Raw genomic sequence first — 57,671 nt, 5'->3', positions numbered from 1 at the left:
TTTATTGACATATACGAACGAATGTTCTATAATATAGAAAAGCGAACATACATTCTTTTGGAGGGATTATTAATGACTTTAAAATTATTTTGGGATAAATTCTATGTTTCTATTATATTTGTAATTACTTGTTTAGTTTTGGGGATTGTTTTGATGTGTACGGTTGTTGGAAGTAGCAGTGATTATTCAAAAGTGAATGTAGATGAGGGAGATTCACTTTGGGCATTAGCAGATCAATATGCCGGAAAGAGTGATATGGCAAAAGCGGATTTTGTATCTTGGGTGGAAAAAGAAAATAATCTAACAGACGGGCATATTAAAGCAGGAGAATCTGTGGTTATTCCAGTCCATGAAACAAAGCTATTAAATAGTGATACAAGTATTCAATTAGCAAATCAATGAGCAGGTTTTGGCTTTTATATATGATATAATGATAAGAAAGTGGTGACAATATGCTGCTTTCTTATTTTAATATAATAAAGAAAAGGATGAAGCGCTATGTTAGAGAAAGCTAAAATAGACCGTATTAATGAACTTTCAAAAAAGAAAAAAGCAGGAACCTTAACTGCTACTGAAAAAATGGAACAAGAGAAGTTAAGAAAAGAATATATAAAATCATTTCGAACCCATATGAAAGGCACGATTGAAAATACTACGATTATTGATCCTAAGGGAAATGACGTAACGCCGCATAAAGTGAAACAAATGAGAAAGAATAACAACTAGAAATTAGCACCAAATGAACAAAAATGTGCAAATGAACAAAAATAACAATCAATTAAGCAATTTAAAGCAATTTTTAGTTGTGTTAATTGCTTTTTAGGCTTATTATTAAAAGTAGTTAAAATTATATTGAAGAGAGGATGTTTCATTTGTTCGATAACACAGATACTTTAGCAGTGAATACAATTCGCACATTATCAATGGATGCAATTCAAAAAGCAAATTCAGGTCATCCAGGCTTACCTATGGGAGCAGCACCAATGGCTTATGCACTATGGTCTCGCGTACTAAATACCAATCCTAAGAATTCTCATTGGTTTAACCGTGATCGTTTTGTACTTTCTGCTGGACATGGTTCAATGCTTTTATATAGTTTACTACATTTAAGTGGATTTAAATTAGATTTAGAAGACTTAAAAAACTTCCGTCAATGGGAAAGTAAAACTCCAGGACACCCAGAATATCGTTATACTGATGGTGTAGATGCAACAACTGGCCCACTTGGTCAAGGGATTGCAATGGCGGTTGGTATGGCAATGGCAGAACGTCACTTAGAAGCCAAATATAATAAAGATGGCTTCCCAGTAGTAGATCATTATACTTATGCATTATGTGGAGATGGCGACTTAATGGAGGGTGTTGCTTCAGAAGCGGCTTCCTATGCAGGTCATCAACAATTAGGTAGACTAGTATTATTATATGATTCCAATGATATTTCGCTTGACGGTGATTTAGATAAATCTTTCTCTGAAAATGTAAAACAAAGGTTTGAAGCATATGGTTGGGAACATTTACTAGTAAAAGATGGAAATGATACTGCAGAAATTTTAGCAGCAATCGAAAAAGCAAAACAAAATACTTCTCAACCAACGATGATTGAAGTAAAAACAGTTATTGGTTTTGGTGCTCCTAATGAAGGTACTAGCAAAGTGCATGGTGCTCCACTAGGTGAAGAAGGTATTTTAGCAGCGAAAAAAGCATATGGTTGGAATTACGAAGAAAAATTCTTTGTACCTGAAGAAGTAACTACACGTTTTAAAGAAACTATTGCTGAGCGCGGAGAGAAAGCAGAAGCAGCTTGGAATGAACTATTTACCGCTTATAAAGCAAAATATCCAGAGCTTGCTAAACAATTAGAAGATAGCTTAAATAATAAATTACCAGCGGATTGGGCTGCTGATTTGCCAGTATATGATGATACAAAAGCATTAGCTAGTCGTGCATCAAGTGGTGAAGTAATCAATGCACTAGCTGCAAAAGTTCCAACACTGTTTGGTGGTTCTGCTGACCTTGCTGGTTCTAATAATACAACAATTAAAACGGATGGTGAATTCACAAAAGCAACACCTGCTGAACGAAATATTTGGTTTGGTGTGCGTGAATTTGCAATGGGTGCTGCTTTAAATGGTATGGCTCTTCATGGTGGTTTACAAGTGTATGGAGGAACATTCTTCGTCTTCTCGGATTATGTTCGTGCAGCCATTCGTTTATCAGCTATACAACATTTGCCAGTAACATATGTGATGACACATGACAGTATTGCGGTTGGGGAAGATGGACCGACACATGAACCTGTCGAACAACTTGCTAGTCTGCGTGCAATGCCAGGACTTTCTGTTATCCGTCCTGCTGATGGTAATGAAGTTGTGGAAGCTTGGAAATTAGCTATTACATCTGTTTCTACTCCACATGTGCTGGTACTAACTCGTCAAGGTTTACCAACACTACCTAATTCTGCTAAATTATCTGCAGAAGGTGTTAAAAAAGGTGCTTATGTTATCTCACCGTCTACAAAAGAAGTGCCAGATGCTATTATTCTTGCAAGTGGTTCGGAAGTTAACTTAGCTATCGAAGCACAAAAAGAACTTCTAGCGGGAGGAACAGACGCATCTGTTGTAAGTGTACCTTCATTTGACCTATTCGAACAACAGTCAGCTGAATATAAAGAAAGTGTTCTACCAAACGCGGTAAGAAAACGTGTTGCAGTAGAAATGGGCGCTAGCTTTGGCTGGGAACGTTATGTTGGTTTAGATGGAAAAGTAATTGGTATCGATAAATTTGGTGCTTCTGCTCCAGGCGAAACAGTCATTCATAATTATGGCTTTACTGTCGAGAATGTTGTAAAAACAGTTAAGTCATTATAATTATTCGAAACAGGTCGCTACTAGTTTTTCTTGTAGGGCCTGTTTTTTATTGCGATAATTGATTGCGTGGTATTCCCTTTAATGATATAATTACGAGGTTGTTTGAAGCTTTTATTGCTAAATTGATCAAGATGATATGTTTTAATGAAAAGTATTGTCTGTTTAATATAAATCAAGTACAATAAAAGAGGATTTTGTTTCAAGGAGGAGAAAAGAGACTATGTGGATTTACATTCTTGTCGGTATTATTTGTTTGCTAGCTGGTCTTGCGGGAGGATTTTTTATTGCGAGACGTTACATGATGAGCTATTTAAAAAACAATCCGCCAATTAATGAACAAATGTTACAAATGATGATGGCTCAAATGGGTCAAAAACCATCACAAAAGAAAATTAACCAAATGATGAGCGCGATGAACAAACAGCAAGAAAAAGAAAAACCAAAAAAAGCGAAGAAATAATATTGAACAAGCTAAAACCCTTCTAAAAAGTATGCGTAGTTGCTACTATGTTTAGAAGGGTTTTTTATTTATATTTTTGTAGAAGAAATTATCAGCATCATAGGGCGGCGGTATTCATCTTGCATTTCGGGCAAGTTTTTTAATTCCGGTGCTGGTTGTGGCTCAATAATACTTTTAATTTGGAAACCATTTTGAATGAGTGTTTGAATATAACTAGTTAATGTTCGATGATACTTTTGAACTTTTTCACCCAAAAATGTAGTGGTTCGTAGTGATTCATTAAAATACTGATCTACTGGCCAGTGCAAAGAGGTACCGTGTGAGTCTGTGAAAAAAGTTTGTGAACCTTCCGCTGTAAATACAGGATGCTCTACAGAAAAGACGAACGTGCCATTTGGTTTTAAATTAGTGGATACTTTTTGGCAAACAGAGTGAAAATCTGCAACATAGTGAAGAGCAAGAGAGCTTAAAACAACATTATAGCTTTCTGGTTCAATATCCATATCTTCTATTGCTTTCTGTTGATAGCTAATCACGGGAGAAGTTGTTTTTTGCCGTGCTTCTGTTAACATTCGATTAGATAAATCTACTCCTACAACTTTTTTTGCGCCATGTTCGGCAGCATATATACAGTGCCAACCAAATCCACAACCTAAATCAAGAACAGTTTTTCCGTTAAAATCAGGAAGCAACTTTTTTACTTCATGCCATTCACCAGCAGCTTTTAGGCCTTTTTTGGAACGGGGCATTTGGCTATATTGATCAAAAAATGTTTTATTATCATATTTATTTTCTTGCATGTTAATCCTACTTTCTTTGGTTAATCGGATGCTTGACTGAATTCTTTATCCAGGAAGAGGTGAGCAAGACCACTCACTTGTTTTAAACGCAAGATTTCATTGGCATCCATTCCGATATTTTTCATAATCCAGTTGTCAGACATTCCACTATCTGCAAGTTCTCCGACAATATTCGACATTAATTCGACATTATGAAATCCTCTTGCTCGGTTATGACGAATAGTAGAAGCAATTCGATTAACTGTATTTTTTTCTAAAATAACCACAGGAACCATTTCATTTTCTCGCTCTCGAATACGTTTCGAAGTTTTCATTATAGTAAAACGATGAAAACCATCGATTATTTCGTAATTGCCAGAGTCTTCTAGTGGATAACAAACAATAGGCTGCGTAAAACCATCTTCCCAAATAGATTTTTCAAGTAATTTTAATTCAGTTGTGGGGACTTTGTTCGGATTATAATTATTAGCTTGAAGTTTGGAAAGATGAACAGGGATAACGTTGTAAACAGGGCTTTTGTAATTCATCAAATCACCTCATAAAATATTATTATATTTTTCTAATGCTCTTTTTCGCTTTTCTAATTCCAATTTCGTTTGGCCAAATCCCATATATTTACAAGAATAATCATTTTTCAAAATCGCTATACACATCCGTTTATATGTGGGGACGCTCGAAAATTCTTTGATTTTAAGGTCATCTGGATATTCTTTAAAACGCACAACCTCCATTTTATTCGTATAGGTTCGTTTGCTTCTTGGTGCACCGAGGAAATCAGCTTGTACATTTAAGTCTTTTAATTCTTGTACCGTTTCAACTTTTAATGCACCGCCCGTTTCGGTCCAGTAGTTGATACTAGTTTTAAATTTTTTTAGATAGCGTTCTCTTGTATAGCTTGGTAAAGTTGTCAATAAAAATTCTAAATAGGATTTCCATGTATGGTTTTTTGGTAATTTAATTTCTTTCCAAGCCATCGCGGAAGTACCTCCATAGATAGCGGTGAAATTGGCTCCGTTCACTCTACCGACTAGTTTTGACCAAAGCGCTGGTTCGATAACTCGATATAATTTGAGACTTTCTGTAGCAGAATCATTAAAAGGACTAGCGACACGCATATCACTTATAGTTAAACCAGCGTGAAAGAACAAATCATAAATTTTGTTATAATCCCAATTGAATTTGGCATTTGCAATCCAAATATCTTCTACCGACCAATCGTGGATAGGATAGCCATTATAAATATTATTTGTAATCTCGGTTGTCCAATTGTAGGCTTTATACATTCGTTCTTTTTTATGTATGGCATTGTACCGATTTAATGATTCTTGTTGTCGAATGCCAATTAATGCTATCGTTTTTTTTGCTCCGCTATGCTTATGTAACCACTGGATAATTTTCCGATTAAATTCATAGTCCCAAATACCGTGGAAATCGAAATCAAAGGGGGCGTTGTCTTCATTAATAACAAAAGGAAAATCAGGCATTTTTCTTACCCAAATAGGTTGTTTTGCTTTTTCCCAAGGTATCCAATGATCTGTGAACATTGAAACTGCTGACTGTGCAGCAATAGGAAGGCAACACCATAGCGGTTCGATAATATCTAGATTACTTGTTAATGTATCTGTTACAAAGTCTGTTGTTGCAGTATATTGTCCTTCATAATCTAAATGATAAACATAGATTTTTTTGCGAATTTGATGTTTGCGCATATAATCAATAACTAACTGGAGCATAACAGCACTATCTTTTCCACCTGAAAAGGAGACAATTATATTATCGAATTCATTAAATATCACATCTAATCTTTCTTGGGATGCTTCAAGAACTGTTTTAGAATACATTCATTATCACCTCAAAGGAGTTTTTTTGTGAAAGTTCTTTTTTTATTTCATGTAATAAATTAGTTTTTTGGGATATATTTGAGTCAATGATATTATCAAGCCCAACGTTGCCACTTAGATCATGATAGTAACAATCATTTATTTGTCCAGTGCGATAAATACGACGTTCGGATTGATCACGTTGAGAATAGTCAAAAGTTTTATCAAAATAGATAATTTGGTTATATGCTTGTAAATTAAGTCCGTATGCAGATTTTGCAAAAGTAGTTACTTTAACATTTGGAAATGCTTTGAGAAGTGCTTCTTCAGATCGTTTATACTTACAAAAAATAATAGTTGTGTCTTCTTTATCTGCAATTAAAGATTCTGTTATGGTAAATTTTTCTGAAGAGAGGCAATAACTATGTTGCATGACTTGGGACATTTCTAGAAAATTTATATTTATTGTGTAAGCAGCTGCTTTTTGAAGATAATCTTCTTTTAGCTCATAATATTTTTTTAAGAGATCCTCGTCGATGTTATAATCGTGCCGGATATAATGCCAATCAATTTTTAAGTCAAGTGAGGACGAGAAAATAAACGGAGTAATTAAGTTATATAAGTACTCTAAATTATGATACTTTTTAATAATATCAATGGATTGTTTTTTCGTTTCAGTTAGTTGAGTAATGGTGACGTATTCGCAAAATGTTTTTTTGAATTGAGAAAAAGATAAATTTAATATTTTGGGAGATAGAAATTCTAACTGAGACCATAAATCTAAAATATTACGACTTAATGGAGTTCCATTCATAATTAGACGATAATTTGCCAAACGAGCAAGCTTAATTGCTCTTTGGGTTCGAAGTGCATGTTTGTTTTTAATTTTCAAACTTTCATCCATAATAATGTAACTATTTTTAGAATTCTTTAGTTTTTCTCGACAATGTAGATAAAGTTTGTCTGAATTAGAGAGTGATTCAATGCCAACAATATCTTGTGGAAAATGATAGTCCCATTTTTTAATTTCGTTTGCTAAATTTTCTTTTGTTTGAAAAGGAGTAAGCCAAAGTACATAATCAGGTTCTACTTCATTGATTAATTCGCAAGCAACTCTTGTTTTTCCAGCTCCTGGTTTCATAAACAAGGCGCCAACTTTATATTGCCGTAATTTTTCTATTGCTAATTGTTGATTATCTAATAAGGTCATTATTAATTATCACATCTTTTTTCAGTTTTTTTGGTATGTGTGTTTGGACTCTAATAATCGTATCATTGACTTTTTTAGTATGAAAGGACTGCATAATAACTTTATTATTTTTTTCAAAAATGTCTATCATTTCAGTTGCATCAATTACTTTTTTTTCTGTATGCTTCTTTATTTGAAACTTCCAAGTATCCGGAAAGTAAAAATAACTGAATTTGGATGAAATAGAAAAGACCATTTTTTTAGGGAGTAAGAAAAAATAACCTTGATAGAGGCTTTCAGACGGCATTTCTATTATGGCTTGTTTATCCCATGTTTCAATTTGTTCGCTATATGTATAAAGTTTGTTCCATTTAACCATAAAAAGCAAATCTCCCGAGCATTTTGTCATTTTAGTTCAATTTTATCTGTTTTATGTATTCATTTTATCACAAAAATTATAGCTATACGTTAAAAAAAAGGTATTTATGTAATTTTTTTTACTAAGAGTTTTTAAAAATGAAAGATTTATATTGTTAAAAACTGGCTAATTACTCCTTTTTAAAATGTTTTTTCATTTTTTAGTAGAAAACACTTTTGTAATAGCCAGCTTTTTAGTAGAATAGATAATGGTGGATAGAGCTTTTTCTATCTATGAATAGAATATGAAATTGGAGGCTATTATGGATACCCCAGATTATAAACGAGTTGTATTAAAATTAAGCGGTGAAGCACTTGCCGGAAATGACGGCTTTGGAATTAACCCGAGCGTTGTCAATTTGATTTCTGCTCAAATTAAAGAAGTGGTAGAATTAGGAGTGGAAGTAGCTATTGTTGTTGGCGGCGGAAATATCTGGCGTGGTAAACTTGGTAGCGAAATGGGAATGGACCGCGCGGCAGCTGACCAAATGGGTATGCTCGCTACTATTATGAATTCACTATCCCTACAAGATTCTCTGGAAAATATTGGTGTAGCTACACGTGTACAAACGTCCATCGATATGCGTCAAATTGCTGAACCTTATATTCGCCGTAAAGCGATTCGTCATCTTGAAAAAGGACGGGTAGTTATTTTTGCAGGCGGTACAGGAAATCCGTATTTCTCAACAGATACAGCAGCAGCACTTAGAGCAGCTGAAATTGAAGCAGATGTTATTTTAATGGCAAAAAACAATGTTGATGGTGTCTACAATGCGGATCCAAAATTAGATGAAAATGCTAAAAAATATGAAGAACTGTCCTACTTGGATGTTATTAAAGAAGGTTTAGAAGTAATGGATACAACGGCTTCATCATTAAGTATGGATAATGATATTCCGTTAATTGTCTTTTCGTTTACAGAACAAGGTAACAATATTAAACGTGTTATTTTAGGTGAAAAAATTGGAACAACTGTTAGGGGGAAAAAATAATGAGTAAAGAAGTATTATCAAAATCAAAAGAAAAAATGGAGAAGGCAGAGCAAGCACTAACTAGACAACTTGGGACAATTCGTGCCGGTCGTGCAAACGCCTCACTACTTGATCGTTTATCTGTAGATTACTACGGAGCAGCAACACCAGTAAATCAAATGGCATCCATAAGTGTTCCGGAAGCTAGAATGTTACTTATCACTCCATATGATAAAACAATTTTAGGGGAAATTGAAAAAGCTATTTTAAAATCCGACTTAGGATTAACACCTAATAACGATGGCTCGGTTTTACGTTTATCTATTCCGCAATTAACAGAAGAACGTCGTAAAGAACTTGTTAAAGAAGTGAAAAAAGAAGCAGAAGAAGCAAAAGTAGCTGTTCGTAATATTCGTCGTGAAGCCAATGAAGACTTGAAAAAATTAGAAAAAAGCGGTGATATCACAGAGGATGATTTGCGTTCTTATGGTGAAGATGTACAAAAACTAACAGATGAAAGTATTAAAAACATCGACAGCATCACGAAAGAAAAAGAAGCGGAAATCTTAGAAGTTTAATTGATACTTATACTAGTAATAACAAATAAAGGAACGAACCTTTTAAGTTGAACTGACATTCCTAATTCTTTCCATATGTGTTGGGTTAGGAATGTTTTTTTATGAGTAATTCCATCTTTCTCATGAAACTCTCATTTGTTCACATGGAATTTTTAGTACATTAATTGATTCTTTTTTGTTATTATAGGTATAGACATGCTCTAAGAAGTGTATCAATTGGAGGATTTATGATGTTTAAAAAGCTATTTCGACAAGATGAAAATATATTAAATAGTGAACTTGCAGAAGATTTGCCTATCCCTCGCCATGTTGCCATTATTATGGATGGTAATGGCAGATGGGCGAAAAAACGTTTTTTGCCGAGGATTGCTGGGCATAAAGAAGGTATGGACGTTGTGAAACGTGTGACACGATATGCGAATGCTATTGGTATTGATGTGCTAACCCTTTATGCTTTTTCAACTGAAAATTGGAAACGACCTACAGATGAAGTGGATTTTTTAATGAAGCTACCTGTAGAATTTTTTGATTCTTTTGTACCAGAGTTGATTGAAGAGAATGTTCGTGTTAATGTGATGGGATATAGAGAAAATTTACCAGACCATACGATGCGTGCCGTTGAAAAAGCAATTGCTGATACAGCACACTGTACAGGGCTAACGCTTAATTTTGCCTTGAATTATGGTGGACGTTCAGAGATTGTCACTGCAGCGAAAGAAGCTGTGAAGGAATTAGTATTAGAAGGAAAGTCAGCAGATGATTTAACAGAAGAAATGTTGAATAACCACTTGATGAGTAGTGGACTTGGGGATCCAGACTTATTAATAAGAACAAGTGGAGAGCTTAGATTAAGTAATTTTATGTTATGGCAATTAGCTTATAGCGAATTTTATTTTACAGATACACATTGGCCTGATTTTTCAAAAGAAGATTTTTTACAAGCGATGATTGAGTATCAAAATCGTTCGCGCCGTTTTGGAGGGCTTTAGGGAGGAAACAGGATTGAAAACAAGAATTATTACTGCAGTTGTTGCGTTGATATTTTTTATTCCTTTTGTTATTTACGGGGGGATTCCATTTGAATTATTAAGTATTTTATTGGCGACAATTGCGCTTTATGAAGTACTTGTTATGACAAAACAGCGAATTTTTTCAGTGAATGGAATAGTCACTTTGCTACTTATGTGGTTAGTTGTCGTTCCAGATCGATATTTGAACTTTCTGGAAGAATTGCATATTACCGAAATGGAAATTATTTTTATTTTAATGGCATTGTTGCTTGCTTATACTGTGTTTTCACGAAATAAATTCCATTTTGATCAAGTGGGAATTAGTATGGTTGCCGCTTTTTATACAGGATTTGGTTTCCACTACCTTACATTAACTCGTGATGCAGGTTTAATGTTTGTGTTATTTGCACTATTTATTGTTTGGTCTACTGATACTGGGGCTTATTTTATTGGAAAAGCAATGGGTAGACATAAACTCGCGCCAAATGTTAGCCCTAATAAAACAATCGAAGGTTTTATTGGTGGAATTGTATGTGCATTAGTTATTGCAGGTGGTTTTTATTATTTTGCTGATTTGCCAGGAGATATCGCTATCATTTTAATATTACTTGTATTTTTATCTATATTTGGACAACTTGGAGATTTGGTAGAATCTGCATTAAAACGGTTTTATGGTGTGAAAGATTCTGGGAAAATTTTGCCAGGGCATGGTGGGATTTTAGACAGATTTGATAGCTTATTGTTTGTATTACCGCTGTTACATATACTTCAAATTATATAATTGGAGATGGGATAATGAAAAAAATCATTTTACTGGGAGCAACTGGTTCTATAGGTACACAAGCATTAACGATTGTTCGGGATAATCCAGATAAATTTCAAGTTGTCGCTATTAGTTTTGGGCGCAATATGGAACGCGGTCGAGCAATTATTCAAGCATTTAAGCCACAAATGGTTGCGGTCTGGCACTCAAGAGACAAAGCAACTCTAGAAGCTGAATTTCCTGATGTGAAAATTTTTAATGGAATGGATGGGCTTAGAGAAGTGGCGACTTGTCCTGATGGGGATGTATTGCTAAATGCTGTAATGGGAAGTGTTGGTTTACTGCCTACTTTGGATGCAATTGAAGCTGGTAAAAATATTGCGATTGCGAATAAAGAAACACTTGTTACAGCGGGACATTTAGTAATGAACGCAGCTCGAGAAAAAAAGATTTCATTATTGCCCGTAGACAGTGAACATTCAGCTATTTTACAAGCGTTAAACGGTGAAAACTCTGAAAGAATAAAAAAAATCATACTTACAGCAAGTGGTGGAAGTTTTCGTGATAAAAATCGTGAACAACTTAGCGAAGTTACGGTTAAGGAGGCGCTTAAGCATCCTAATTGGAACATGGGAAATAAACTAACGATTGATTCCGCAACGATGTTTAATAAAGGGCTAGAAGTTATGGAAGCACACTGGTTGTTTGACGTCAGCTATGATGCAATTGATGTTGTGATTCAACGTGAAAGTATTGTCCATTCTATGGTTCAATTTGTTGACGGTAGTTTTATGGCTCAACTTGGGACACCAGATATGCGCATTCCCATTCAATACGCACTTACTTGTCCTGATAGATTCCTAGTACCGTTTGAAAAGGAGTTCCAAATAACGGATTTTTCTGCACTTCATTTTGAAAAAGTAGATTATGAAAGATTTCCGGCATTGAAACTCGCGTATAATGCTGGTAAAATAGGTGGAACAATGCCGACTGTTTTAAATGCGGCAAATGAAATTGCTGTAGCTGGCTTTTTAAATGGCCAAGTTGCGTTTTATAATATTGAAGCACTTGTTGAAAATGCAATGAATCGGCATGCTAGTATTTCGAACCCTGATTTGGATACTATTTTGCAGGTAGATAAAGAAACTCGAGCGTATGTAAAGACACTTTTATAGAGGTGAAACTATTTTGACAACTATTATTGCTTTTATTTTTGTATTTGGATTGATTGTATTTTTCCATGAGCTTGGGCATTTTTTGTTTGCAAAACGTGCTGGAATTATGGTGAAAGACTTTTCCATTGGATTTGGACCGAAAATTTTTGCTTATCGAAAAAAGGAAACACAATACACGATTCGCTTATTACCAATTGGTGGATATGTACGGATGGCGGGAGAAGATGGCGAAGAGATTGAGTTGAAACCTGGTTACCGAGTAGGTTTAGAGCTTACGCCAGAAGAAACCGTTAGCAAGATTATTGTTAATGGGAAAGATCAATATGTAAATGCACAACCCATTGAAGTATCCGCTTGCGATTTAGAGAAAGAACTATTTATTGAAGGTTATGAAGACTACGATGATACGAAAAAAGTGCGTTATCAAATAGAACGTGATGCGCTTGTCATTGATGGGAAAATCGAAACAATGATAACACCGTATGATCGTTCCTTCAATGCTAAATCATTAGGTAACCGAGCAATGACTATTTTTGCCGGTCCGCTCTTTAACTTTATTTTAGCAATATTAATATTTACGGCACTTGCTTTTGTACAAGGTGGGGTCCCGAGTACTGATAATACACTTGGAAATGTTCTTCCAGACGGTGCTGCGGCTGAAGCAGGACTTAAAAAGGGCGATGAAGTTCTTTCTATTAATGGGAAGGAAACTAATTCTTGGGCAGATATTGTTCAAAGTGTTTCTGAAAACCCGGGAAAAACGCTTGATTTTAAAATAGAGCGAAATGATAAAACGCAAGATGTAGATGTAAAACCTGAGACACAAAAAGAAAACGGTAAGGAAGTCGGCAAAATTGGAGTAGAAACGCCAATGGATACTTCTTTCTCTGCTAAAATAACTAATGGCTTTACACAAACATGGAATTGGATTGTACAAATATTTACGATACTTGGCAATATGTTTACTGGCGGATTTTCATTAGATATGTTAAACGGCCCTGTTGGTATTTATACAAGTACACAACAAGTCGTTCAATATGGCTTTATGACCGTCCTAAATTGGACAGCTGTTCTAAGTATTAATTTAGGTATTGTAAATCTATTACCGTTACCAGCACTTGACGGTGGACGCCTCATGTTCTTCCTTTATGAACTTGTTCGCGGAAAACCTATCGATCCAAAAAAAGAAGGAATAATCCACTTTGCTGGATTTGCACTTTTGATGGTTCTAATGATTCTTGTCACTTGGAATGATATCCAACGAGCATTTTTCTAAACAATAAATAAAAAGGGAAAAAGGGGTGTTTTAAATGCGTCAAACGATGACATTTATACCAACATTAAAAGAAGTCCCAGCTGATGCAGAAGTAAAGAGTCACCAACTACTTCTTCGCGCTGGTTTTATAAGACAAACAGCTAGTGGGATTTATAGCTATTTACCACTTGCAACGTTGATGCTACGAAAAATCGAAACAATTATCCGAGAAGAACTTGAAGCAATCGGGGCTGCAGAACTCCTAATGCCTGCACTTCAACCAGCGGAACTTTGGCAAGAGTCTGGACGTTGGAATGATTATGGTCCAGAGTTAATGCGTCTAAAAGATCGTGCTTCTCGTGACTTTGCACTTGGACCAACACATGAGGAAGTTATTACGGCGCTTTTACGTGATGAAGTGAAATCATATAAACGTTTACCATTAACTTTATACCAAATTCAAACAAAATTCCGTGATGAAAAACGTCCGCGCTTCGGTTTATTACGTGGTCGTGAATTTATTATGAAAGATGCTTATTCTTTCCATGCAACAAGTGAAAGTTTGGATGAAGTCTATGAGTTAATGCACCAAGCTTATTCTAATATATTTACTCGTTGTGGACTTGAATTTCGTTCTGTTATTGCGGATTCTGGTTCAATCGGTGGAAATGAATCCAAAGAATTTATGGCATTATCTGATATTGGAGAAGATACAATTGCCTATAGTGATGCTTCCGACTATGCAGCGAATACAGAAATGGCAACCGTTTTATATATGGAGAAAAAATCACATGAGCTAGAAAAAGAACTTGAAAAAGTGGCGACTCCAGACCAAAAAACGATTGCGGAAATTGTTGCATTTTTAGAAGTTTCAATCGAAAAGACGATGAAATCAATGCTTTATCAAGTAGATGATGAAGTGATTATGGTACTAGTTCGTGGGGACCATGAAGTAAATGATATTAAAATCAAAAATGCTTTAGATGCTACCAATGTAGAGCTAGTTGATCCAACTGTAGCAATTGAACTATTAGGTGCTAACTTTGGGTCACTTGGTCCAATTGAAGTACCTGACAATATCCGTATTTTTGCTGATAATGCTGTAAAAGATATGGTTAATGCAGTGGTTGGTGCTAATGAAGATGGTTTCCATTATATTAATGTGAATGCGGCACGTGATTTTAACGTAGCTAGTTATTTTGATTTACGAATGATTCAAGTAGGTGATTTATCGCCAGACGGTCAAGGAGTTATTAAATTTGCTGAAGGAATTGAAGTAGGTCATATTTTCAAACTAGGCACCAAATATAGCCAAGCGATGAATGCTACAATTTTAGATGAAAATGGACGTGCTCAACCAATTATTATGGGATGTTATGGAATTGGTGTTTCTCGTATTTTATCCGCCATTGCAGAACAGTCTAATGATGAAAATGGTCTAGTTTGGGATAAAAAAATCAGTCCATTTGATTTACATTTGATTCCTGTTAACATGAAGAGTGAAGAACAAGTTGCATTTGCTGAAACGCTTTATGATTCCTTACAAAAAGCTGGTTTTAGTGTCCTAATTGATGATCGTGCGGAACGTGCCGGTGTTAAATTTGCGGATGCTGATTTGATAGGCTTACCGATTCGCATCACTGTTGGTAAAAAAGCAACGGAAGGTATTGTAGAAGTGAAAATTAGAAAAACTGGTGAAATGATTGAAGTTCGTCAAGAGGAACTTTTAAATACATTGCCAATTCTTTTTGGAGATAAATAATTACAAGCAACACTTTGCCAGATGAAACTTTTTTACTCGTTCGATAACGAGTTATAAGGGACGTCTGGCTTTTATAAATTTGGAAAAAGGGGTGTTATTCGGAATGACAGCTAAAGAAGAAGAAAAACAAGAACGATTTCAGCTGCTAATGGCACAAATTGGCTTAGAAAACGAGTCCGCCTATGAGGAATTTACAAAAGAAGCAAAAATAGAAAAATTAGTTGCTGATAAAAAAAATAAAACTTGGCAATTTCATTTACATGTACCGCAAATTTTCCCAGCAGCACTTTTTCATATGATGGATGTTGGTATGAAAAGAGCTTTTAGTCAAATAGCTACAACTGAAATGCAAATAGTCCCTCAAAACCAATCCATCAATGAAAAGCTTATTCAAGACTATTGGAATTTGATTATTGAGCCAATTTGCAAACAATCTCCTATGATTGGAAACTTGCTATTAGAGCAAAAACCAACCTTTAAAGAACCGCATTTTATTGAAATTGCCGTTCATAATGACATGGAAGAAACAACTATTCAACAAAGATTCCAAGCAAAAATCATGGAAAGTTATGGAAATGCTGGATTTCCGCGTTTAGCGCTTAAAACACATATTTTAGATCAATCAGAAACAGAGGAATATAAGGCATTCGCACAGGCCAAACAAGAAGAAGATCAAAAAAAAGCAGCCGAAGCCGTTCAAGTGATGCAAAAACGACAAGTGGAAGCTCAAAATGGCAATACAGCAGCTGCACCACTTTCTGGCCCATTCCAAGTTGGCTATAAAATTAAAGATGACGAAGAAATTAAACGACTTGGAGATGTATATGACGAAGAACGTCGCATTACGGTCCAAGGTTTCATTTTTGCAACTGAAATTAGAGAGCTCCGTAGTGGTCGTAGTCTGTTACAATTTAAAATTACAGATTACACTAGTTCGATGATTATAAAGATGTTTTCTCGTGATAATGAAGATGCTGCCATGTTTCAGAATTTGAAAAAAGGCATGTGGGTTAAGGTTCGCGGTAGTGTCCAAAACGATACATTTGTCCGTGACTTAATTATGATGGCACAAGATATTAACGAAATCGCCGGAGTGAAACGTCTCGATAAGGCCGAAGAAAAAAGAGCAGAACTACATCTGCATTCCCCAATGAGCCAAATGGATGCTACCTCTTCTGTTGATTCGCTTTTTAAACAAGCAGCAGACTGGGGCCATAAAGCAATTGCGATTACAGATCATTCTGTGGCTCAATCTTTCCCAGATGCCTATGGAGCAGGGCAAAAATATGGTCTAAAAGTCATTTTTGGTATCGAAGCAAATTTAATTGATGACGGAGTACCTATTGCCTATAACGACCAACATATTTTACTAAAAGATGCTACTTATTGTGTATTTGATGTGGAAACAACTGGTTTATCGGCAGTGTATGATACGATTATTGAATTAGCTGGCGTAAAAATGAAAAATGGTGAAATTATTGATAAATTTGAAGCTTTTATTGATCCAGGGCATCCACTATCGGCAACTACCATTAATTTAACAGGTATTACGGATGATATTGTAAAAGGCTCTGATCCAATGGATGTTGTGCTTAAGCGATTCAAGGAATGGAGTGCAGATGATATACTAGTTGCCCATAACGCTTCTTTTGATATGGGATTTATTAATACCGCTTATGAAAAAGCAGGCATACCAAAAGCTGAAAATGCGGTAATTGATACACTTGAACTAGCACGTTTCCTATACCCACATTTCAAAAATCATCGTTTGAACACCTTAACGAAAAAGTTCAATATTATTTTAGAACAACATCACCGAGCTGTTTTCGATGCAGAAGCTACTGCCTATTTAGGTTGGAAATTAATTAAAGATGCCAAAGAGATGCATGATATTGATTACCATGATTCTTTAAATGATTACATGGGAGAAGGCGATGCATATAAACGCGCAAGACCTTTCCATGCAACTATTTATGCTCAAACTGCTGTAGGTTTAAAAAATCTATTTAAATTAATTACGATGTCAAATATTAATTATTTTTATCGTGTTCCGCGTATTCCTCGCTCACAACTAAAAAAACTTCGAGAAGGTTTAATTATCGGAACAGCTTGTAGCCAAGGGGAATTGTTTGAAGCAATGATGCAAAAAGGAATGCAGGCAGCTGAAAAAGTAGCGGAATTCTATGACTTTATTGAAGTGCAACCAAAACCAGTATATGCACCATTAATTGAGCGAGAACTTGTTCGTGATGAAAAAGCATTGGAAGAAATTTTAAAAAATATTGTTCGTGTTGGTGAAAAAACAGGAAAACCTGTTGTTGCAACTGGTAATGTACACTATAAAGATCCTGTAGATAAAATTTACCGTAAAATTTTAATTCACTCACAGGGCGGAGCAAATCCATTAAATCGTGCTGAATTGCCAGATGTTCATTTTCGTTCAACCGATGAAATGTTAAAAGAATTTGCTTTTCTTGGTGAAGATAAAGCAAAAGAAATTGTAGTTACAAATTCTAATTTAGTAGTCGATTGGATGGAAGAGTTAAAACCAATTAAAGATGAATTGTATACTCCAAAAATTGATGGAGCAGAAGATGAAGTTCGTAATATGAGCTACAATATGGCCCACCAATTATATGGCGAAAATTTACCAGAAATTGTCGAAGCAAGACTCGAAAAAGAATTAAAAAGTATTATTGGCCATGGTTTCGCGGTTATTTATCTAATTTCACATAAGTTAGTTAAAAAATCTTTGGTAGATGGTTATTTAGTTGGTTCACGTGGATCGGTTGGTTCTTCCTTTGTTGCCACGATGACAGAAATCACAGAAGTAAATCCACTACCACCACATTATCTCTGTCCGAATTGTAAAGCCTCAGAATTTTTTGATGATGGTTCGATTGGTTCAGGATTTGACCTACCTGATAAAGACTGCCCGCATTGCGGAACAACCTACCAAAAAGAAGGGCAAGATATCCCGTTTGAAACATTCTTAGGATTTAAAGGTGATAAAGTACCCGATATTGATTTAAACTTTTCTGGTGATTATCAACCAGTCGCCCATGCCTACACAAAAGAAATTTTTGGAGAAGATTATGTTTTTCGTGCTGGAACCATTGGTACGGTGGCAGAAAAGACAGCATTTGGTTATGTTCGTAACTATGAACGAGATATGAATATGACAATTCGGGGAGCGGAAATTGACCGCCTTGTAGCCGGCTGTACAGGGGTTAAAAGAACAACCGGGCAACATCCAGGGGGGATTATTGTTATTCCAGATTATATGGATGTATATGATTTCACTCCAGTACAATTTCCCGCCGATGCAACAGATTCAGAATGGAAGACAACTCACTTTGATTTCCATTCTATTCACGATAATGTTTTAAAATTAGATATACTTGGACACGATGATCCGACCGCTATCCGAATGTTACAGGATTTAAGCGGTATTGATCCTAAAACTATCCCAACAGACGATCCCGATGTGATGAAACTATTTGGTTCTACTGAATCGCTAGGTGTCAAACCAGCAGATATTGATTCTAAAACTGGAACGCTAGGTATACCTGAATTTGGGACACGGTTTGTACGTCAAATGCTTGAACAAACCAAACCAACCACGTTTTCTGAGTTAGTTCAAATTTCCGGACTTTCTCATGGTACAGATGTTTGGCTTGGAAATGCCGAAGAACTAATAAAGAATAAGACTTGTGAGCTGCCAGATGTAATTGGGTGTCGTGATGATATTATGGTATTCCTAATTTATCAAGGTCTAGAAAGTTCCTTAGCCTTCAAAATTATGGAATCTGTTCGTAAAGGGAAAGGTTTAACAGAAGAAATGGAAGAAGCAATGATGGAAAATAAAGTGCCAATTTGGTACATTGAATCTTGTAAAAAAATCAAATATATGTTCCCGAAAGCCCATGCGGCAGCTTATGTGCTTATGGCAGTGCGTATCGCCTACTTTAAAGTACATCATCCGTTGTTCTTCTATGCCACTTATTTCACTGTTCGTGCGGATGATTTTGATTTAACTTCGATGGTAAACGGAAAAGAAGCCGTAAAAGCGACAATGAAAGAAATCAATGATAAAGGAATGGAAGCTTCTACAAAAGAAAAAAATCTATTAACAGTTTTAGAAATCGCTAACGAAATGCTAGCTCGTGGTTTCCATTTCCAAAAAGTAGATTTGTATAAGTCTTCCGCTGATGAATTTATTATTGATGGCGACTCCCTTATCCCGCCGTTTAATGCGATTCCAAGTCTTGGAACCAACGTAGCGAAACAAATTGTAGCAGCTCGTGAAAACGGGGAATTTTTATCCAAAGAAGATTTGCAGCAACGTGGGAAAGTCTCTAAAACAATTATTCAATATATGGATGATCAAGGATGTTTAGAAGGACTGCCAGATCAAAACCAATTATCACTATTCTAAAATAGAGCAAAACTTGCTTGTAGTCACAATTTGTGATAAACTTATTTAAGAAATACTACGATAACTCAGCCAAGCGTGGGCCAATGCCCACGCTTTCGTTTTGCAAATCTGTCAAAGAGTCACCTATGGCAGGAATAGAGACGAATTAGCTGGAAAAGCGTATCTCTTAAGGAGGCTGAAATGAGTAAAGTACTAGATCAAGTAGAAGCAATTGTTGCACCGATTACGGACGAACTTCATTTGGAGCTCGTAGACATTGCCTTTGAAAAAGAAGGTCCAAACTGGTTTTTGCGAATTTTTATCGATAAAGATGGTGGCGTAGATATTGATGAATGTGCGGTTGTCAGCGAAAAAGTCAGTGAAAAAATGGATGAATCAGATCCGATTACCCAAAATTATTTTTTAGAAGTTTCATCTCCAGGGGCTGAACGTCCACTGAAGAAAGAGCAAGATTTTGTTAATGCAGTATCTAAATATGTCCATGTTACTTCTTATGAGCCAATTGATGGTCGTAAAATGTGGGAAGGTACTTTAGAAAGTTATGATGGAGAAACGCTGGTCATTACTATTACAGATAAAACACGCAAAATCACTTGTGAAATTCCTAAAGAAAAAGTAGCAAAAGCAAGGTTAGCAATTCAATTTTAAAAAGTGAATAAGGAGTTGAATCAAAAATGAGCACAGAATTATTAGATGCTCTTCATGTGTTAGAACATGATAAAGGTATTTCAAGAGAGGTATTAGTGGAAGCGATTGAAGCCGCTCTTACTTCTGCATACAAACGAAATTTTAAAGATGCTCAAAACGTTCGTGTAGATTTAAATATGGAAAATGGTTCTATCCGAGTTTTAGCAAGAAAAGAAGCAGTAGAACAAGTATTTGATTCTCGTCTTGAAATTTCGATGGAAGAAGCACATAAAATCAATCCAGTCTATCAACCTGGTGATGTAGTGGAGCTTGAAGTGACACCGAAAGATTTTGGCCGAATTGCTGCACAGACAGCAAAACAAGTTGTTACCCAACGAGTTCGTGAAGCAGAACGCGGTATTATTTACGATGAGTTTATCGACCGTGAAGATGATATTATGACAGGTATTGTAGAACGTCAAGATTCTCGTTTTATTTATGTAAATCTAGGTAAAATCGAAGCTATTTTATCTCAAAACGAGCAAATGCCAAACGAAACATACCACGCACATGATCGTATTAAAGTTTATTTAACTAAAGTAGAAAAAACAACAAAAGGACCGCAAATTTTTGTTTCCCGTACGCACCCTGGACTTTTAAAACGCCTTTTCGAAATGGAAGTTCCAGAAATTTATGATGGTGTTGTGGAAATTAAATCCGTTGCACGTGAAGCAGGAGATCGCTCTAAAATCTCTGTTTATACAGCTAATGAAGAAGTAGATCCTGTTGGTGCATGTGTTGGACCTAAAGGCGCACGTGTTCAAACCATCGTTAATGAACTAAAAGGAGAAAAAATCGATATAGTTGAATGGTCAGAGGATCCTTTCACTTTTGTTGCCAATGCACTTAGCCCTTCCAAGGTATTAGATGTTATTGTAAACGAAGCAGACCAAGCAACAACAGTTGTCGTACCAGATTATCAACTATCCTTAGCAATTGGTAAACGTGGTCAAAATGCTCGTTTAGCAGCGAAATTAACTGGTTGGAAAATTGATATTAAAAGCGAAACTGTTGCAACTGAACTAGGAATCTATCCTCGTAATAACGAAGAAATGGCTCCGGTAGAAGAAGTAGAGAGCGAAACTTTTACAGAAGATGAAGAGTAAAAAGGAGAATTATCATGCGTAATAAAAAAATCCCCCTTCGAAAATGTATAATTACCGGTGAACGCTTGCCAAAAGGCGAACTTCTTCGTATTGCGTATTCGAAAGACGGAGCGCTAACGATTGATCCTACAGGCAAAGCACCTGGACGCGGCTTTTATATCGTTAAAAATGTAGAAGCATGCAAAAAAGCAAAAAAGAAAAACGCTATCTTTCATCAACTAAAAATGCCAGAACAAGAGGCCTTTTACGACGAGCTAATTGATTACGTAAAGTCTCTCGAGGAACCTACTAATGGATAAAAAAGCACTTTCCTTATTAGGCCTTGCAAATCGAGCACGGAAAATTACAACTGGTGAAGAATTGGTATTAAAAGCAGTTAGAAATGGGAAAGCAAAAATGGTTCTCATTTCAGAAGATATATCCGAAAAAACTGAGAAAACAATCCGCAACAAGTGTGAATATTATAATGTTGTCGTGAAACAAGCCGGTACCCGGGAAATGATTGGGGGTGCAATCGGCAAAGATACACGTGCAATAGTTGCCATACTTGATAAAGGATTTGCTGTTAAATTAGCAGAATTACTCGGTTGAATCTTATACGGAGGTGTACGACATGAGTAAAGTTCGTGTATATGAATATGCAAAAGAACATCAAGTATCAAGTAAAAAAGTTATTGAAGCTCTTCAAGGTTTAGGTATTGAAGTGGCGAATCATATGTCCACTATTAATGAGAACGCCTTAAGACAATTAGATAAAGCCGTTGATGGCACAAATAAAAAAGCCGAAGCACCTAAGAAAGAAACAACTAGCAATGAAAACGGAAATAGTAAGGGGCCAAACAAACCAAATATGACAAATAGTAATGAAAAATCGAATAAACCAAATACAAATAAACCAGCAGGACAAAATACAAAACCTGCAGCGGGTAACAAAAGCCAAGGTGCCAAACCAGCGTCAACCAAACCAGCAAGTACATCTAATCAAACGCAAACTGGTGGACAAAAACGTAATAATAATAACAATCGTCCAGGTGGTGGAAACTCTAACCGTCCAGGCGGCAACAATCGTCCTAATCGCGGCGGGAATTTTAATAACAAAGGACGGAACACCAAGAAAAAAGGTAAATTAAACCATAGTACTGTTCCACCAACTCCACCAAAACCAAAAGAACTTCCTGAAAAAATTGTTTTCAGCGAATCTTTAACAGTTGCAGAACTGGCAAAGAAACTATATAGAGAACCATCTGAACTAATCAAAAAATTATTTATGCTTGGTGTTGTAGCAACAATCAACCAATCATTAGATAAAGATGCAATTGAACTTATTTGTTCCGACTATGGTGTAGCCGTAGAAGAAGAAATTAAAGTCGATGTAACCGATTTAGATGTTTACTTCGAGAATGAATTGAATGAAGCAATTGATGAATCAAAACTTATGGAACGCCCACCAGTAGTTACTATCATGGGACACGTTGACCATGGTAAAACAACCTTACTAGATTCCCTTCGTAATACTAAAGTGACTCTTGGAGAAGCTGGCGGGATTACGCAACATATCGGTGCATATCAATTAGAAATTCATGATAAAAAAATCACTTTCCTTGATACACCTGGACATGCGGCATTTACCGCAATGCGTGCTCGTGGTGCGCAAATCACAGATATTACTATTTTAGTTGTTGCGGCGGATGATGGTGTTATGCCACAAACAATCGAAGCAATCAATCACGCAAAAGCAGCTGGTATGCCAATTATTGTTGCTGTAAACAAAATTGATAAACCACAAGCAAATCCAGACCGCGTAATGCAAGAATTAACCGAATATGAATTAGTACCCGAAGCATGGGGTGGCGATACTATTTTCGCACCTATTTCCGCTAAATTCGGTGAAGGCTTAGAAAACTTATTAGATATGATTTTACTTGTATCTGAAGTAGAAGAGTTAAAAGCAAATCCAGATCGTCGTGCCATTGGTTCTGTTATTGAAGCAGAACTTGATAAAGGCCGTGGCCCAGTTGCTACATTACTAGTACAAGATGGAACACTAAATATTGGTGATCCAATTGTTGTTGGTAACACATTTGGTCGTGTCCGTGCAATGGTCAATGATTTAGGTCGTCGCGTGAAAAAAGTCGGACCAAGCACACCAGTTGAAATTACCGGTTTAAATGATGTACCTCAAGCTGGCGATCGTTTTGTTGTTTTTGAAGATGAAAAAACAGCGAGAAATATTGGTGAAACTCGTGCCAGTCGTGCCTTAGTAGCGCAACGTTCGGCAACCAATCGTGTAAGTTTGGATAACTTATTTGAACATATGAAAGCTGGCGAAATGAAAGAAGTTAACGTTATTATTAAAGCAGACGTACAAGGATCTGTAGAAGCGCTCGCTGCATCGCTTCGTAAAATTGATGTCGAAGGTGTTAACGTTAAAATTATTCATACTGCCGTGGGTGCAATCAATGAATCAGATATTACTCTAGCGGCAGCTTCTAATGCGATTGTTATTGGGTTTAACGTTCGTCCAACAGCACAAGCACGTGAAGCCGCAGAAAATGAAAGTGTAGATATTCGTCTACATCGTGTTATCTATAAGGCGATTGATGAAATCGAAGCAGCAATGAAAGGAATGCTTGATCCAGAATTCCAAGAAAAAATTATCGGTCAAGCACAAGTGCGCCAAACAATCAATGTTTCTAAAGTGGGTACAATTGCTGGCTGTTACGTAACAGATGGTAAAATTACTCGTGATAGTGGCGTCCGTATTATCCGTGATGGAATCGTTGTTTTCGAAGGTGAAATTGCTACACTAAAACGCTTTAAAGATGATGCGAAAGAAGTAGCAAAAGGTTATGAATGTGGTATTACAGTACAAAACTTCAATGATATTAAAGAAGACGATGTAATCGAAGCATACGTTATGGAAGAAATAGAAAGAAAATGATTCAATCAGTCATTAGTGAATTTTTCATGCAGGAACCACAAAACCTCAAAGAAAAACGCGCTATACTGAAACGAATTTTAACGAGAGCAAAACAAAAATTCAATATCTCTATTGCCGAAACGGATTATCAGGATTTATGGCAGCGAGCTGAAATTAGCTTTGCTGTCGTATCTGCCTCGCACATCCAAGCTGAAAAAGAAGCGAGGGAAGTACTTGCTTTTCTAGATTCTTTTCCAGAATGGGAGCGAGCCGAGACAGTAATGGAGAAGTTATAAAAAGAGGTGAATACACTTGAACGTAAGAGCAAATCGTGTCAGTGAGCAAATGAAAAAAGAATTGGGCGATATTTTAAATCGCAAAATTAAAGACCCGCGCTTAGGGTTTGTGACTGTAACTGGAGTAGATGTTACTGGTGACTTACAAGAAGCTAAGGTGTTCATTTCCATCCTTGGTACCGATAAGGAGAAAGAAAATACATTACTTGCACTTGCAAAAGCGCATGGCTTTATCCGCTCAGAAATCGGTCGCCGTATTCGACTTCGTAAAGTTCCAGAAATGTCTTTTGAAATAGATAATTCCATCGCTTACGGAAATCGAATCGATGAATTGCTTCGTGACTTAAATAACGATCAATAATAAATAAAAGTTTAAGGCAATCCCTTTATCTTCTCATTCAAACGGGATGTAAGCGGAAATTGTCTTAAACTTTTTTTGTTAGAAGGAGGAGCCGGATGAACGGAATTATTCCACTGTGGAAAGAACGCGGAATGACAAGTCATGATTGCGTTTTTAAATTAAGAAAAATTTTACATACAAAAAAAGTTGGCCATACTGGTACACTGGATCCTGAAGTAGAAGGTGTACTCCCAATTTGTGTTGGACGTGCGACAAAACTCGCGGAATATGTAACGGATGAAGGGAAAGTTTATGTAGCCGAAATCACGATAGGTAAATCAACTACTACAGAAGATGCTACTGGTGAGACGGTTGAAACCAAAGAGCTAACAGAAATCACGGCCGAAGCACTTCAAGTTGCACTAACAAAACTCACTGGAAAAATCACCCAAATTCCACCAATGTTTTCAGCTGTAAAAGTTAATGGTAAGAAATTGTATGAATATGCAAGAGCGGGAATAGAGGTTGAACGCCCATCCAGACAAGTGGATATTTATTCATTAACCCGTTTAGATGACGCCACTCCGCTAAATGAAGCAAATCCGACTTTCCGTTTAGAAATCGCATGTGGCAAAGGAACGTATATTCGCACGCTTGCTGTCATGATTGGCGAACAGTTAGGGTACCCTGCGCATATGTCTAAGTTAGAGCGAGTACAAAGCGGCTTTTTCAAAAAAGAAGATTGCCTAACCCTGATAGAAGTGGAAGAAAAGTTTCAAAAGAATGAAAATGATTTTTTATATCCGCTTGAAAAAGGGATTGAATCAATGGCAAAACTAGTCATTGATGAGGAAGTGCATAGCAAAGTTTTAAATGGCGGATTATTACCAGAATCTTTATTTATGACAGTAGAAAATGAACCTCGTGTTGCGCTTATTTTTAAAGAAAAATTAACTGCAATTTACAAACCGCATCCAGAGAAAAAAGACATTTGGAAGCCAGAAAAAGTCATTGAATTAAATCAAGCATAGTAATTGCGACTGCAACTTTCTTATATTATGATATTAAAGGAATTCAAATTTAGAGGAGAAGTGGCAAAAAATGAAGACGATATACTTGCATCATCCGCTTACAACGGATGAGTGGACAGACGTAAAAAAAGTAATGGCGCTTGGTTTCTTTGATGGCGTGCATTTAGGGCATCAAGCGGTCATTAAACAAGCAAAACAGATAGCTACACAAAAAGGACTTCAAACAGCGGTTTTAACGTTTGATCCGCACCCATCTGTCGTTTTAAGCAATATCCGAAAACAAGTAAAATATCTAACCCCACTGGAAGATAAAGCAGAAAAAATGGCTGGCCTTGGTGTTGATATTATGTATGTAGTTCGCTTTACTACACAGTTTTCCGAATTATCTCCGCAAGCATTTGTTGATAAATACCTCGTTGCTTTGAATGTAGAACATGTTGTTGCTGGCTTTGATTATTCTTATGGTAAAAAAGGGGAAGGAAAAATGACCAATTTAGAAAGTTATGCAAATGGTCGTTTTGAAGTTACTATCGTGGATAAACAAACCGCATCTAGTGATAAGATAAGCTCGACTAATATTAGACGAGCAATTACAGAAGGTGAATTGGAAGAGGCAAATCAGTTATTAGGCTATCCTTATACAACAAAAGGAACAGTAATTCATGGAGATAAACGTGGTAGAACAATTGGATTTCCAACAGCGAACATTCTTGTTAATGAAGATTATTTGATTCCAAAGCTTGGGGTATATGCAGTGAAATTCCGTGTTAATGGGGAAACTCATCTGGGAATGGCAAGTATCGGCTATAATATTACATTTAAGGATGATCAAGCATTATCTATTGAGGTTTATATTTTAGATTTCCACCGCGAAATTTACGGCGAAGAAGCTGAAATTGAATGGTTTCAATTTTTCCGACCAGAACTTAAGTTTAATGGAGTAGAAGGTTTGATTACTCAATTAGAAAAAGACGAGCAAGATACAAGAGCATTTTTTGCTGATTTAGAGGATTAAACTACTATTTCTACTTGCTTTTGAGCGTTAAATAGTGTATCTTTAAATCTGTACGAACAGAACCATTACTTGGCTTTTTGCGAGTCACCGACGCTAGGCTCAGTAATTGGGGATATTTTAGAAGGAGGTGGAAAGAAATGGCTTTAACTCAAGAACGCAAAAATGAAATTATTGCAGAGTACCGTGTTCATGATACAGATACTGGTTCACCAGAAGTACAAATCGCTGTATTAACTGCTGAAATCAATAGCTTAAATGAACACGTTCGCGTACACAAAAAAGATCATCACTCTTACCGTGGATTAATGAAGATGGTAGGTCACCGTCGTAACTTATTAACTTACCTACGTAAAAAAGATGTTCAACGTTACCGCGAACTTATCAAACGTTTAGGTTTACGTCGATAAAAACCAGATGAAAGCGGGATACCAAAAGTTCCCGCTTTTTTTTGAGTAATAAGTATGCCAAATTTTGGAAAACACGGCGAAGAAATGAAACTTTATCGCATGAATCCAAAAACGTGTTAAGAAAATCGCTTGTTCGTAACAGGTTTTTGGATTCATGTGTGCTTTAGAAATTCTAAAGTGTGCGTGAACATTATTATGCATGGTAAAGTTTCTGGTTCGTGTTTCCTCACAAAAGGAGATTAAATTATGTCTGAAAAAAAAGTATTTTCAACAGAATGGGCAGGTAAAACGTTATCTGTCGAAGTAGGTCAATTAGCAAAACAAGCAAGTGGAGCAGCATTAATTCGTTACGGGGATACAGTTGTTTTAACAGCAGCAGTAGGTTCCAAAAAACCTCGTCCAGGCGACTTTTTCCCACTAACTGTTAACTATGAAGAAAAAATGTACTCTGTCGGGAAAGTTCCCGGTGGCTTCTTAAAACGTGAAGGACGTCCAAGTGATCGTGCAACATTAACAGCACGTTTGATTGACCGTCCAATTCGTCCACTATTTGCGGAAGGTTTCCGTAATGAAGTACAAATCACATCCACAGTTTTTAGTGTGGATCAAGATTGTTCTCCAGAAATGGCAGCAATGCTAGGGTCTTCTGTGGCTCTTGTAATCTCTGACATTCCGTTTGAAGGTCCTATTGCTGGTGTAGATGTTGGTCGTATCGACGGGAAATACGTTATTAACCCTACAATCGAGCAAGCAGAAAAAAGTGATATCAGCTTAACTGTTGCAGGGACTTATGATGCAATCAACATGGTAGAAGCTGGAGCAAAAGAAGTATCAGAAGAAGCAATGCTTGAAGCAATTATGTTTGGTCATGAAGAAATTAAACGTCTTTGTGAATTCCAACAACAAATTATTGCTGCTGTTGGAAAAGAAAAGCGAGAAATTGAATTATTTGTAAGTGATCCAGAACTTGAAGCAGAAGTAAAAGCAGCAAGTGAAGGGAAAATGAAAGCAGCAATCAAAACAGAAGAGAAAAAAGCCCGTGAAGCTGCTATTGAAGAAGTAAAAGAAGAAATTTTAGAAAGCTATAAAGCGAAAGAATTAGAAAACGAAGCAGAAATTCTTGGTGAAGTAGCACATATTTTAGAAATGATTGAAAAAGATGAAATGCGTCGTCTTATTTCTCAAGATAAAATTCGTCCAGATGGTCGTAAAGTAAACGAAATTCGTCCGCTTTCTTCTGAAGTTGGTTTACTTCCACGTGTCCATGGCTCTGGTTTATTTACTCGTGGCCAAACTCAAGCATTAAGTGTATGTACGCTTGCACCTTTACGTGAACATCAAATTATTGATGGTCTAGGAACCGAAGAATACAAACGCTTTATGCATCATTATAACTTCCCGCAATTTAGTGTTGGTGAAACTGGTCCTCGTCGTGCGCCAGGTCGTCGTGAAATCGGTCACGGTGCTCTAGGTGAACGTGCTTTACAATATGTAATTCCGTCCGAAGAGGATTTCCCGTACACAATTCGTCTTGTATCAGAAGTGCTTGAATCGAATGGTTCTAGTTCTCAAGCAAGTATTTGTGGCTCTACGCTTGCCATGCTTGATGCAGGTGTGCCAATTAAAGCGCCAGTTGCAGGTATCGCAATGGGACTTGTGAAACTTGGCGATGATTACACTATTCTTTCAGATATCCAAGGTATGGAAGATCACTTTGGCGACATGGATTTCAAAGTTGCAGGAACAAAAGATGGTATTACAGCACTTCAAATGGACATTAAAATTGACGGATTAAGCCGTCAAATTTTAGATGAAGCTTTAACACAAGCTAAAGAAGGCCGTTTACACATTCTTGACCATTTAACAAGTACAATTGATGCACCACGAGAAGAACTTTCAGCGTATGCACCAAAAATTATTACGCTTAACATTAAACCAGAAAAAATTAAAGATGTTATTGGACCTGGTGGAAAACAAATCAATGCAATTATTGAAGAAACAGGCGTGAAAATTGATATTGAGCAAGATGGTACAGTTTATATTGCTTCTCAAGATCAAGCAATGAACCGTAAAGCAATTGCGATTATTGAAGATATCGTTCGCGAAGTTCAGGTAGGGGAAGTTTACACTGGTAAAGTTCGTCGTATTGAAAAATTTGGCGCATTTGTTGAATTATTTAAAGGAACAGACGGTTTAGTTCATATCTCTGAATTAGCCCACGAACGTGTAGGAAAAGTAGAAGATATTCTAAAACTAGGGGATGAAGTGACTGTAAAAGTTATCGAAGTAGATCATCAGGGTCGTGTTAACTTGTCACGTAAAGTATTGCTTGAGAAAAAGGAACAACCAGAAGGCGATAAAAAGCCACAAGCAGAGAAAAAATACTATCCTAAAACAAAGAAACCAGAATCTAAATAATATAAAAAGGAAGTAGCCGATGAAAAGAGCTACTTCCTTTTTTACGTATATCTAATAAGTGTTATAAAATATAATCCCTCAATCTTGAAACTTTCGGAAACTAGAAACCACAAGTAGCCCATTTTCAGGCTACTTGTGGTTTTTTTATCTGTTTTTAGGTCCATGCTTATAATGTTTTTTGATAATTTTTTGAATAACTTTTCGTTTGTCCCGTTCTTGTCTAGCTAGTGCAGGACTATTTTTTCTTGCATGATAAGCCAGTTCTTTTTGTAATTTTAGCCAGTTTTCATAATGTTGCATAGAAAGTGATCCTTCTGTTAATGCTTCTTGAACAGCACAGCCAGGTTCTTGTGTATGAGAACAATCATGAAAGCGACAATGCTCAGCTAATTCTTCCACATCGGAAAAAGTAGTATCCAAACCAGCTTGATTAAGACCAATCCCGAATTCTCTCATTCCAGGAGTATCAATGACAATCCAGCCATTTTCGAGTAAATGCATTTCTCGGTGTGTTGTAGTGTGCTTTCCTTTACTGTCATCTTCTCGAATACCAGCCGTTTTCATTAAAGTCTCGCCAGCAAGTGCATTAATAAAAGAGGACTTTCCCACACCTGATGAACCTAGTAATACTAGTGTGCTACAAGGCTTCAAATCACGTTCTAACGCTTCAAAGCCTTTATGTGATAAATTATCCACAAAATATGTTGGAACGCCGTAAGCAACAGTTTCTAGCTGGTTCGTATAGGAAGATAGGTCTGTAACTAAGTCTGCTTTTGTTAAAATGATAATTGGAGACGCGCCGCTATCCCAAGCAACTGTTAAATAACGCTCCAAACGATTTAAATTAAAATCATGATTTAAGCTCATTACAATTAGGGCATAATCAAAATTCGCTGCAATTAACTGCTCTTCAGAATCTTTATTCATTCGAGAAAAAACCGTTTTTCGCTGAAGGACTGAAATAATTTGAGCAGTTTGTGCCAAATCGATACTAACCTCAACAAAATCACCAACAGCAGGAAGGGAAGAAGACGATAATTCATAAAAATTTCCCCGTTTGAGACTAGCTAAAAATTCTCCTTGTTCAGTTATAACTCGACAAGAATCTCTAAAAACAGCAGTAACTCTACCATAATTGGAATTATTTCCTATCTTTTGCTCTTCAAAAAAACTTGTGAAACCATATTTTTCTAAAATCAATTTTTTCGCTCCTTTTTAGGTGGGAGCATTTTATAAATAAGATACCCCCGTATTATTTATGAGTTTTTCCATCTTTACAATTGCCATAAATCATCATCCTTTCTTGCTTAAATAATAACATAAAAATAGCTAGAACATAAGAGGGGATTAACCACTTTTTGTTCTAGCTATTCATTAGTTAATTTTTATGTGCTAAGATTTTTGCAATAGTTTCGTAATTCATATCACTCTTTAAGTTATACTTCCCATCACGAACATATTTTTCGTAATTATTATCTTTTAAGTATTTATCAAACTCAGAAGCACTCTTAATAATTCCATTAGCTTGTAATTCTTCGCCAGCTTTGGAGGAAGGGTCTCCTTTAGATATTGTCAAAGTATAATTTTTTACTTGTTTAGCTTCTTCTGCTTTCTTTTTAGCGGCTTCATCAGCTGCTTTTTTAGCTTCATCGTCAGCTGCTTTATCAACTTCTTGCTGAGCTAATAATTTTTCATATTTTGTTTTCCAAGTGTTAGACTCATCTTTAGAAACTTTTTTTGTAGAATTGGTATTGGCTTCATCTGCTTTTGTTGGAGTCGAGAAAAACTGATCATAAACCAGTAAGACAACGGCAGATACTAAAAAACCTAATGCCAACATCCGTAAGTTCTTCTTCACAGATTAGGCTCCTCCTTTAATTTTAAAATTAATGTTTTAAATATTCTTCAATGATTTGTTCCACTTCTTCTTTAGGTAGGGAAGATTGTTCCGCAATATCTGATGTAACGATTCCAGAAGTATAAAGTGTAATCACTTGTTTTTTCATTAATTCACGAACTTTTGGACTTTCTGGAACTTGCTCAATTTGGATATCTGGGCTGTCTAATTTCATTGCCTTTTCCAATTCAGAGACACGTTTTTTTAGCTCGAAATTTTCTTGCATCCACTGAGAAGCAACGTCTTCCAGTTCTTTTTCTAATTGCTTATTATCTCCTTTTTGTAAGAATGAAATAACAAACAGTACGATAGCAGCAACTAATAAAATAATTATGACTGTGGTCATGGGTTTTATACACACCTCTCTTCCATAAACTCTACTACTAGTTATAGCATAATTTACTTTAAAACACCATCAGAAATCAAGTTTTGTAAAGAAAATAAAAAGAAAATGCATAGAGACCTTGCAACAAATGTATAAAAATGATATTATTATACAGGTTTAGTAAATAAATTCGTCAGTCGAGTTGGAGGGAAAACAATGCGCGTTAATATTACTTTAGAATGCACTGAATGCGGTGATCGTAATTATATCACTACTAAAAATAAGCGTGAAAATCCGGAACGTATTGAATTAAAAAAATATTGTCCAAGATTACGCCGTGTAACTTTACACCGCGAAACTAAGTAAGCAGCAGGATTTTCATTCTGTTGCTTTTTTTATTTTGTGAAAAAAGGAGATGTCGAGATGGAAGACAAGGGTCTAATCAGGGAAAAAGTTTTACGAAACCTGAACGATATAGATAAAGTAGAACATCGCGAACGTTCTATCAAACTTGCAGAAAAATTATTTGAATTGCCAGAATGGAAAGAAGCAACAGTAATCGGCCTAACTTTGGCAAGACATCCAGAAATTGAAACAGAAACAATTATTTTACAAGCAAGAAAACATGGAAAAACGGTGCTTATTCCAAAAACATACTATCCAAGTAGAAATATGGAATTTAAAATGATGGATTCTGTATATCCGCTCGTACAATCTAAGTTTGGTATTTTAGAGCCAAATGATCTCACAGAGACGGTGACAAAGGATAAAATTGATTTATTAATAGTTCCAGGTGTTGTTTTTAATAAAGCTCATTACCGAATTGGTTTTGGTGGTGGATTTTATGATCGCTATTTAATGGATTTTAAAGGAGCAACTATCTCATTATGCTTTTATGAACAAAAGCGAGAATTTTTGCAAGAAAGCCATGATAAACCAGTTTCTATCCTTATTGAAGGATAAGTAAAAATAAATACATAGAAAATAGAGTGGATTGTTTACAACATCCATTTTTTTGCGTATAGTAGTAATTATAATTTGTAATGAAAGCAGGGAATTTTTTGAGCTTCCAAGAACAATATGTCTTCTGGCGCCTAACCAACTATTTCTTGGGTGTTGAAAAATACCGTTTAATCCATCTTCATGAGGAGAAACAAGAACTTTGGTTAGAAAATACTAGTCAGAAAAAACGACCAGTCATCCGTATTCAAATAAAAGAACTAAGTTGGGCTAATGTAGTAGATCGTGACATTACCCATACAATGCATGTTTCTGAAAATCTTCGGAAACAGATGGGGCGTATTAAGTTGCCTCTTATTAATATTTATATAACTCCATTTGAACCAATGGGTGATATTTCGCCTTATTTTGGAAAGCCGCTTTCTTCTCCAAATGAAAAAGTAAAGTTAGAGAATATTTTACTGGCAAATGAACAGATGAGAGAACATCTAGATGTATTAATTAAATCATTGGAACTACCAGAAGATGCTTTTATTCTTCCAGATGAAATAACAAAAGAACTAGTAGCAAAAGAGCGAGAACAAGTAATTACGTATATTACAACTAAAGTAAATGAAGAACAAAAAGTTGCTAAAAATTCAAAACCGACTGTCACTTATACATTCATCGGTCTGTTGATTGTTGCTTTTTTATGGGTTACTCTTCAAGGTGGTACTACAGATTCATTTAATTTAATTAAATGGGGAGGGAAATTTAATCCACTTATTTTTGCAGGTGAATGGTGGCGCTTTATTTCACCAATTTTTCTTCATAGTGGTTTGATACATTTAGCATCCAATGCCGTCATGCTCTATATTGTGGGCGCTTGGGCAGAACGTATTTACGGAAAATGGCGTTATGTGCTTGTACTGCTTATAGGTGGTATTTGCGGTAATATTGCTAGTTTTGCTTTAAATATGAACTTATCTGTTGGAGCAAGTACAGCGGTGTTTGCTGTTATGGGTGCACTTTTATATTTAGTTGTTTTAAAACCAAATGTTTATGCAAAAACAATCGGTGTTAGTATTGCCTCTCTTGTAGCTGTAAACTTATTGTTAGACGTATTTTCTGCTCAAATTGACATAGCAGGACATATTGGTGGTTTAGTTGGTGGATTTTTACTTGCAGGTGCTTTGTCATTACCAAATCAATTTTTCCATTGGCGTCGTCTAGCGTATGGTATATCACTTGGTGGAGTAGCCATTTTATTTCTCTATTTTGGCTTCCAAAAAGGAACGCAACATTATGATCCAGCGCAAGCAAACTATGCAGTACAAAAGTATCTACAATCGGATAATAAGAAAGAAGCAACTAAAATCACAACAAGTTTAATTGAAAGTGGCAGTGCTGATGCTTATTCCTACACCTATGCAGCCTCAATTGCGTTACAAGATAAACAAGTTAACACCGCTGAGGAAATGGCAAAGGAGGCTATTGAGTTAGATAAAGATTTACCAGAACCACATTATTATTTATCCGTTTGTTACCAAATAAAGGGTGATCACCTAAATGCACTCAAAGAAGCAGATATTGCTAAACAACTCTCGAATGATCCATTTTTCGATTCTTATTATGATAAGTTAAAAGAAACAAAAGAATAAGAGGTTTTTAATGTGAAAACAGTTTATGATGTTGCTCAATTGTTAAAGAAGCATGGCATTATTGTTTATTTAGGGAAGCGACAATATGACATTGAAATGATGGAATATGAAGTAACAGAACTTTTTAAACACAATATTTTGGATAGAGAAGTATTTGCTAATGCGAGAAGTATTCTAAAACAAGAGTTAATTAAAGAACAGCGAAAAAATAGTAGTTTAAACTAATATAACTATAAGGAGAACAGAAGTGATGAACAAAAAATTAATTGGTGTAGATTTAGGTGGGACAACAGCAAAATTAGCTATTTTAACAAAAGAAGGCGAAATAGAAGAAAAATGGACTATCGATACAAATATTGAAGACAAAGGTTCTCATATTGTAAAAGATATTGGCGATTCCATCAATCAAAAATTGACTGACTTACAACTCGATAATGATATATTTTATGGAATTGGTATGGGAACTCCTGGAACGGTTAACTATGATACTGGAACGGTTAAAGGAGCTTATAATCTTAACTGGGCAGAAGAGCAAAATGTAAGTGAAGATTTAGAAAAAATTACTGGTCTAAGCATTTCATTAGATAATGATGCCAACGTTGCAGCGCTAGGTGAACGCTGGAAAGGTGCTGGAGAAGGTGGTGCAAATGTTGTGTTTGTAACGCTTGGAACTGGTGTTGGAGGCGGCATTTTCGCAGAAGGAAAAATATTGCATGGTATTCGTGGTGCAGCTGGTGAAATTGGTCATGTAACAGTTGTTCCAGAAAATGGTTATGACTGTACTTGTGGTAAAAAAGGGTGCTTAGAAACTGTAGCATCTGCAACAGGAATCGTTCGAGTTGCAAAAGATTTAGCTAAGGAATATACAGGTGAATCAGACCTTAAAGAAGCAATCAAAAAAGATGAAAATATTACATCTAAATTAATTTTCGAATTAGCTGCTGAAGGAGACGCTTTAGCTAATGCTACAATTGATAAAATTTCTTTTTACTTAGCACTTGCACTTAGTCATATTGGTAACATGCTAAACCCAGAAAAGATAATTATTGGCGGTGGAGTTTCAGCGGCAGGAGATCAATTATTGACACCAGTCAGAAATTATTTTGAAACAATGGTATTTCCAGCAGTAAAAGAATCTACTAAATTATCTATTGCGACAAAAGGGAATGACGCTGGGGTAATCGGTGCTGCATGGTTAGCGATACCAACGGAAGATTAATACTATCTCTACAGCTACAATAATACTCCGTTATTGTAGCTTGTTTTTTGAAGTGTATCTTTCTATGAGAATTGTTTTAGCTTACTACGAAAAGGGTAAAATTTTAGCATAGAGAGATTGGAGGCAAAAGATGAAAAAATCAACTACATTTATGCTTATTGTTGTATCCATAGGCTTGATTTTTATCTCTTTTGGTTGCGTAAAAGAAAAAGAACCGCAAAAAAAGACAACAAAAGATGTTCAGGCTATTCAACTTAAAACGAAAGAATTTCAGCGTGTAGTGGGCTGGTTATCAAAAGATTCGGTATTGCTACAGACCAAAGTAAAAGGTATCAGTTATTTTAATGAATTAAATATCTATAATGGAAAAAAGCGTGCTATTTTTAATACAAAAGAACCTATCTCGGAAGTGCAAATCAGTCCAGATTATCGCAATATGCTCCTTTATTCTGCTAAGTCTAATAAAAAAGCGGTAATGCGAGTAATTGATTTAAGCGATGGAAAGATTATTGCATCCAGAGAAACTAATCCACTTACAACTAATTTTTATTGGAATAATGAATCACCAGAGAAAATAATGTTAGTCGTTTATAGTCCGGAATGGGATTTTCATGTGGAAGATTGGGATTATACACTAAATCAGGTTAATAAAGTGGAACTAACTTCTCCATTTGTATCTTGGTATGGAGATAATTTAATTGTTTCCAATAACAAAGATAAGCCAGACGATGAATTAGGCAATTTGTATTTACAAGATATTAGAGATAATGCTTCAAAGAGTTTAATTGTAGCAAATATTATGCAATTTGCTGTACATGACAACGTGTTAATTACAATTGAAAAAGCTTCTGATGAAAAATTGTTATACGAGTTTAGAACTATTGGGTTTCAAAACTTTTACTCTTATAGCTCTGCACGAGAGTATGATGAGTTAGGCACTTTTATTCCTTATTTCGATGCGAATTTTGATAAAAATGCTTTCTTGACTTTTGAACCATATGAGAGTGCAAAAATAAGTGGAAATCAAAATGAATATAAATTAGTAAAAGTTAATCCAACAACTAAAAAAGAGACTACTGTTTTAGATTTAATGGACAATCAGCCAATATTATCTTATGAAACAGGTGACTTGGTTCTTTATGGTTACTTATTTGATAAAGTAATAGATACTAAAACTGGTAAAATGTATAATCTGATAAATACGCCAACAAAATCATTTTAAACAACGAACTTCTAATTATTTAGGGTTTGTTGTTTTTTATTGTAAAATTTTTTGAAAATAAATAGCCGTTTTCTAAAAGAATTTGGCAATTATATTCCTCAGATTTATTAGTAGTAGATGCACAATTAATCTTGGATGAACCATATTTCCTTGTGAAACTAGCTGGAATAGGGGCTTCTTTTGCATTTATAACTACTAGATTAAGTTCTGCAGAAGCCAAGTAATAATTTTGAATCATCTTTTCATATGCAATTTGTCTTTTAAAAATGGAAGCACTGCCAGTCACAATCAAAATAGTTATTAAAGCAATGAATATAGTAAAAGGAAGTGTAAATGCATTTTGTTTCATGGATGCTCCTTTAGTTGTGGCAAAGGGAATCGTGATGTATAGCGTGTTGTATTTGAAAAGTTTGCTTTTAAAATTAATTGATTTTCTTTTTTTATAAACTCCCATTCTTTAAGTTGTGTTAACAAAGGTTCATGTCCCTTACCGTCTACTTGTCTTCTTAGTAAATCATTAAATTTAGTATAGGTGATTTGTTTATCTTCTACTTGAAAAGTTAATTTCTCTTTATCAATTGTAATATTACTCGCATTTTCCCATTCTAATCGCATTTGCATTAAGAAAAGTTGCCATTCTGTTGTTTGATCTAAATTACTGAGTTCTATCGTTTTGCTATAGCACTGAAAAAAGAGCGGGATAAGGGAGCTAATGCTTAAAATTATTGTGACAGAAAGAATGGTTTCAAGAAGAGTAAAGGCAGGAGAAGTACCTCTACAAAGTACATTGTTCTTGCTGATTATTTTTTGCACAAATTTGAATACCTCCTTCTTCGTAAAAACTTTTTATTTGATTATCACTATAGATAACTGGGATATTTTTATGAAGTAATAATTCGCTATGTTCAAATAGTTGCTGATATAGTAGACTTTGGTCTTTTTCATGTTCAATTTGTTGGAAAATAGTCATGGAAAGCGGCAGTAAGAAACTACAAACTAAAGTGAATAATAATAGGGAAACCATACTCTCAACTAAAGAAAAACCATTAATTTTTCTCAATTTTAAATCGCCCCTTTCCAATTTGAAATATTAGTTTGTAGTTGTTAGAAATACCCAGCAATCGGACTGTAGTAAAGCGATTGATAGAACCATTTATGCTAGAGAAACGGAATTTTTCTGGTTTAACATGATCAAGTTTTATTGATGGTGTTAGTGGCAATGTAAAAAGTAACTGATTTTTTGTTATAGCAGTTAATTGATTTTCCTGAGGAGAAAAGGTAATAGTAGTATCTTGACCGCTAGTAATAGCATTTAATTGGGCGTAGTAAATGGATGCTTTCACTTCTTCTAACAATTGTTCTTCGTTTAGTTTTGAAATAGTATTTGCTATTGGGAAGATAGTTAAATTAATCATTATCAGACTAATAGAGAGAACAAGTAACATTTCTATCAATGTAAAAGCATTAATTTTCATCGACTTTCCGTTACATTTCCAGAACTATCAATTTTAATACTATTTCCATTCGGGCATGATTTTTGGTTGGATTTTAAGTAGCCTTCACTAACTAAATCATTAACAGATGGAATACTATTTTTCTCAAGTTGATAGGATTGAACTTGACCTTGTACCATAGAAACAAAAGCCTCGCACCCCTTATTATTAATAGATTTACTTTGAGAAACAATATTCGGTATAGTTAATAAGAGTAAAACACTAACAACTAATAAAACAATAAGCATTTCAACGAGTGTAAATCCTCGCTCATCACGCCAATCAATTTTTCTTTTAAACATGTAAACGGCCTCCTTTAAATTTGATTTACCATGGAAAACATTGGATATAAAATGGATAGGTAGATTGATATAATTAAAATACCGATGATAATAAATACAACAGGTTGAATAAATGTAAATATTTTTTCTGTTTTTATTAGTGCTTTTTGATGGCATAAATGATAATAAAATAATAATTCTTCTGCTAAATTACCGTTCTTTTCTCCATGAATAACAATATAATAAAGTTCTTTTTCAAAAATAGGCATTTGTTCAAGTGCTTTTGTTAAAGGAAGACCAGCTTCTAGAAAAGGGAGGATTTGTTTAGCAATCGCCTGAAAAAAAGGGGAAGAACTCTCGCTTCCAAACAATTGCATGATATGTGATATGGATAATCCACTTTTTAAAAGGTAACCCATTTCACGAGAGAAAATCTGTGAATAATGAATTTGCGAAAATTGACGTATATAAGGGATTCGACAATAAAAATAAGCACGTTGATAAGCATTTTTTTGATTTTGCTTTTTTATAAGGAAACTAATACTAATAAAAAGCAAGAGCATGAATCCACCTAAAATAATAGGTACTTGTTCTAGTAAAAAATAAGTGAAGTTGGATCCGAGCGAGTCACTATTAGATAGCTGCGAAAATAAAAGGTCAAATTTTGGGAGAAGAAAAATTCGTAGTAAAAAGAAAACGATAATAACAGTAGAAAATAGAACAAGTGGATATTGAAAAGCTTTTTTTAATGCGGTTTGTTCTTCGGCTTTTCTCTTCATATGGACACCGGTTTCTTGAATTGTTTGAATAAAAAAACCGTGACTTTGTGCATAATGAAGTTGGGAGCAGATAAACTCTGGAAAGTCATTTTGTTGAAGTGAGTTGGCAAAGGAGTTTCCAGATGCTAGGGATGAAATAATTTTTTTGTAGCGTTCCTGATGCTTGGTAGAAGTAATACTTAAAAAACGAATGGCAGCATCAAGAGAAAACCCTTTATCTAGCAAATTAGCAACTCTGACTAAAAATTCGCCATCATCTTTCCAATTAATACGTTTAAAAAAAGCCATAAGCAACTCCTTTTTGTTGAACTTCTTGAAGTGTGTACTTGGGTTTGGTTTGTTGTTTTTTAGAATGGAAATATGTCTGAATATCTTGTTTTGATAGTACTTCGTAGATCGCAGTTCGTTTTCGCTGTAAATGAGTACAATATGGTTGGCATTTAGAACCGCAATATACACAATATAAATGGACTAGTTGTTGAAAACTAATTCCAAGTAAACATTGAGCTAATTCTTCGCGACTTATACCTAATTCCAACAACCTAAATAAAACGCCATAAGAATCTCCTGCGTGAACAGTACTTAATACTAAATGACCTGTCAAAGCAGCTCGAATGACCATTTTTGCTGTTTCAGTATCTCTAATCTCTCCAATTATTAATATATCTGGATCGTGACGCAGAACTGCTTTGATTAGGTTGGCATAGGTTAGATTAGCTTTTTCATTGATTTCAACTTGAAGAAATTCTGGAGAGTGATGTTCCACTGGATCTTCAATCGTGATAACCTGAAGTTCGGTATTTTCTTTAATAAAAGAAACCAAACTATACATTGAGCTGGATTTTCCACTTCCGGTACTACCTGAGAACAAAAATAAACCAGTTTTATCTTTACATTGTTTTATAATTTGTTTAGTTAGTTGAGGGAAGAGGCTAGATTGTAAAAATGGAATAGGATATTTGTAACGAAAAACACGGATAACAATGCTTTCTAGAAAATCTTTATTTGGGATAGTGGATAGTCTTAAAGCTATTTTTTCTACATTAGTTTCTTTCTCATAACTACCAGATTGTGGCTTTCTTTTTTCGCTTATGTCTAAAGCAGCTTGGAATTTAAGATAAGAAATTAATTTTTCACCAATTTCTAACGAGAAGTAGCGTAACGGAAGTAAAGTACCATTTATCCTTAAACGTAATAAATAGCGATTATTTAAAGGATGAATATGGATATCGCTTGCGTTAACTTGAAGTGCTTGTAATAAAATAGAATTCATTAAATTTTGTGGCATAACAACCTCCTTACAAGTCATATTCCACATATTATGTTTAAATCCTCCTTCAACTTTTTTTCACAAAAACGAAAATTTATTATTAGGAAGTGAAATTCATTTTTTGATATTAAATTTAAACCGAAAAAATATGTTTTTAAGTGGATAAATGAGCGAAAAACATTTTTTGTGTTTTGAAATATTTCACAAACTATGCGCAAAATATCACATGCGTATGATCGGAAAGAGAATGAGTAATAAAGCCCTTACATTCCGAACGAACATCCTTAATTAATAAAAAAATAGGATTAAAACTAATTATTTGCCGAACAATAGAAGTCGTGATAAGCTATAGAAAAGGCAAATACATAATAGAATTAGCGGGTGAATGTAAACAGAGAGACTGCAAAAATGCAGCGCCGACGGGGAAAGCATGCAGATGTGAAACTCTCAGGCAAAAGGATGTTTACGGGACGCGACTCTGGAGTTTTTTGTTTCACGACAGGGCTTATGAACCATATAAGCCTTTTTGTTATGTGAAAAAAAGGAGGATATAACTATGACAGAATTATTAAAAACACCTATTCATCCACTTTATGAGAAATACGGCGCTAAAACAATTGATTTTGGTGGATGGGATTTACCTGTACAATTTTCTGGAATAAAAGCAGAACATGAGGCCGTGCGAACAGATGCAGGATTATTTGATGTATCTCATATGGGAGAAATTTTAGTGGAAGGCGCTGGAAGTACAGCATATTTACAAAACTTATTATCTAATGACATAGGAAAAATAAAAATAGGCAAAGCGCAATACAATATTATGTGCTATGAAGATGGAGGGACAGTCGATGATTTAGTTGTTTATAAATTATCTGAGACTAAATACATACTAGTTGTAAACGCGGCGAACACTGATAAAGATTATGAATGGATGTTAAAAAATATTAAAGAAAATGTCTCAGTTACAAATGTTTCTTCTATGTATGGTCAGTTAGCGCTACAAGGACCTAACGCGGAGAAAATTCTTGCTAAGATAACCGATGTTGATTTAAGTGCGATTAGTTTCTTTGGATTTGTAGAGGACGCAAACATAGCAGGTGTGAAAACAATTATTTCGCGTAGTGGTTACACTGGAGAAGATGGTTTTGAAATTTATATGCAAAAAGAAAATGCAACCAAAGTGTTTGAAGCAATTATGGCAGAAGGGGTATTACCGATTGGTCTAGGTGCTCGAGATACTTTGCGATTGGAAGCAGTTTTAGCATTGTATGGTCAAGAATTAAGTAAAGATATTACTCCTCTTGAAGCAGGGCTTAATTTTGCTGTTAAATTAAAAAAAGATGCTGATTTTATCGGAAAAGACGCACTTATTAACCAAAAAGAAGCTGGCTTAGTGAGAAAATTAGTTGGTATTGAATTAATAGAGCGAGGAATACCGCGGCATGATTACCCAGTATTTTTAAATAATAAAGAAATTGGTGTTGTAACATCCGGAACACAATCGCCAACACTTGGAACCAACATTGGATTAGCTTTATTAGAAACTGCATATACTGAAATTGGACAAGAATTAGAAGTGGGCATTCGAAATAAAAAAGTAAGAGCAAAAGTAGTAGCAACACCATTTTACAAACGCGCAAAGTAAAAAGGAGGAAATGTGATGGCAAAACATCGTTATTTACCAATGACGGAACAAGATGAAAAAGAAATGCTTGACACTATCGGGGTAGGGTCAGTGGATGATTTATTTCAAGATATTCCAGAAAAAATTAGATTTAAAAGAGAGTATGATTTAAAACCAGCAAAATCAGAACCAGCTTTACTCCGAGAACTGTCTAAACTTGCTTCCAAAAATGCAAATACGACCGAATATGCTTCATTTTTAGGAGCTGGAGTATATAGTCATTATATTCCTACAGTAGTGGATCATGTGATTTCTCGTTCTGAATTTTATACAGCATACACCCCGTATCAGCCGGAAATCTCTCAAGGAGAATTACAAGCTATTTTTGAATTTCAAACGATGATTGCGGAATTAACCGGAATGGATTTAGCGAATTCTTCTATGTATGATGGGGGAACTGCGCTTGCGGAAGCAGCAATGCTAGCAAGCGGACATACTAAACGCAAAAAAATTCTTCTTTCAGGAGCCGTTCATCCTGAAAATATAAATGTATTAAAAACATATGCCGCTGGACAACATATTGAAGTGGAAATTATCCCAGAAATAGATGGGAAAACAGATATAGAAGCGTTAAAAACGGCACTGAACGATGACATTGCAGGGTTTGCGGTACAATATCCGAATTTTTATGGTCAAGTAGAACCATTAGTTGAAATAGAAAAACTCATTCACGAGAATAACTCATTATTGTTAGTTTCAAGTAATCCGCTTGCGCTTGGACTTCTTACACCACCGGGAGAATTTGGCGCTGACATTGTTGTTGGCGATTCGCAAGTCTTTGGTATTCCAGAGTCATTTGGTGGTCCACATTGTGGTTTCTTTGCAGTAACAAGTAAATTAATGCGTAAAGTGCCTGGACGACTAGTTGGAGAAACCGTTGATGAAAATGGAAAGCGTGGTTATGTATTAACGTTGCAAGCGAGAGAACAACATATTCGCCGTGATAAAGCTACTTCAAATATTTGCTCTAACCAAGCCTTAAATGCACTGGCATCATCCGTTGCGATGGCGACATTAGGTAAAGTCGGATTACCAGAAATGGCAAAACAAAACTTAGATAAATCTCATTACGCTAAACAAAAATTCCAAGAGAGCGGATTTAATGTTTTATTTTCAGATAGTTTTTTCAATGAATTTGTTATTAAACTTTCTAAACCTATCAAAGAAATAAATGAAGCGCTCTTAGATGAAGGGATTATAGGTGGATATGACCTTGGATTTTATGAGGATAAATATAAAAATCATATGTTAATTGCAGTAACGGAAATGCGCACAAAAGAGGAAATTGATGCCTTTGTGGCAAGCTTGGAGGGTGTAAAATGAATTTAGAAGAAACAATGCCATTGGTTTTTGAACGCTCTATTCCAGGAAGAATTGGCTTTAGTTTACCAGAAAGTGATGTGCCAGAAACAAAAGCGACGGATTACTTGGACCAAGCATATATTCGTTCTACACCAGCTGATTTACCCGAATTAAGTGAACTGGAAATTATGCGTCATTATACAAATTTATCTAATCATAATTTTGGTGTAGACTCTGGTTTTTATCCATTAGGTTCTTGTACTATGAAGTATAATCCAAAAATAAATGAAAAAGTTGCGAGATTTCCAGGGTTTGCTAACATTCATCCTAATCAGCCTGAGAGTTCCGTTCAAGGTGCACTTGAGCTGTTATATGATTTGCAAACGAGCCTAGTTGAGATTACTGGGATGGATGAAGTGACACTGCAACCAGCTGCGGGGGCACACGGGGAGTGGACTGGGCTAATGTTAATCCGAGCTTTCCATGAAAAAAATGGCGACACCAAGCGAACAAAAGTAATTATCCCAGATTCTGCACATGGTACCAATCCTGCATCTGCTGCAGTAGCAGGATTTGATGTAGTAACAGTTAAATCAAATGAAAAAGGTTTAGTAGATGTAAATGATTTAAAGAAAGTAGTTGGCGATGATACAGCAGCGTTAATGTTAACTAATCCGAACACATTAGGATTATTTGAAAAAGATATTGTTGAAATGGCAGAAATTGTTCATGCGGCTGGTGGTAAATTATACTATGATGGCGCGAATTTAAATGCAATCATGGCAAAAGTTAGACCAGGAGATATGGGGTTTGATGTAGTTCATTTAAATTTACACAAAACATTTACTGGACCACATGGTGGAGGCGGTCCGGGATCAGGACCAATTGGTGTGAAAAAGGATCTAATACCATTTTTACCAACACCAGTACTTACTAAAAAAGAAGATATTTACACATTTGACTACAATTATCCGGAATCTATCGGTCGAGTGAAGCCTTATTATGGCAACTTTGGCATTAATGTTCGCGCTTATACCTACATTCGGACGATGGGACCAGATGGTTTAAAACAAGTTACAGAATATGCTGTGCTAAACGCTAATTATATGATGCGGAAATTACAACAGGCTTACGATTTGCCATTTGATCAAATTTGTAAGCATGAATTTGTTTTAAGTGGAAATAGACAGAAAAAGCTTGGGGTTCGTACAATTGATATTGCTAAACGTTTGTTAGATCATAATTTCCATCCGCCGACAGTTTACTTCCCACTGATTGTAGGAGAAGCAATTATGATTGAACCAACTGAAACGGAATCTAAAGAAACACTTGACTCATTTATTGATACAATGCTAAAAATAGCAAAAGAAGCAGAAGAAAATCCAGAAATCGTTCAAGAAGCACCACATAGCACTTATGTAAAACGTCTAGATGAAACGCGCGCTGCTAGAAAACCTGTGCTACGCTATCAAAAATAAGCAGAAAAAAGTCTTGCTGCAGTTATTGCGGCAAGACTTTTCTTTTATTTAGCTTTTGTTTTACCTTTCCATTTACGGTAGCCGCCTTTAAGCTGATAAACATCACGATAACCACGTTTGTAAAGCATGATTGCTGCGCGGTTGCTACGTTGAGCAGTTTGGCAATATAAGTAAACTGGTAAATCTTGGCGAATCTCCGTTGTACGATTTTTCATTTGTGTAACTGGAATATTTCTAGCGCCAAGAATATGGCCAGCATCGAATTCATTTGGCTCGCGAACATCAATTAATTGTGCTTTACGATAACCTTGTTTAAATTCTTCCTCTGTTAAAACTTTTACTGCTTTGCGGCGCATTACAAACTGGTAAATTTCATATGCTAAAAGAATAACCAGAATAATAATTGCTATAATCCAACTAATCAATTGTGTAAACCCCTTTCATCCTGAAAACTGCTTTTAATAAAGCATCCTTTTCTATTATAACTTATTTTTTGCCACCATCAATCACTTTAAAAGAAGATTTTCGTTTTTTCTTTGTTTTTTTCTTATTGTCATGTAAATTTTTGGATTGTTTTACTGCTTTTTGATAATTACTGTCAGTTTTTTTGTTGGATAGTAGTCGAAATATCAAGGTGAAAATGATTGTTCCGATTAATATGGAGATGGCGAGGGCGAAAAAAGATTTAAATCCACCCATCAAAAGACCAATTCCAACTAGAATAAGTAAAAAAATCACTATTAGTGGATATTTTTTCAATCGAACCAACTCCTATTCTAAAAGTTCCAGATTATCAGGCTCCTCATTGTTTACTGGCGCTCCTTCTTTTTCAATACGTAATAATTCATTAAAAGAAGCAATTGCTACTTCTACTTGATCGTCAGCTGGTTCTTTAGTCGTTAGGAGTTGTAGCCATAAGCCAGGAACACCTAAATATTTTAACACTGGAATGTTTCGGCATTTATTGGTTAACTGCAAAACTTCAAATGCAACTCCGAGTACAACTGGAATCAATAAAATCCGGTCAACCACACGAAGCCAAAGTGGGTCAGTAGGAACAAGCAAATAAATAAACATCCCTACAATAACTGTAAATAAAATAAAACTACTACCACAACGATAATGTAATCTCGATTGCTTTTGCACATTTTCGACAGTTAAAGGTAAATTTTCTTCATAACAATTAATGACTTTATGCTCAGAACCATGATATTGAAAAACTCGCTTTATTATTGGAGTCTGAGAAACAGCAAAAATATAAGTCAATAGAAGAATTAATTTAAAAAAGCTTTCTAAAAAGACTTGTGCCGTGTCACCAGGAACTATCGGACGAAATAATTCTGCTAAAAATACAGGGATAAGTGTCATAACGAATTTGGCGAATACAAATGATAAAATACCAATCACTGCAACACCTAGCCACATAGCAACTTTCGATTCTTTTTTTTCGATTTTTTCCTCTTCTTCTGGATTGTTTGGATCTTCATCATAGCGGTCGGTTGCAAATGCTAAATGTTTAGAGCCAATTGCGCTAGATTCAATTAAAGCAACGATACCACGTAAAAAAGGAATTTTCTTGAGCCGTGTCACCCAAACCGGGCTATTTTTTTGCAAATAAAAATATTCTAATGAACCATCTAGCCGTCTAACAGCTGTTACTGTTTGTTTTTTACCACCAAACATTACCCCTTCAACAACTGCTTGTCCTCCATAAGATGGCACGTTTTGTTTACTCAAATTTTTCACCAGCCTATTCTTGTGTACTAATAAGTTATTTTACGCTAAAAACTGTTTTTCGTATAGCGGCAAACGCCTAAAAAAAGTTATTTTTTGTAAATTATGATAAAATAGTTTCAAACGTGTTGAAAAATACTTATTTTGCGCGCCTAAAATTTGAAAAAAGTGGAGGAATTATAATGTCTAAATTAACTAAAATTCAAGAAACACTTGGAAAAGAAAAAATGGAAGCGGTTCTTGTTACAAGTGAATATAATAGAAGGTACGTATCAGCTTTTACAGGAACGAGTGGTGTGGCTTTAATTTTACCTGAAAAAGCTTATTTTGTGACTGATTTCCGATATACAGAACAAGCGGCGAAACAAGCAGAAGGATATGAAATCGTGAAACACGAGGGACCGATTTTTGATACAGTGGAAGCATTATTATCCCAAAATGCAACTAAAACATTGCATTTTGAAGCTGATTATGTGACTGTTTCTGAATTTAAGCAAATGGAACGAACTTTTAATCGGGAATTAATTCCACTTACAGGTTTATTTGAAGAAATGCGTAAAGTGAAAACCGCGAGCGAATTAAAAGCAATTCGTACAGCTTGTGATATTGCGGATGCAGCTTTTGCTCATATTATTAAATTTATTAAACCGGGCATGGCAGAAATTGAAGTATCTAATGAGTTAGAATTCTTTATGAGACGTGCTGGTGCAACTTCCTCTTCATTTGATACTATTGTCGCTTCTGGGGTTCGTTCGGCACTTCCTCATGGTGTTGCTTCTGATAAGAAAATCGAAGTAGGCGATTTTGTCACAATGGATTATGGTTGTTATTATGATGGTTATTGTTCTGATATGACGAGAACAATTGCGGTTGGAGAACCCGCTGAAAAATTAAAAGAAATTTACCAAATTACACTGGATGCTCAATTAAAAGTAATTGATAGCTTGAAACCTGGTATGACCGGGATTGAAGCAGACGCAATTGCACGTGATTATATTAGTTCATTTGGTTATGGTGATGCATTTGGTCATTCATTAGGTCACGGTATCGGTTTAGAAATCCATGAAGGGCCTAATTTATCATTTAAAAGTCCTCAAAGACTAGAAGTGGGACATGTAGTGACAGATGAACCAGGTATTTATTTACCAGGAATTGGTGGCGTAAGAATTGAAGATGATTTATTAATTACGGCAACAGGTAACGAGATTTTAATCCATTCACCAAAAGAATTAATTATTTTATAAAAATTCCTTTGTAACTTTGTGTGTTTTGTGGTTAAATAAGGAAGAATGAGCAGGTATAGATGCTCCCCAAAAAAGATATTTTGCAAATTACAGGAGGAAAAACATGATTTCAGTAAATGACTTTAAAACAGGCTTAACAATAGAAGTAGATAATGGGATTTGGCGCGTGCTAGACTTCCAACACGTAAAACCTGGAAAAGGAGCAGCATTCGTACGTTCTAAATTACGTAATCTGCGTACTGGTGCGATTCAAGAAAAAACATTCCGCGGTGGAGAAAAAGTGGCTAAAGCACAAATTGATAACCGTAAAATGGCTTATTTATATGCAGACGGGGCTAATCACGTTTTTATGGATAATGAGTCTTATGAACAAATTGAACTTCCAGAAGAGCAAATTGCGCACGAACTTAAATTTTTAAAAGAGAATATGGAAATAAATATTATTATGTACCAAGGAGAAACAATTGGGATTGATTTACCAAACACAGTAGAATTAGTTGTTACTGCAACCGACCCTGGAATTAAAGGAGATACTTCTTCAGGTGGTTCTAAACCAGCTACACTGGAAACTGGACTTGTTGTGCAAGTACCATTTTTCGTGAATGAAGGAGACAAACTAGTTATTAATACAACCGAAGCAGCATATGTTTCTCGGGCGTAAGTAAAGATACATTTATTACAGCTGGAGTTAATTCTTCGGCTGTTTTTTCTGTTTGCCAGCGTTTCCTGTACCCCTATTAAATAAAAAGTATGGTACAATAAAAACAATGCGTGATTCATGCAATTTTATATTTTTAGTTATTATTAAGGAGTGTAAAAGAGATGTTATCAATAGATGAAATTAAACAGCTAATTGAGCTGATTGACGAATCAACCTTAGATGAATTTGAATTAGAAACAAAGGATAGTAAGATTATGCTTAAAAAGAACAAAATAGTGGCAACTGCTGCAATTAGTGAAGCACCAGTCGCTCTTCCAACAGTTCAAGCAGCACCGGCTGTCGAGCAACAAGCAGCACCACAACAAGTAGAAACAAGCGTAACTGATACGAACCTAGAAGTAATTACTTCCCCAATGGTTGGGACTTTCTATGCGTCAGCGTCACCGGAAGATAGCAATTTTGTTAATGTTGGATCGAGAGTTTCCGCACAATCTGTTGTATGTATTGTAGAAGCAATGAAACTATTTAACGAAATCACTGCGGATGTTGATGGTGAAATTGCAGAAATCTTAGTTTCTAGTGGCGAGTTAGTTGAATTTGGACAACCGCTTTTCAAAGTTAGAAAAAAATAAGGGGTCGGAAAATATGATTAAAAAAGTACTGGTAGCGAACCGTGGAGAAATCGCTGTCCGTATCATTCGCGCTGCTAAAGAGCTTGGAGTGGAGACAGTTGCGATATATTCGGAAGCAGATAAAGAAGCACTACATATTCAGCTAGCGGATGAAGCTTATTGTGTAGGTCCCGCGGCAACAAAAGATAGCTATTTAAATATGTCAAACATTATTAGTGTGGCAGTTTTAACAAATTGTGATGCTATTCATCCGGGTTATGGATTTTTAGCTGAAAATGCAGATTTTGCTGAGCTATGTGAAGATTGCAATATTACATTTATTGGTCCGAGCGCTGCTGCAATATCTCAAATGGGAACAAAAGACGTAGCTCGTGAAACAATGCGTAAAGCTGGTGTCCCAATTGTTCCCGGTTCACAAGGAATTGTAGCTAATGTTGAAGAAGGTAAAAAAATTGCTAAAAAAATCGGTTACCCTGTCATCATTAAAGCAACAGCTGGCGGTGGCGGTAAAGGTATACGTGTAGCGGAAAACGAAGAAAAATTAGTCTCTGGAATTCATACAACACAACAAGAAGCTGAAGCCGCATTTGGAGATCCGGGTGTTTATTTAGAAAAATATATTCAAGATTTTCGCCATGTTGAAATTCAAGTGCTTGCAGATAACCATGGTAATGTTATTCATTTAGGAGAACGTGATTGTAGTATTCAACGTCGCTTACAAAAGCTAATCGAAGAATCTCCGTCACCAGCAATTGATGAAAAAACTCGCCAAAAAATGGGTAAAGCAGCTGTCAAAGCAGCCAAAGCAGTGAATTATTCAGGAGCTGGAACGATTGAATTTATCTTTGATCATCATGAAAATAATTTTTACTTTATGGAAATGAATACGCGTATCCAGGTAGAGCATCCTGTCACAGAACTTGTAACAGGAATTGATTTAGTAAAACAACAATTTTTAGTAGCAGCTAATGAGGAATTAAAAATTAAACAAACAGATGTAAAACTAACTGGTTGGGCAATGGAATGTCGGATTAATGCTGAAAACCCAGAAAAAAACTTTATGCCTGCACCAGGTGAAATTAAATTTTATCTTCCACCAGGTGGTTTAGGAGTTCGAATTGATTCGGCAGCTTATCCAAATTATAAAATTCCACCATTCTATGATTCGATGATTGCAAAAGTAATTTGTTATGCAGAAACTCGCGAAGAAGTAATTCAAAAGATGAAACGAGCGTTGTCAGAATTTGCCATTGATGGTATTCCTTCAACAATCCCATTTCATTTACGTGTATTAGATAATGATGTATTTTTGTCAGGTGATTTTAATACAAAATTCTTGGAGCAAAATGATGTAATGAATCTTTCTAAGGAGGGCTAAAAATGGCTTATACAAAAGATTTACGTAAACAAAATGATGCACCACTTGGTAAAATCGAAATAGCACCTGAAGTGATTGGTGTCATTGCCGGGCTTGCCGCAAGTGAAATCGAAAATGTTGCTTATATGCAAGGTGGTTTTGCGACAGAAATGCGCGAAAAATTTAGTGGCGCTGTTAACTACCGAAAAGGCGTAAAAGTTGAATTAACCGAAGAAGGTATTCTCATCGAACTTTATTGTTCTGTTTTATTTGGCGCGACAATTCCACTCGTTGCTCAAAATATTCAAGATGTTGTTAGAGATACCATTTTCAATATGACTGGCTTAAATGTACTTGAAATCAACGTGCATATCGTTGGAGTACAATTTGAAAAAACAGAAACACTTTCCTTCGATGATTTTGAACTATAAAATTCAAGGAAAAAAAGGAGCAGCTTTAACATGAAAAGAAGAGAAGCGCGCGAGAAAGCACTTCAAGCATTATTCCAAATTGAACTAAATGAAATGTCACTTGATCAAGCCATTAAAAATATCATGGAAGATGAGCAAGACGACTATATGGAGAAACTAGTCGAAGGAGTAATGGCGAATAAAGCTGAAATTGATGCTGTTATTGAGCCTAACCTAGACAATTGGCGTATGGATCGTTTAAGCAAAGTAGATTTATCTTTGCTTAGGCTTAGTGTCTATGAAATAAAATACTTGAGTGATGTGCCAAACCGAGTTAGTTTGAATGAATCCATCGAAATTGCAAAAATTTACAGCGATGAAAAATCAAGTAAATTTATTAACGGGGTACTTGCAAACATTGCGCCAGAAGATAAATAAACTTGATAGAGTGCGAGGAATTTCCTTGCACTCCCTTATTTCGCAATTTTTTAAGCTAAAACTTGGAAATGTAATTATAAGGGGGCAATAAACATGGGACAAATGATTGATGGCAAAAAGTTAGCAAAAGAAATTCAAGAAAACGTAACAAGTGAAGTAGCTGAACTTGCAAAAATCGGCAAGAAACCAGGTCTTGCAGTTGTGCTTGTAGGCGATAATCAAGCATCACGTACATATGTTAGAAATAAACAAAAACGCACAGAAGAAGCAGGAATGAAATCTGTTTTGATTGAACTTCCTGAAACAGTGTCAGAAGAAAGATTACTTGAAGTAGTGGAAGAACTAAATACGGATGACACGATCCATGGTATTTTAGTGCAATTACCACTGCCAAAACATATCTCAGAAGAAAAAGTAATTGATACGATTAGTTATGATAAAGATGTTGACGGTTTCCATCCAGTGAACGTAGGCAATTTATTCATTGGAAAAGATTCATTTGTTCCCTGTACACCAGCTGGAATAGTTGAATTAATTAAATCAACTGGTACTCTAATCGAAGGAAAACGTGCAGTTGTTATTGGCAGAAGTAATATCGTCGGTAAACCAGTAGCACAATTATTACTAAATGAAAATGCGACCGTTACAATTGCACATAGTCGTACAAAAGACTTGCCCGAAGTTGCCAAAGAAGCCGATATTCTTGTAGTTGCAACTGGACTTGCTAAATTTGTAAAGAAAAATTATATTAAACCCGGGGCAGTTGTCATTGATGTTGGTATGGACCGCGATGAAAATAATAAACTATGTGGCGATGTTGATTTTAATGATGTAGTAGATGTTGCAGGTTTTATTACACCAGTCCCAGGCGGTGTTGGACCAATGACTATTACCATGTTACTTGCTAACACATTAAAAGCAGCAAAACGCATTTGGAAAATGAATTGATTAATTGGATGTGAAATAATGGAACAAGACAAATATTTAACGGTAGCAGCCATAACCAAATACATTGAAAAAAAATTCGAGGTAGACCCGTATCTGAAACAAGTTTTTGTGCGCGGAGAAATCTCAAATTTAAAACAACCTGCAAGTGGTCATCTTTATTTTACTGTGAAAGATGAATTTGCGATGCTTCGTTCTGTCATGTTTCAAAAAGCAGTTCAAAAGATTGGTTTTGTACCAGAAGATGGTATGAATGTCCTTATCACTGGTCGAATTGGTGTGTTTACAAAAGCTGGGCGTTACCAGTTTTATGCAGAACATATGGAACCAGATGGCATTGGTGCGCTTTATATTCAATTAGAACAATTAAAATCACAATTAGAAAAGGAAGGACTTTTTGCAGAGACGCATAAAAAAGTGCTTCCTTCTTTCCCGTCCAAAGTGGCAGTAGTAACCTCAAAAACGGGTGCAGCAGTGCGGGATATTTTGACAACGATTCACCGTAGAATGCCTTCTGTGGAAGTAATTGTTTATCCAACGATTGTTCAAGGTGAAAAAGCTGCCCAAAAAATCGTCGAGAATATCGGACGAATTAATCAGCGAAATGATATTGACGTCATGATTATTGGGCGTGGTGGAGGGTCATTAGAAGAACTTTGGGCATTTAACGAGGAGCCAGTAGTACGAGCTGTTTATGATTCGGATGTCCCAGTAATATCTGCAGTAGGTCATGAAACCGACTTTGCTTTAAGTGATTTTTCTGCGGATGTTCGTGCGGCAACCCCAACAGCAGCAGCAGAATTAGCAGTTCCTGATTATCGAGACCTAGAGGAACGGCTAGCAGAACGAAAATATCGATTGCTCGCTGTAACTCGGCAATTACTCGAACGAAAAGAACGAAAACTCGAACAGCTTAAACAATATTTAATTCTAAATGGTCCTAAACACCAGCTAGAGCAACAAATGGAACGCACTGATTATTTTTCTGAACGTTTACAAAATGCGTTTGCGAAACAATTGCTAATAAAACAAACAATGTTTAATCGGTTAAATGATCAACTACACTATTATCATCCCGAAAAAGAAATTGCTTTGCAAAAAGAACAATTAATCCGGTATAAAACTGCACTCGATAAAGCAATGAAACAACAACTAAAAGAGAAACAACAATCTTTTGTTAGACAAGTAGAAGCACTGGAATATTTAAGTCCACTTGCTTTATTAAAACGCGGATTTGGTGTAACCTATAAAGAAAAAAAGCTAGTTAAATCAATAACGCAATTAGAAGTCGGCGATAATATTCAAGTGAAAATGCAAGGTGGACAAATAGATGCTTTAATTACTGCAAAGGAGGAAGAGACAAGTGGCAACTAAAAAAAAGACTTTTGAAGATGCAATTGCAGAATTAGAAACAATTGTTGAAGCGCTAGAAAATGGTAGTGCTTCCTTAGAAGATTCCCTCGATATGTATCAAAAGGGAATCGAGTTAACTAAATTGTGTCAAGATAAATTACAAGTAGCAGAGAAGCGAATGGCAAAAGTAGTCACAGATGCAGGAGAAGAAATTCCTTTTGAAGCGGATGGTGAATAAATTTGCAAGATTTGACTCTTTTTCTAGAACATTATAAAAAAGTGATAGATGCTTCACTTTTTACAGAAATAAATAAACGCAATATAGAATCTAAATTAAAAGAAGCGATGTTATATTCCGTACAGGCTGGCGGGAAACGTATTCGACCGATGCTTGTTTTTGCAACCCTGCAAGCATTAAATGTAGATCCAATGCGTGGTGTGAAAACTGCTACTGCGCTTGAAATGATTCATACCTATAGTTTAATTCATGACGATCTACCAGCAATGGACAATGATGATTATCGGCGCGGGAAATGGACAAATCATAAGGTATATGGTGATGCGACTGCTATCTTAGCAGGAGATGCCTTATTAACACTTGCCTTTTCTATTTTAGCGGAAGATGTAGATTTGTCTTTTGAAACAAGAATTGCTTTAATTCAGCAAATTAGCTTTAGTAGCGGAGCGGAGGGCATGGTTGGTGGACAGCAAGCGGATATAGAAGCAGAAAACAAACAAATTTCATTAGATGAATTAGCTTCAATTCATGCTAGAAAAACGGGGGAATTATTAATTTTTGCCGTTACTTCTGCTGCCGAAATTGCCGAAGCGACACCGGAACAAACCAAACGATTACATATTTTTGCCGAAAATATCGGAATTGGTTTTCAAATTAGCGATGATATTTTGGATGTAATTGGTGATGAAACAAAAATGGGTAAAAAGACAGGGGGAGATGCTTTTCTGAATAAAAGTACCTATCCCGGATTACTCACTCTAGATGGTGCTAAAAGGGCATTAAATGAGCATGTTTCTATAGCAAAGTCAGCGCTTTCAGGACATGATTTTAATGATGTTATTCTGATTAAACTTGCTGATTTAATCGCGTTTAGAGAAAATTAATCATAATTATCTAGTAATTTCAAAAATTTTTCACAAGTATATATTAAATTGATTTGCTTTTCCTAAAATACCGTGTTATACTAATGTAAGATTATTTTTGTGGGTGAAAGATACGATTGTGAACAACTTTCCATCTCGTGCCGTTAAGCAAGAATAGTAAATAATTAGTGTGCATAACACACGAGGAGGAACATGAACATGGAACAAGGTACAGTAAAATGGTTTAACGCAGAAAAAGGATTTGGTTTTATCGAACGCGAAAACGGTGACGATGTATTCGTACATTTCAGCGCTATCCAAGGTGACGGATTCAAATCTTTAGACGAAGGTCAAGCAGTAACTTTCGACGTTGAAGAAGGCCAACGCGGACCTCAAGCAGCTAACGTTCAAAAAGCGTAATTCTATTTTTTGAATAAGAAAAAGCAAATCATTTCGGTGGTTTGCTTTTTTATTTGTCTAAAATTACTTTTCCTTGTTTGGTATAACATAAATTATTTGCTATAATAAGAACAATTAATTCAGTAAAAAGATTCGGTTTGCACGTATAGTAGTAAGCGATTCTTTGGAAAGTGAGTTGTTTTTATTTGGATCTTTTAAAAATAAAGGATCCTTCCTTTATGAAACAATTGGATATAAAAGAATTAGAAGCACTCGCAGCGGATATTCGCGCGTTTTTAATTACTTCTACATCAAAATCAGGTGGGCATATCGGTCCAAATCTCGGTGTTGTAGAACTGACGATTGCGATGCATTATACTTTCTCTAGTCCAAAAGATAAATTTATCTGGGATGTTGGACATCAGTCATATGTGCATAAAATTCTCACGGGAAGAGCAAATAAGTTTGAAACATTGCGACAACCTAATGGATTAGACGGTTTTCCAAAAAGAAAGGAATCCGTACATGATGTGTTTGAAACTGGCCATAGCTCGACCTCACTATCAGCAGCGGCCGGTATGGTTATTGCAAGAGATATAAAGCAACAAGATTATTATGTTATTCCTGTAATTGGAGACGGTGCATTGACAGGCGGAATGGCACTTGAAGCACTCAATCATATAGGTGACATGGGAAAAGATATTATTGTTATTTTAAATGATAATGATATGTCGATTGCGCCAAATGTAGGTGCACTTCAAAATATCCTTGGTAAGTTAAGAACCTCAAAATATATAAAAAAAGAGTTAGATAAAATAATTCGGAATATGCCAGATGGTGATGATATTAGAAATCGCTTGTCTAGAGAAGATACTTTTTTCGGACAATTAGGATTTATGTATCTGGGACCAATAGATGGACATAATTTGCGAGATATTATCACTTATTTAGAATTTGCCAAAAGTGTAAAAGGGCCTGTGTTGCTCCATGTCGTCACAAAAAAAGGAAAAGGATACAAACCGGCTGAATTAGATGAACGTGGAACCTGGCATGGTACAGGACCGTACAAAGTCGAAACAGGAAACTTTATTAAGCCAGTAGTGTCGGCACCTTCATGGAGTTCTATTATTAGTCAGGAGTTAATGCGTCTAGCAGCAGAAGATGAAAGAATTGTTGCAATTACGCCTGCCATGCCAGTTGGCTCCAAATTGGAAAAATTTGCAGCAGCGTTTCCTGAGCGTTTTTTTGATGTTGGTATAGCAGAGCAACATGCGACAACTATGTCAGCTGGATTAGCTACGCAAGGTATGAAACCATTTTTAGCGATTTATTCTACATTTTTACAAAGAGCATATGATCAGGTAGTACATGATGTTTGTCGACAAAATTTAAATGTCGTATTTGGAATTGATCGTGCAGGACTTGTTGGTGCTGACGGGGAGACTCATCAAGGCATTTTTGATATTTCATTTTTGAGTAGCATTCCGAATATGGTGATTACCATGCCAAAAGACGAAGCAGAGGCTAAGCAATTGATGGATACTGCTTTTGCTTATGATGATGGTCCAATCGCGATACGTTATCCAAGAGGAAATGGCCCTGGAGTGGAGCCGTATTTATCAACAGAAACAATACCAATTGGGAAATGGGAGATACTAATTCCGCCTGTAGATGCGGTTATTTTAACTTTTGGTCCAACTGTTCAATTGGCGCTTAATGCAGCTAAACAACTGGCGGCAACCGGAAAACAAATTGGTGTTATTAATGCTCGTTTCATCAAACCGCTAGATGAGGAATTGTTACGTAAAATAATAAAACAAAACATCCCCATTTTGACGGTAGAAGAATCGCTATTAAAAGGCGGATTTGGTGCTAGTGTGTTAGAATTTATAGAAATGAATAATTATACCAATTTTATGTTACATCGGATTGGTTTGCCAGATACATTTATTAGTCATGGTTCTGTACAATTAATTCTTGAATCATATGGCATATCTGAATCTGGTATTGTATTAAAAATAAATGAAATGCTCGCACAAAGCGAGAAGTTAAGGGCGAAGAGACTATGACAATAAAAAAAGAGCGGGCAGATATTCTGCTAGTAGATCAAGGATTATTTGAA

General features: G+C 35.6%; 63 protein-coding genes and 1 riboswitch (1 of these 64 only partly in view). Of the genes, 45 read left to right on the top strand and 18 right to left on the bottom strand.

Features of this window, described 5'->3' with window-relative positions:
* The first annotated feature begins 72 nt into the window (after nucleotides 1–72).
* From yneA to HCJ50_RS08715, 4 genes are all read left to right on the top strand, one after another.
* Nucleotides 73–402, top strand: coding sequence for a cell division suppressor protein YneA (gene yneA, locus HCJ50_RS08730; RefSeq protein WP_185348535.1), 330 nt, complete (start codon nucleotides 73–75; stop codon nucleotides 400–402).
* Nucleotides 403–498: 96 nt separating this feature from the next.
* Nucleotides 499–726, top strand: a complete 228-nt coding sequence (locus HCJ50_RS08725; RefSeq protein WP_185348533.1) for a DUF896 domain-containing protein — start codon at nucleotides 499–501, stop codon at nucleotides 724–726.
* Nucleotides 727–872: 146 nt separating this feature from the next.
* A complete protein-coding gene (tkt, locus tag HCJ50_RS08720; RefSeq protein WP_185348531.1) occupies nucleotides 873–2,867 on the top strand; it encodes a transketolase in 1,995 nt (664 codons plus the stop codon).
* A gap of 220 nt (nucleotides 2,868–3,087) precedes the next feature.
* A complete protein-coding gene (locus tag HCJ50_RS08715; RefSeq protein ID WP_003723442.1) occupies nucleotides 3,088–3,327 on the top strand; it encodes a YneF family protein in 240 nt (79 codons plus the stop codon).
* A 68-nt stretch (nucleotides 3,328–3,395) separates the two neighbouring features.
* On the opposite strand, the gene HCJ50_RS08710 is transcribed toward HCJ50_RS08715, so the two are convergent.
* From HCJ50_RS08710 to HCJ50_RS08690, 5 genes are read right to left on the bottom strand one after another with little or no spacing between them, the layout of a single operon-like run.
* Nucleotides 3,396–4,127, bottom strand: a complete 732-nt coding sequence (locus HCJ50_RS08710) for a class I SAM-dependent methyltransferase (protein WP_185348530.1) — start codon at nucleotides 4,125–4,127, stop codon at nucleotides 3,396–3,398.
* 20 nt (nucleotides 4,128–4,147) lie between these two features.
* Nucleotides 4,148–4,654: an IbrB-like domain-containing protein gene (locus HCJ50_RS08705; protein WP_185348528.1), complete on the bottom strand. Its 507-nt coding sequence runs from the start codon at nucleotides 4,652–4,654 to the stop codon at nucleotides 4,148–4,150.
* A 9-nt stretch (nucleotides 4,655–4,663) separates the two neighbouring features.
* Nucleotides 4,664–5,968 (bottom strand): DUF3440 domain-containing protein, encoded by a 1,305-nt coding sequence (locus HCJ50_RS08700; protein ID WP_185348526.1) that lies wholly within the window; start codon nucleotides 5,966–5,968, stop codon nucleotides 4,664–4,666.
* The gene (locus HCJ50_RS08695) at nucleotides 5,958–7,157 is read right to left on the bottom strand and encodes an SNF2-related protein (RefSeq protein WP_185380876.1); all 1,200 of its coding nucleotides are present in this window, start codon (nucleotides 7,155–7,157) and stop codon (nucleotides 5,958–5,960) included. The genes HCJ50_RS08700 and HCJ50_RS08695 overlap by 11 nt, the downstream gene beginning before the upstream one ends.
* Nucleotides 7,141–7,515: a hypothetical protein gene (locus tag HCJ50_RS08690; RefSeq protein ID WP_185349039.1), complete on the bottom strand. Its 375-nt coding sequence runs from the start codon at nucleotides 7,513–7,515 to the stop codon at nucleotides 7,141–7,143. The genes HCJ50_RS08695 and HCJ50_RS08690 overlap by 17 nt, the downstream gene beginning before the upstream one ends.
* A 301-nt stretch (nucleotides 7,516–7,816) precedes the next feature.
* On the opposite strand from HCJ50_RS08690, the gene pyrH reads away from it, so the two are divergent.
* The 19 genes from pyrH (at nucleotide 7,817) to pnp (ending at nucleotide 29,725) form a co-directional block, all read left to right on the top strand.
* Entirely contained in the window at nucleotides 7,817–8,545 is a 729-nt protein-coding gene (gene pyrH / locus HCJ50_RS08685) for a UMP kinase (RefSeq protein WP_003723449.1), read from the top strand.
* The gene (gene frr, locus HCJ50_RS08680; protein WP_185349041.1) at nucleotides 8,545–9,102 is read left to right on the top strand and encodes a ribosome recycling factor; all 558 of its coding nucleotides are present in this window, start codon (nucleotides 8,545–8,547) and stop codon (nucleotides 9,100–9,102) included. Before pyrH ends, frr begins: the two co-directional genes overlap by 1 nt.
* A 230-nt stretch (nucleotides 9,103–9,332) precedes the next feature.
* Nucleotides 9,333–10,091 (top strand): isoprenyl transferase, encoded by a 759-nt coding sequence (locus HCJ50_RS08675; RefSeq protein WP_185349043.1) that lies wholly within the window; start codon nucleotides 9,333–9,335, stop codon nucleotides 10,089–10,091.
* Between the two features lie 13 nt (nucleotides 10,092–10,104).
* Entirely contained in the window at nucleotides 10,105–10,893 is a 789-nt protein-coding gene (locus tag HCJ50_RS08670; RefSeq protein WP_185349045.1) for a phosphatidate cytidylyltransferase, read from the top strand.
* Nucleotides 10,894–10,907: 14 nt separating this feature from the next.
* A complete protein-coding gene (locus HCJ50_RS08665) occupies nucleotides 10,908–12,050 on the top strand; it encodes a 1-deoxy-D-xylulose-5-phosphate reductoisomerase (RefSeq protein ID WP_185349047.1) in 1,143 nt (380 codons plus the stop codon).
* Nucleotides 12,051–12,063: 13 nt separating this feature from the next.
* Complete coding sequence (gene rseP / locus HCJ50_RS08660; RefSeq protein ID WP_185349049.1) at nucleotides 12,064–13,326, top strand: RIP metalloprotease RseP; 1,263 nt, start codon at nucleotides 12,064–12,066, stop codon at nucleotides 13,324–13,326.
* Nucleotides 13,327–13,360: 34 nt separating this feature from the next.
* Nucleotides 13,361–15,067: a proline--tRNA ligase gene (locus HCJ50_RS08655; RefSeq protein ID WP_185349051.1), complete on the top strand. Its 1,707-nt coding sequence runs from the start codon at nucleotides 13,361–13,363 to the stop codon at nucleotides 15,065–15,067.
* A gap of 103 nt (nucleotides 15,068–15,170) precedes the next feature.
* Entirely contained in the window at nucleotides 15,171–19,505 is a 4,335-nt protein-coding gene (locus tag HCJ50_RS08650; RefSeq protein WP_185349053.1) for a PolC-type DNA polymerase III, read from the top strand.
* A 180-nt stretch (nucleotides 19,506–19,685) separates the two neighbouring features.
* Nucleotides 19,686–20,153 (top strand): ribosome maturation factor RimP, encoded by a 468-nt coding sequence (rimP, locus tag HCJ50_RS08645; protein WP_185349055.1) that lies wholly within the window; start codon nucleotides 19,686–19,688, stop codon nucleotides 20,151–20,153.
* Between the two features lie 26 nt (nucleotides 20,154–20,179).
* Complete coding sequence (gene nusA, locus HCJ50_RS08640; protein WP_185349057.1) at nucleotides 20,180–21,298, top strand: transcription termination factor NusA; 1,119 nt, start codon at nucleotides 20,180–20,182, stop codon at nucleotides 21,296–21,298.
* Nucleotides 21,299–21,312: 14 nt separating this feature from the next.
* Nucleotides 21,313–21,597 carry an RNase P modulator RnpM gene (rnpM, locus tag HCJ50_RS08635; protein ID WP_185349059.1) on the top strand — a complete coding sequence of 95 codons (285 nt, stop codon included), beginning with the start codon at nucleotides 21,313–21,315 and terminating at the stop codon, nucleotides 21,595–21,597.
* Entirely contained in the window at nucleotides 21,590–21,889 is a 300-nt protein-coding gene (locus tag HCJ50_RS08630) for a YlxQ family RNA-binding protein (protein WP_185349061.1), read from the top strand. Before rnpM ends, HCJ50_RS08630 begins: the two co-directional genes overlap by 8 nt.
* Before the next feature lie 22 nt (nucleotides 21,890–21,911).
* Complete coding sequence (infB, locus tag HCJ50_RS08625) at nucleotides 21,912–24,239, top strand: translation initiation factor IF-2 (RefSeq protein WP_185349063.1); 2,328 nt, start codon at nucleotides 21,912–21,914, stop codon at nucleotides 24,237–24,239.
* On the top strand, nucleotides 24,236–24,514 hold the full coding sequence (locus tag HCJ50_RS08620; protein ID WP_185349064.1) for a DUF503 domain-containing protein: 279 nt from the start codon (nucleotides 24,236–24,238) through the stop codon (nucleotides 24,512–24,514). The genes infB and HCJ50_RS08620 overlap by 4 nt, the downstream gene beginning before the upstream one ends.
* A gap of 16 nt (nucleotides 24,515–24,530) precedes the next feature.
* Entirely contained in the window at nucleotides 24,531–24,875 is a 345-nt protein-coding gene (rbfA, locus tag HCJ50_RS08615) for a 30S ribosome-binding factor RbfA (protein ID WP_003719600.1), read from the top strand.
* Nucleotides 24,876–24,970: 95 nt separating this feature from the next.
* On the top strand, nucleotides 24,971–25,885 hold the full coding sequence (gene truB / locus HCJ50_RS08610) for a tRNA pseudouridine(55) synthase TruB (protein WP_185349066.1): 915 nt from the start codon (nucleotides 24,971–24,973) through the stop codon (nucleotides 25,883–25,885).
* A gap of 70 nt (nucleotides 25,886–25,955) precedes the next feature.
* Nucleotides 25,956–26,900: a bifunctional riboflavin kinase/FAD synthetase gene (locus tag HCJ50_RS08605; RefSeq protein WP_185349068.1), complete on the top strand. Its 945-nt coding sequence runs from the start codon at nucleotides 25,956–25,958 to the stop codon at nucleotides 26,898–26,900.
* A gap of 137 nt (nucleotides 26,901–27,037) precedes the next feature.
* Nucleotides 27,038–27,307: a 30S ribosomal protein S15 gene (gene rpsO / locus HCJ50_RS08600; protein ID WP_003719603.1), complete on the top strand. Its 270-nt coding sequence runs from the start codon at nucleotides 27,038–27,040 to the stop codon at nucleotides 27,305–27,307.
* A 246-nt stretch (nucleotides 27,308–27,553) separates the two neighbouring features.
* The gene (gene pnp, locus HCJ50_RS08595) at nucleotides 27,554–29,725 is read left to right on the top strand and encodes a polyribonucleotide nucleotidyltransferase (RefSeq protein ID WP_185349070.1); all 2,172 of its coding nucleotides are present in this window, start codon (nucleotides 27,554–27,556) and stop codon (nucleotides 29,723–29,725) included.
* A gap of 144 nt (nucleotides 29,726–29,869) precedes the next feature.
* On the opposite strand, the gene rsgA is transcribed toward pnp, so the two are convergent.
* The 3 genes from rsgA to HCJ50_RS08580 form a co-directional block, all read right to left on the bottom strand.
* Nucleotides 29,870–30,925, bottom strand: coding sequence for a ribosome small subunit-dependent GTPase A (gene rsgA, locus HCJ50_RS08590; RefSeq protein ID WP_185349072.1), 1,056 nt, complete (start codon nucleotides 30,923–30,925; stop codon nucleotides 29,870–29,872).
* A gap of 178 nt (nucleotides 30,926–31,103) precedes the next feature.
* Nucleotides 31,104–31,583 (bottom strand): MltG/YceG/YrrL family protein, encoded by a 480-nt coding sequence (locus HCJ50_RS08585; RefSeq protein WP_185349074.1) that lies wholly within the window; start codon nucleotides 31,581–31,583, stop codon nucleotides 31,104–31,106.
* A 28-nt stretch (nucleotides 31,584–31,611) separates the two neighbouring features.
* A complete protein-coding gene (locus HCJ50_RS08580; protein ID WP_185349076.1) occupies nucleotides 31,612–31,968 on the bottom strand; it encodes a hypothetical protein in 357 nt (118 codons plus the stop codon).
* 195 nt (nucleotides 31,969–32,163) lie between these two features.
* Here HCJ50_RS08580 and rpmG point away from each other — a divergent pair, with 195 nt between their 5' ends.
* From rpmG to HCJ50_RS08550, 6 genes are all read left to right on the top strand, one after another.
* Nucleotides 32,164–32,313 (top strand): 50S ribosomal protein L33, encoded by a 150-nt coding sequence (rpmG, locus tag HCJ50_RS08575; RefSeq protein WP_003719608.1) that lies wholly within the window; start codon nucleotides 32,164–32,166, stop codon nucleotides 32,311–32,313.
* A gap of 57 nt (nucleotides 32,314–32,370) precedes the next feature.
* Nucleotides 32,371–32,910, top strand: a complete 540-nt coding sequence (locus HCJ50_RS08570; protein ID WP_185349078.1) for a 5-formyltetrahydrofolate cyclo-ligase — start codon at nucleotides 32,371–32,373, stop codon at nucleotides 32,908–32,910.
* 98 nt (nucleotides 32,911–33,008) lie between these two features.
* Nucleotides 33,009–34,547, top strand: coding sequence for a rhomboid family intramembrane serine protease (locus tag HCJ50_RS08565; protein WP_185380882.1), 1,539 nt, complete (start codon nucleotides 33,009–33,011; stop codon nucleotides 34,545–34,547).
* 12 nt (nucleotides 34,548–34,559) lie between these two features.
* A complete protein-coding gene (locus tag HCJ50_RS08560) occupies nucleotides 34,560–34,772 on the top strand; it encodes a YqgQ family protein (protein ID WP_185349082.1) in 213 nt (70 codons plus the stop codon).
* Between the two features lie 25 nt (nucleotides 34,773–34,797).
* The gene (locus HCJ50_RS08555; RefSeq protein WP_185349084.1) at nucleotides 34,798–35,766 is read left to right on the top strand and encodes an ROK family glucokinase; all 969 of its coding nucleotides are present in this window, start codon (nucleotides 34,798–34,800) and stop codon (nucleotides 35,764–35,766) included.
* 130 nt (nucleotides 35,767–35,896) lie between these two features.
* Nucleotides 35,897–36,988 carry a YqgU-like beta propeller domain-containing protein gene (locus HCJ50_RS08550; RefSeq protein WP_185349086.1) on the top strand — a complete coding sequence of 364 codons (1,092 nt, stop codon included), beginning with the start codon at nucleotides 35,897–35,899 and terminating at the stop codon, nucleotides 36,986–36,988.
* Nucleotides 36,989–37,007: 19 nt separating this feature from the next.
* On the opposite strand, the gene HCJ50_RS08545 is transcribed toward HCJ50_RS08550, so the two are convergent.
* The 7 genes from HCJ50_RS08545 to comGA are packed head-to-tail and all read right to left on the bottom strand — an operon-like array spanning nucleotide 37,008 to nucleotide 40,829.
* Nucleotides 37,008–37,337, bottom strand: coding sequence for a competence protein ComG (locus HCJ50_RS08545; RefSeq protein WP_185395651.1), 330 nt, complete (start codon nucleotides 37,335–37,337; stop codon nucleotides 37,008–37,010).
* Nucleotides 37,334–37,801 carry a competence type IV pilus minor pilin ComGF gene (gene comGF / locus HCJ50_RS08540; RefSeq protein WP_185380885.1) on the bottom strand — a complete coding sequence of 156 codons (468 nt, stop codon included), beginning with the start codon at nucleotides 37,799–37,801 and terminating at the stop codon, nucleotides 37,334–37,336. The genes HCJ50_RS08545 and comGF overlap by 4 nt, the downstream gene beginning before the upstream one ends.
* Entirely contained in the window at nucleotides 37,764–38,048 is a 285-nt protein-coding gene (comGE, locus tag HCJ50_RS08535; protein WP_185348171.1) for a competence type IV pilus minor pilin ComGE, read from the bottom strand. The genes comGF and comGE overlap by 38 nt, the downstream gene beginning before the upstream one ends.
* Nucleotides 38,035–38,463 carry a competence type IV pilus minor pilin ComGD gene (gene comGD / locus HCJ50_RS08530; RefSeq protein ID WP_185348173.1) on the bottom strand — a complete coding sequence of 143 codons (429 nt, stop codon included), beginning with the start codon at nucleotides 38,461–38,463 and terminating at the stop codon, nucleotides 38,035–38,037. The genes comGE and comGD overlap by 14 nt, the downstream gene beginning before the upstream one ends.
* Nucleotides 38,460–38,783: a competence type IV pilus major pilin ComGC gene (comGC, locus tag HCJ50_RS08525; RefSeq protein WP_185348175.1), complete on the bottom strand. Its 324-nt coding sequence runs from the start codon at nucleotides 38,781–38,783 to the stop codon at nucleotides 38,460–38,462. Before comGC ends, comGD begins: the two co-directional genes overlap by 4 nt.
* Nucleotides 38,784–38,797: 14 nt before the next feature.
* The gene (gene comGB / locus HCJ50_RS08520) at nucleotides 38,798–39,829 is read right to left on the bottom strand and encodes a competence type IV pilus assembly protein ComGB (protein WP_185348177.1); all 1,032 of its coding nucleotides are present in this window, start codon (nucleotides 39,827–39,829) and stop codon (nucleotides 38,798–38,800) included.
* The gene (gene comGA / locus HCJ50_RS08515) at nucleotides 39,816–40,829 is read right to left on the bottom strand and encodes a competence type IV pilus ATPase ComGA (protein WP_185348179.1); all 1,014 of its coding nucleotides are present in this window, start codon (nucleotides 40,827–40,829) and stop codon (nucleotides 39,816–39,818) included. The genes comGB and comGA overlap by 14 nt, the downstream gene beginning before the upstream one ends.
* A 363-nt stretch (nucleotides 40,830–41,192) precedes the next feature.
* A riboswitch (glycine riboswitch) is annotated at nucleotides 41,193–41,284 on the top strand.
* 83 nt (nucleotides 41,285–41,367) lie between these two features.
* Between comGA and gcvT the strand changes: the two genes are divergently transcribed.
* Genes gcvT through gcvPB form a run of 3 tightly spaced genes read left to right on the top strand, consistent with a single transcriptional unit; the run spans nucleotide 41,368 to nucleotide 45,275 of the window.
* Nucleotides 41,368–42,456 (top strand): glycine cleavage system aminomethyltransferase GcvT, encoded by a 1,089-nt coding sequence (gcvT, locus tag HCJ50_RS08510; RefSeq protein WP_185348181.1) that lies wholly within the window; start codon nucleotides 41,368–41,370, stop codon nucleotides 42,454–42,456.
* A gap of 15 nt (nucleotides 42,457–42,471) precedes the next feature.
* On the top strand, nucleotides 42,472–43,818 hold the full coding sequence (gene gcvPA / locus HCJ50_RS08505; RefSeq protein WP_185348183.1) for an aminomethyl-transferring glycine dehydrogenase subunit GcvPA: 1,347 nt from the start codon (nucleotides 42,472–42,474) through the stop codon (nucleotides 43,816–43,818).
* Nucleotides 43,815–45,275, top strand: a complete 1,461-nt coding sequence (gene gcvPB / locus HCJ50_RS08500) for an aminomethyl-transferring glycine dehydrogenase subunit GcvPB (RefSeq protein WP_185348185.1) — start codon at nucleotides 43,815–43,817, stop codon at nucleotides 45,273–45,275. The genes gcvPA and gcvPB overlap by 4 nt, the downstream gene beginning before the upstream one ends.
* A gap of 44 nt (nucleotides 45,276–45,319) precedes the next feature.
* Here gcvPB and HCJ50_RS08495 read toward each other — a convergent pair whose 3' ends face one another.
* The 3 genes from HCJ50_RS08495 to HCJ50_RS08485 form a co-directional block, all read right to left on the bottom strand.
* Nucleotides 45,320–45,700, bottom strand: coding sequence for a rhodanese-like domain-containing protein (locus HCJ50_RS08495; protein WP_185348187.1), 381 nt, complete (start codon nucleotides 45,698–45,700; stop codon nucleotides 45,320–45,322).
* A 61-nt stretch (nucleotides 45,701–45,761) separates the two neighbouring features.
* Complete coding sequence (locus tag HCJ50_RS08490; protein ID WP_185348189.1) at nucleotides 45,762–46,034, bottom strand: hypothetical protein; 273 nt, start codon at nucleotides 46,032–46,034, stop codon at nucleotides 45,762–45,764.
* Nucleotides 46,035–46,046: 12 nt separating this feature from the next.
* On the bottom strand, nucleotides 46,047–47,012 hold the full coding sequence (locus HCJ50_RS08485) for a DUF1385 domain-containing protein (RefSeq protein ID WP_185348191.1): 966 nt from the start codon (nucleotides 47,010–47,012) through the stop codon (nucleotides 46,047–46,049).
* A gap of 179 nt (nucleotides 47,013–47,191) precedes the next feature.
* Between HCJ50_RS08485 and HCJ50_RS08480 the strand changes: the two genes are divergently transcribed.
* The 13 genes from HCJ50_RS08480 to HCJ50_RS08420 form a co-directional block, all read left to right on the top strand.
* Nucleotides 47,192–48,253: a M24 family metallopeptidase gene (locus HCJ50_RS08480; RefSeq protein ID WP_185348193.1), complete on the top strand. Its 1,062-nt coding sequence runs from the start codon at nucleotides 47,192–47,194 to the stop codon at nucleotides 48,251–48,253.
* Nucleotides 48,254–48,356: 103 nt separating this feature from the next.
* Complete coding sequence (gene efp, locus HCJ50_RS08475; RefSeq protein WP_185348195.1) at nucleotides 48,357–48,914, top strand: elongation factor P; 558 nt, start codon at nucleotides 48,357–48,359, stop codon at nucleotides 48,912–48,914.
* Between the two features lie 161 nt (nucleotides 48,915–49,075).
* On the top strand, nucleotides 49,076–49,546 hold the full coding sequence (gene accB / locus HCJ50_RS08470; protein ID WP_185348197.1) for an acetyl-CoA carboxylase biotin carboxyl carrier protein: 471 nt from the start codon (nucleotides 49,076–49,078) through the stop codon (nucleotides 49,544–49,546).
* 13 nt (nucleotides 49,547–49,559) lie between these two features.
* Nucleotides 49,560–50,924 carry an acetyl-CoA carboxylase biotin carboxylase subunit gene (gene accC, locus HCJ50_RS08465; protein ID WP_185348199.1) on the top strand — a complete coding sequence of 455 codons (1,365 nt, stop codon included), beginning with the start codon at nucleotides 49,560–49,562 and terminating at the stop codon, nucleotides 50,922–50,924.
* 2 nt (nucleotides 50,925–50,926) lie between these two features.
* On the top strand, nucleotides 50,927–51,334 hold the full coding sequence (locus HCJ50_RS08460) for an Asp23/Gls24 family envelope stress response protein (RefSeq protein ID WP_185348201.1): 408 nt from the start codon (nucleotides 50,927–50,929) through the stop codon (nucleotides 51,332–51,334).
* Nucleotides 51,335–51,364: 30 nt separating this feature from the next.
* Nucleotides 51,365–51,751, top strand: a complete 387-nt coding sequence (gene nusB / locus HCJ50_RS08455) for a transcription antitermination factor NusB (protein ID WP_185348203.1) — start codon at nucleotides 51,365–51,367, stop codon at nucleotides 51,749–51,751.
* A 93-nt stretch (nucleotides 51,752–51,844) separates the two neighbouring features.
* Entirely contained in the window at nucleotides 51,845–52,699 is an 855-nt protein-coding gene (folD, locus tag HCJ50_RS08450) for a bifunctional methylenetetrahydrofolate dehydrogenase/methenyltetrahydrofolate cyclohydrolase FolD (protein WP_185348204.1), read from the top strand.
* 18 nt (nucleotides 52,700–52,717) lie between these two features.
* Nucleotides 52,718–54,070 carry an exodeoxyribonuclease VII large subunit gene (xseA, locus tag HCJ50_RS08445; RefSeq protein WP_185348206.1) on the top strand — a complete coding sequence of 451 codons (1,353 nt, stop codon included), beginning with the start codon at nucleotides 52,718–52,720 and terminating at the stop codon, nucleotides 54,068–54,070.
* Nucleotides 54,060–54,287 (top strand): exodeoxyribonuclease VII small subunit, encoded by a 228-nt coding sequence (locus tag HCJ50_RS08440; protein ID WP_185348208.1) that lies wholly within the window; start codon nucleotides 54,060–54,062, stop codon nucleotides 54,285–54,287. Before xseA ends, HCJ50_RS08440 begins: the two co-directional genes overlap by 11 nt.
* 2 nt (nucleotides 54,288–54,289) lie before the next feature.
* A complete protein-coding gene (locus HCJ50_RS08435; protein WP_185348210.1) occupies nucleotides 54,290–55,171 on the top strand; it encodes a polyprenyl synthetase family protein in 882 nt (293 codons plus the stop codon).
* A gap of 198 nt (nucleotides 55,172–55,369) precedes the next feature.
* On the top strand, nucleotides 55,370–55,570 hold the full coding sequence (locus HCJ50_RS08430; RefSeq protein ID WP_003719639.1) for a cold-shock protein: 201 nt from the start codon (nucleotides 55,370–55,372) through the stop codon (nucleotides 55,568–55,570).
* A gap of 170 nt (nucleotides 55,571–55,740) precedes the next feature.
* On the top strand, nucleotides 55,741–57,618 hold the full coding sequence (gene dxs, locus HCJ50_RS08425; RefSeq protein ID WP_185348212.1) for a 1-deoxy-D-xylulose-5-phosphate synthase: 1,878 nt from the start codon (nucleotides 55,741–55,743) through the stop codon (nucleotides 57,616–57,618).
* A protein-coding gene (locus HCJ50_RS08420; RefSeq protein ID WP_185348214.1) for a TlyA family RNA methyltransferase crosses the window boundary here: on the top strand, nucleotides 57,615–57,671 show its beginning. It continues 768 nt past the right edge of the window; only the first 57 of its 825 coding nucleotides appear in the window; it begins with the start codon at nucleotides 57,615–57,617; the stop codon falls past the right edge of the window. The genes dxs and HCJ50_RS08420 overlap by 4 nt, the downstream gene beginning before the upstream one ends.

Source organism: Listeria immobilis, assembly GCF_014322765.1.
GTDB classification, from domain to species: Bacteria; Bacillota; Bacilli; order Lactobacillales; family Listeriaceae; genus Listeria; species Listeria immobilis.
This window is presented reverse-complemented; position numbering and strand designations above follow the sequence as displayed.

What these genes read in the sequence shown, in the direction of transcription:
- xseA (WP_185348206.1), top strand. Translation starts at nt 52,718, where the DNA reads ATGGAACAAGACAAATATTTAACGGTAGCAGCCATAACCAAATACATT.
- folD (WP_185348204.1), top strand. Translation starts at nt 51,845, where the DNA reads ATGGGACAAATGATTGATGGCAAAAAGTTAGCAAAAGAAATTCAAGAA.
- comGC (WP_185348175.1), bottom strand. Translation starts at nt 38,783, where the DNA reads ATGTTTAAAAGAAAAATTGATTGGCGTGATGAGCGAGGATTTACACTC.
- accC (WP_185348199.1), top strand. Translation starts at nt 49,560, where the DNA reads ATGATTAAAAAAGTACTGGTAGCGAACCGTGGAGAAATCGCTGTCCGT.
- yneA (WP_185348535.1), top strand. Translation starts at nt 73, where the DNA reads ATGACTTTAAAATTATTTTGGGATAAATTCTATGTTTCTATTATATTT.
- HCJ50_RS08460 (WP_185348201.1), top strand. Translation starts at nt 50,927, where the DNA reads ATGGCTTATACAAAAGATTTACGTAAACAAAATGATGCACCACTTGGT.
- rpmG (WP_003719608.1), top strand. Translation starts at nt 32,164, where the DNA reads ATGCGCGTTAATATTACTTTAGAATGCACTGAATGCGGTGATCGTAAT.
- comGA (WP_185348179.1), bottom strand. Translation starts at nt 40,829, where the DNA reads ATGCCACAAAATTTAATGAATTCTATTTTATTACAAGCACTTCAAGTT.
- frr (WP_185349041.1), top strand. Translation starts at nt 8,545, where the DNA reads ATGAGTAAAGAAGTATTATCAAAATCAAAAGAAAAAATGGAGAAGGCA.
- HCJ50_RS08665 (WP_185349047.1), top strand. Translation starts at nt 10,908, where the DNA reads ATGAAAAAAATCATTTTACTGGGAGCAACTGGTTCTATAGGTACACAA.
- HCJ50_RS08655 (WP_185349051.1), top strand. Translation starts at nt 13,361, where the DNA reads ATGCGTCAAACGATGACATTTATACCAACATTAAAAGAAGTCCCAGCT.
- accB (WP_185348197.1), top strand. Translation starts at nt 49,076, where the DNA reads ATGTTATCAATAGATGAAATTAAACAGCTAATTGAGCTGATTGACGAA.
- HCJ50_RS08675 (WP_185349043.1), top strand. Translation starts at nt 9,333, where the DNA reads ATGTTTAAAAAGCTATTTCGACAAGATGAAAATATATTAAATAGTGAA.
- nusB (WP_185348203.1), top strand. Translation starts at nt 51,365, where the DNA reads ATGAAAAGAAGAGAAGCGCGCGAGAAAGCACTTCAAGCATTATTCCAA.
- HCJ50_RS08725 (WP_185348533.1), top strand. Translation starts at nt 499, where the DNA reads ATGTTAGAGAAAGCTAAAATAGACCGTATTAATGAACTTTCAAAAAAG.
- HCJ50_RS08480 (WP_185348193.1), top strand. Translation starts at nt 47,192, where the DNA reads ATGTCTAAATTAACTAAAATTCAAGAAACACTTGGAAAAGAAAAAATG.
- efp (WP_185348195.1), top strand. Translation starts at nt 48,357, where the DNA reads ATGATTTCAGTAAATGACTTTAAAACAGGCTTAACAATAGAAGTAGAT.
- HCJ50_RS08605 (WP_185349068.1), top strand. Translation starts at nt 25,956, where the DNA reads ATGAAGACGATATACTTGCATCATCCGCTTACAACGGATGAGTGGACA.
- gcvPA (WP_185348183.1), top strand. Translation starts at nt 42,472, where the DNA reads ATGGCAAAACATCGTTATTTACCAATGACGGAACAAGATGAAAAAGAA.
- pnp (WP_185349070.1), top strand. Translation starts at nt 27,554, where the DNA reads ATGTCTGAAAAAAAAGTATTTTCAACAGAATGGGCAGGTAAAACGTTA.
- gcvPB (WP_185348185.1), top strand. Translation starts at nt 43,815, where the DNA reads ATGAATTTAGAAGAAACAATGCCATTGGTTTTTGAACGCTCTATTCCA.
- HCJ50_RS08580 (WP_185349076.1), bottom strand. Translation starts at nt 31,968, where the DNA reads ATGACCACAGTCATAATTATTTTATTAGTTGCTGCTATCGTACTGTTT.
- HCJ50_RS08630 (WP_185349061.1), top strand. Translation starts at nt 21,590, where the DNA reads ATGGATAAAAAAGCACTTTCCTTATTAGGCCTTGCAAATCGAGCACGG.
- HCJ50_RS08690 (WP_185349039.1), bottom strand. Translation starts at nt 7,515, where the DNA reads ATGGTTAAATGGAACAAACTTTATACATATAGCGAACAAATTGAAACA.
- HCJ50_RS08700 (WP_185348526.1), bottom strand. Translation starts at nt 5,968, where the DNA reads ATGTATTCTAAAACAGTTCTTGAAGCATCCCAAGAAAGATTAGATGTG.
- HCJ50_RS08650 (WP_185349053.1), top strand. Translation starts at nt 15,171, where the DNA reads ATGACAGCTAAAGAAGAAGAAAAACAAGAACGATTTCAGCTGCTAATG.
- infB (WP_185349063.1), top strand. Translation starts at nt 21,912, where the DNA reads ATGAGTAAAGTTCGTGTATATGAATATGCAAAAGAACATCAAGTATCA.
- HCJ50_RS08545 (WP_185395651.1), bottom strand. Translation starts at nt 37,337, where the DNA reads ATGAAACAAAATGCATTTACACTTCCTTTTACTATATTCATTGCTTTA.
- HCJ50_RS08715 (WP_003723442.1), top strand. Translation starts at nt 3,088, where the DNA reads ATGTGGATTTACATTCTTGTCGGTATTATTTGTTTGCTAGCTGGTCTT.
- nusA (WP_185349057.1), top strand. Translation starts at nt 20,180, where the DNA reads ATGAGCACAGAATTATTAGATGCTCTTCATGTGTTAGAACATGATAAA.
- gcvT (WP_185348181.1), top strand. Translation starts at nt 41,368, where the DNA reads ATGACAGAATTATTAAAAACACCTATTCATCCACTTTATGAGAAATAC.
- HCJ50_RS08570 (WP_185349078.1), top strand. Translation starts at nt 32,371, where the DNA reads ATGGAAGACAAGGGTCTAATCAGGGAAAAAGTTTTACGAAACCTGAAC.
- HCJ50_RS08695 (WP_185380876.1), bottom strand. Translation starts at nt 7,157, where the DNA reads ATGACCTTATTAGATAATCAACAATTAGCAATAGAAAAATTACGGCAA.
- comGD (WP_185348173.1), bottom strand. Translation starts at nt 38,463, where the DNA reads ATGAAAATTAATGCTTTTACATTGATAGAAATGTTACTTGTTCTCTCT.
- rimP (WP_185349055.1), top strand. Translation starts at nt 19,686, where the DNA reads ATGAGTAAAGTACTAGATCAAGTAGAAGCAATTGTTGCACCGATTACG.
- HCJ50_RS08705 (WP_185348528.1), bottom strand. Translation starts at nt 4,654, where the DNA reads ATGAATTACAAAAGCCCTGTTTACAACGTTATCCCTGTTCATCTTTCC.
- comGB (WP_185348177.1), bottom strand. Translation starts at nt 39,829, where the DNA reads ATGGCTTTTTTTAAACGTATTAATTGGAAAGATGATGGCGAATTTTTA.
- HCJ50_RS08620 (WP_185349064.1), top strand. Translation starts at nt 24,236, where the DNA reads ATGATTCAATCAGTCATTAGTGAATTTTTCATGCAGGAACCACAAAAC.
- HCJ50_RS08555 (WP_185349084.1), top strand. Translation starts at nt 34,798, where the DNA reads ATGAACAAAAAATTAATTGGTGTAGATTTAGGTGGGACAACAGCAAAA.
- rnpM (WP_185349059.1), top strand. Translation starts at nt 21,313, where the DNA reads ATGCGTAATAAAAAAATCCCCCTTCGAAAATGTATAATTACCGGTGAA.
- HCJ50_RS08550 (WP_185349086.1), top strand. Translation starts at nt 35,897, where the DNA reads ATGAAAAAATCAACTACATTTATGCTTATTGTTGTATCCATAGGCTTG.
- HCJ50_RS08710 (WP_185348530.1), bottom strand. Translation starts at nt 4,127, where the DNA reads ATGCAAGAAAATAAATATGATAATAAAACATTTTTTGATCAATATAGC.
- truB (WP_185349066.1), top strand. Translation starts at nt 24,971, where the DNA reads ATGAACGGAATTATTCCACTGTGGAAAGAACGCGGAATGACAAGTCAT.
- rpsO (WP_003719603.1), top strand. Translation starts at nt 27,038, where the DNA reads ATGGCTTTAACTCAAGAACGCAAAAATGAAATTATTGCAGAGTACCGT.
- HCJ50_RS08430 (WP_003719639.1), top strand. Translation starts at nt 55,370, where the DNA reads ATGGAACAAGGTACAGTAAAATGGTTTAACGCAGAAAAAGGATTTGGT.
- pyrH (WP_003723449.1), top strand. Translation starts at nt 7,817, where the DNA reads ATGGATACCCCAGATTATAAACGAGTTGTATTAAAATTAAGCGGTGAA.